Origin of the sequence: Wolbachia endosymbiont (group B) of Gerris lacustris, assembly GCF_964028355.1 — a bacterium.
Classification (GTDB): domain Bacteria; phylum Pseudomonadota; class Alphaproteobacteria; order Rickettsiales; family Anaplasmataceae; genus Wolbachia.
In genome coordinates this window covers 1,268,772-1,326,442 of record NZ_OZ034761.1, presented here as the reverse complement: position 1 = coordinate 1,326,442, position 57,671 = coordinate 1,268,772, and the positions used below count along the sequence as shown (strand labels likewise).

Below are 57,671 nucleotides of genomic sequence, written 5' to 3'. Positions count from 1 at the left end.
ATTGGCAAAAGTGAGGTGGAAATTATAACCCAAGATGGCATAAGGAATTACACAGATCTTACAGAAGGCAGCGATATAGTATTAACTTTCTATACCAGTTTGGGAAATATAGACGTTAGACTGTATCCTGACGTACAAGATAAAAGCAAAATTATAGTAGAAGTGAGTAATAGAGAGGAAGTATTGGAAAAATTCAAAGGTCATGAAGAAGAATTAGGCGAGGATTGTGTACTTGGTGATTATGATGTCTACTATGCTATTGAACAGGGATATTTTGAAAGGTCTGGAAAATTAATGCATCCTGAAGTAATAAGCGAGTCTAACAACAAATGGACAGAACGTGAAGAGTTAAGAAGGGATTCTATGGAGGAAATTGCTAGAAGGCATAAGTTATTACAAGATTTACGCAATATTGAGTCTAATATTGTAAAAAAGGAGAAGAATTTTGACGTAAAAACTTACCTGATAGATATCTTTAAAATTTTATCTAGGTTCTATGAAGAAAAAGGGGATATTTCTAAAACAGACTTAGCTAAAGCAGCAGAAAAGGAAAGTAAAAAATTGGGGTTAGAAGGTAAATACAACTGGAGTAAAATTTTTGGTTTAGAGGAAGAAATTATTGAAAAGGCAGAAAAACAAGGTGATAAAGAGCAAAAATCAAACATACCTGATGACTTCTATTTAGGGCACGCAATCAATAATGGAAGCTGTTTTTTTGATTCATTCAGGCAAAGTCTGGAACAACAGAAGGGAATCAAAGTTACTGTAAAGCAGTTAAGGAATGAGTGTAAGAGATTTGCACAAGACAATCCTCCAGAGTGGTTTATAAGTAAAATTGGCAATGACTTTGATGAGGTTGAAGGTGAGTTCGTAAATCGTGGAATTACGTGTAACCAATATATCAATAGCATTGGAAAGAATGAATTTTGGGGACGTTCCGATATCGAGGGCAGAATACTTTGTGATAAGTATGGTGTGAAATTGCATGTTGCAGAAAGTAACCCATTGCACACTATTGATAAGCAACAAGATCCGTTCTTGCATCAGTTAATAGATAGCTCAGGATCAAAAGCAGGTAAGATAGATTATAGTCACAATAGTGTCTTACATATGGTAAATGGAGGCCATGATCATTTTCAACCCCTACTTTATAGAAATAAGGCCTTGGCAAAACAAACGCAAGAACAAAAAGATTCCTTATGCTATTCAAGCTTGCCAAGCTGTAGTATGGATGAGTTAAAGATAGAAAAAGCATCTCATCAACAGAAGGCACTGCTTGTAAGTAGACCATAGCTTTGTATATGATTTGTTACACAGCAATGATGGGAGAAGTTTATTTAGTAAGTTGAAAAAGAAACTATTTTATTTAAATAAGTTTACTTAATGTTTATGGATTTTCAAGTACACTCTCAGATTCAAAAGGGGCTATAGATTGCTCGACATGTACTATTTCCTGGAGTTGTGTGCTGAAGTTTAGAGTATTGCCTTTTTTGATGTTTAAAGAATTTTCCTCCAGATCTACCATTAAAATATGCAGCTAAAATTGGATACATTTTCTATCACTGTTGTATCCAATATGCTAAAATCTTCATCACTTATATTGATTTTTTTACATAATTGATTTTGTAACATTTATTTGCTCTTCTATATCAATTTCAACATCTTTTTGTGTGGCCCTTTGTAGTAGCTCCTTTTGCAATAACCTTTTTTAATTTTCTGGCACATACTTTTTTCGATGTTTTTTCATATTGTTGTTTTTATAAACGTTGTAATAGTTTAGACTTGATCTGACAGTCATGAATTATCTGACAGAAGAATCGACGAAGTCAAAACCGATATCAGAATCTGTTTTAATGTTATCAATATTTTTTTGGTAAGCAATATGCATACTATCAAAAAAGGTCTGCATAGGAGTCTTACCATAGCAATACTTACCGGAATGAGGTCTAGTTCTGTTGTAATACCAACTCTCATTATTAATGAACCAAATAAGAAGCATTGCAGAGTTGTTTAACCGTGGAAGGGGAAAGAGAGGTAATAAAATTACACAAAGCGCTCTCAAGCAGAACAATTGTATCGTAGATTTTATTGCGCAAAATGTTCTGTTTTATATATAACCAAAACCTCTCAACAGGATTGAGGTCAGGTGAGTATGGTGGTAGGTATATAATTTCGATATTTTTAGGTATCTTTAAACTTTTTGACTTATGCCAACTAGCGCAATCCATCACGAGAAAAGCCTTTCGTATTCCTAAATATTGCGACATCTGTTCAAGGAATATATTTATACAAGCAGTGTTGACGTTTGGTGCAAATAAGCTAAAATTCTCTCCATTTCTGGGATTAACTGCACTATAGAGATAAAAATTTTCCCTACCTAATTTTACCTTAACCTGTGTCCTACTGCCTTTTTTAAACCACCCATGTCCAACTTTTGAATGTGTACCAAACCGTGATTCATCGAAGAAAAATAGCTCTTTTTCAGAATGCATGACAATAGTTTCATTGAGGTTTTTTTTTAAACTCCTCTTGCTTATTTTTATCCTGTCCACTATGAACTGGTCTTGGTGTGATATATGAGAATTTCATTCTTTGCATATTACGATGTATTGTGGATTTGCTGATATTCAAACCAAATCTTTCTTGGATTCTTATTCTCATTTCTCTAATAGTAATATTGGGGTTTTCCTCTATCCACACCTCAATTTGTTCAAGTTGACTTTGGTTCAATATAGTTTTTCTACGGCGTTGAGGTGGAGAAAATAATTTTTCTTCTCTTCCAAATTTTATGTGCTTTATCCATGTAGTAATTGCCTTTCTCGAAATGCAACATATTTTTGCTACAGCTGTTATACTGTGCTTTTTTGCTGCAATTACAGCATTTAGTTTTTTTGCAACATACGCATTATTTCTTACTTTCTTCAGCATCTCTTTTGCTGATTCCACCACTTTTTCATCCAATAATTTTGATCTTAATGCCATCTAAACCTCGCTATTTTACTTACTCCAGTATGGCTTTTTTTCCATTATTGTCTATTCGTTGCTTGTATAGCGGGAATTGGTATCAGTATCTACAACATTTGGACCACTATTTGCAGAGCTATGACTTTCTACATTATCTTCATTATCAAGAGGACTATTAAGTGACTCTAGATCAACATTAACTCGCTTACTTTCAGAACCTGTACATGATCTCAAGAAAGGAATAAACTAAGAGATAATGTATATAAGTTAGGATATATGAGGAGTGTATACCCAAGTGATATAAGTCGGGAAAGATTTGAGATTATATTACCAGATCTAGAATCCTGTAGAAAAAAAACAAAACCAAGAAAACTGGATTTATATGAGTTATTTTGCGGTGTACTTTATGTGCTAAAAAGTGGCTGTCAGTGGCGAATGCTACCAAAAGAGTTTCCAAAATGGCGCAATTGTTACGATTACTTCAAGAGATGGAGTAAAAAACCGAATGAAGATAGAGAAAGTGTTCTAGAAATTGTCTTAAAAAAAATTAGTTGGAGAGGTTCGTTTCAACAGTGGTCGGAATACAAAAACAAGCTTCTGCATCATTGATGCTCAAAGTGTAAAAAACACCGATATTGCTGAAGAAAAAGGTTATGATGCCGGCAAGAAAATTTCAGGAATAAAGCGTCATATTGCAGTAGATACGCAAGGTTTGCCACATGCAATTTATATTACTACAGCTAATATCGGAGATCGTACTGCTGCTGTAGAGATGATTTGTAACGCAAGAAAAAATCTTTCCGAAGTTCAAAATATACTAGTTGATGCAGGTTATACAGGAGAAAATTTTGCAACTCAAATAAAAACGACTATTGGTGCAACCGTTGAAGTAATAAAACGAAGTGAATTACATACCTTTGTTGTATTGCCAAAAAGGTGGGTTGTAGAGCGTTCTTTTGCTTGGCTGGAAAAGTGTAGACGGTTATGGAAAAATTGCGAGCGTAAACTCAATACTAGACTACAAATGGTCGTTCTAGCTTTTACTGCCTTGCTCCTCAAAAGATTATGAACAGGCTCTCAGGCTCTTGAGATTTTTCCTTCTTAAGATTCTTAATTACCTGAATGAAGTTATTCGTGTGAATAGTGACTTTTCCTTCAATTTGAGAAGAAGATATAGTATCCCATGCTGTGTTATTTATTAAATATTCTAATTCAGCTCCCGAGAAACCATCAGTTTTATCTGCAAGTTTTTCAGTCTCTACTGTAACTTCCAACTCTTCAGTATCTTTGAATTTTTTTATATACAAGTCCAATATATCCTTACGCTGGGCCTTATCTGGTAAAGGAATCTCAATATGATTAGAGAGACGGCCTGGCCTAGTAAACGCGTCGTCTAAAACATCTCTGCGATTAGTTGCAGCAATCACTGTTACACCTTCTAGTGGATTGAAACCATCAAGCTCGATTAAAAACTGATTCACAAGGCTTTCGCATGATTTAGCATGAACAGAATTACCACCGCTACCACGTTTTTCAGCAATACAATCAATTTCATCTATAAAAACTATACAAGGAGCATTTGCTCTTGCCTTTTTAAAAATTTCTCTTACGTACTTTTCACCTTCACCAACATACGATTTCAGAAATTCAGATGCAGAAACACTAATAAACTTTGCATTAGCTTGACATGCAATTGCACGAGCAATTTTGGTTTTACCATTTCCGGGTGGACCATAAAAAAGATAGCCTTTTTCTGCTTTGTAACCTGTCTTTTGAAGTAATGCTTTATTTTTTTCTGGAATAATATCAAGGATCTTATTTAGCTCCTTTTTTAAGCTTTCTGGAATTATAATATCATCAAGTGTTGTTTTACTTTCCGATTGAGTTGGATCAAAAATTTCTATTGAAGAGTTACTTTGTGTGAGTCTATATTTGGTTTCAAAAATTTCTGTACCTTTAACATTAACTTTGTTTTTAAGACCCACTAAAGCTTTTGCTCCTTCATCACCAAATTTATTAAATTGCAAATCAAGTAAAGTAATGTTTATAAGATTACCATTAGTTAAAGCTTTAGCTAAAGCTTTTGCTCCTTCATCACCAATTTGATTAAATTGCAAATCAAGTGAAGTAATGTTTATAAGATTACCATTAGCTAAAGCTTTTGTTCCTTCATCACCAATGTGACAGCTTTTTAAACTAAGCTTTGTAATATTAGGATTGCTCTGTAAAAGCTTACTAATTCACTTACGATTATTGTTTCCAAATGCAAATCAAGAAATTTGCCTTGAACAAATTCACTAAAATCCATTTCGTTTTTTCATTAAATATATAGATATTTTAGTCTATATATTAATAATTATCAAATTTTTAATAAATCTCATGAAAAATTATAGAAAATGCTTAGCATCACAAAAAACTTACTTTATTTTTAAGTAGAAAAACAGCACATACTTTTGTGAGAATGAGTTACATGATAAAGAAATTGGTGAAATGTTTCGAGTAGCTTTTTCGTTTTTATGATTCACTTGGAGGCAAGAATAAAGTTTTAATCATTCCATGGTTTCTGTATAATTTTCAAAACTTAATTGATATATATGAAGGTAATAATAGGTAGCGCTAGTAAACAATTAGGAGATTCAATAGCAAGTGGCCTAAATGCTCAGCAATTTTCTACTCAGGTGTCAAGATTTGCCGATGGTGAGGTAAATATAGAAGTAGCAAATGATCTACATAATCAAGAAGTATACGTAGTACAATCTCTTTCCTCTCCTGTAAATGATAACCTTATGGAGCTTTTGCTTACAATTGATGCAGCAAAGAGGTCAAGAGCCAAGAGAATAACGGCTATTATTACTTATTACGGATACAGTAGGCAGGATAGGGTTATTAAAAACAATAATATGCAATCTGCTTTAAGTGCTAAATTAGTTGCAAATCTTATTCAAACTGCAGGTGCAAATAGCGTTGCTGCTATTGATTTGCATTCAAGTCAAATTGAAGGTTTTTTTGATATACCAGTTACTAATTTGAGCTGTTTTGAAGTATTTGTTGACTCTATATACAAGGAGAATTTGGCAATAGTTGCGCCTGATGTTGGAGCAATTGGAAGGGCTCGTACTTTTGCAAAGATTTTAGAGGAAAAATATGAGATAGAGTTAGATAATAATATTATTGTAGTAGATAAATATAGAGAAAAAGCAGGTACATCTCAGGTAATGAATGTAATCGGAGCAGTTGCAAATAAAAATTGCGTCATTGTTGATGATATAGTTGATTCTGGTGGAACATTATGTAATGCAGCACTTGCTTTAAAAAACCGAGGAGCAAAGTCTGTAGTTTCATGCATTACACATGGAATACTTTCAGGAAATGCAGTTGAGAAAATCTCTTCCTCTTCTATAGACAAATTAGTGATCACGGACACCGTATTTCACAAATTTGAAAAAAATGATAAGATAGAGGTTGTTTCAATTGCAAATATTTTAATTTGCTTTATGCAAGGAGGTAAAAGTGCCAGCTAGATCAACAGAAGATGTTATCACTTCGTTAATAGAATTTGCAAATAAGAGAAAAATAACAATTACTAAAGAAGAAATGCTTAAAACTGCACAGCTTGTGAGGATTAAGTTATCTGATGATGAGATTCAGTACTACTCAAAAGAACTGACAATGCTGGATTGGATACATGATACTTTGTTGAAAGTTAATACTGAAGGTGTTTCTCCTATGCGTTATGGAACTATAGATAAGGATATTCATATACGCGATGATATTGTAAATTCTCAAAACATTAAAGAAGAAATATTATCCAATACAAAATCGGAGCATGGGTATTTCATAGTACCGAAGGTTATAAACGATTAAATATATGCATCTGTCTAGAAGAGTGGCTAATGTACAAATACAGCGTATAGCTGTACGAACTATTTGCTTGCAAAGGTAATTTGTATGAAAAATGGTGTCATTCCAGTGCTTGACACTGGAATCCAGTTTTTTCATAATCATCAAAATGTTGTATTTTAACATAAAATAGCTGCTTTTGTGCTTACCAACTTAATAAAATTCCTGGATCCCAGTGTCAAGCACTGGGATGACACCTTCCTGCTAGACAATGTTCGTACAGTTGTGTGCTTGACACTGGAATGACAACATTTGTTATTTTTACTCTATTGGTCTTGTCGCTTTTCTGCAAATATTTATCTTCAAAAATAAGACCAATCTGGTAAAGAAGCATTCGTTGGAGTAAAGATCATTTTTTGATTTTTCTTTACTAAGTCTACTAAATATAGTTTAGAGTTGCTTGGTGATTCTATTTTTGTAAAAATAATTTCTCTATTATTTGGTAGCCATGCCGGAGATTCAATTTTATGACCTTCTGAAAGTAGACATTCTTCTTTGCCATCTGGTTTCATAACTCCTATGTAAAATTTTCCTGACTGAATTTTTGTAAAAGCTATCAGATCTCCTTTTGGCGACCAAACAGGTGTAGCATATCTTCCATTTCCAAAACTAATTCTCTTGGGTTTTTTGCTTTTTTTAGTGAAATCTATGATATATAGTTGCTGACTTCCACTTATATCAGAACTAAAAACCATGTACTTTTGATCTGGAGAAAAAGAGGGAGAAGTGCTTATAGCTGAACCTTTAGTGATTTTTTTTGTTCGTTTACTACTTAAATCTAGAGATAATATATTTGTTTCACCAACTAATGAATGGGAAATTAAAAGAGATTTACCATCAGGAGAAAATCTTGGTGCAGAAATTACTCCTTCAAATGCGCTGATTATTGACTCAGTGTTATCTTTTAAATTTTTTAATATTATATAACTTTTACCATTTTTGTATGAGACGTAAACAATACCCTTGCCATTTGGTGAGAATCTTGGTGTTGACACAAATTTATCACCATTTGTTAAGTATCTTATATTACTTCCATCTCGATTCATCACAGCAATTTTACGCACAGATTTGTAATTGCTATCTTTTTCTTCAGCGATATAAGTTATTTTTGTGTTAAAGTACCCTTTCTCACCAATCAATCTATCATGTATCATATCCGAAACGAGATGACTGATTTTTCTCCAGTCTTTTGCTGGAAAAACAACTGACTGAGCAAGCAATTCTCTTTTTGTAACATTATCAGATAAACGAAACGACAACTCTAAATTTCTGTTTGATACTTCACTTAAACTTACTGTGACTACAGTATCGCTTTTCCAAGACTCAACTTTTGCGTCACGTTTCACATTAAATAAGCCACAATTAGATAGATTTGTTTCAATTACTTTTGTGATGCTTTCACTTAGCTCACTTTCCACTTCTGTCTTGCATGCACATTTAGATACAACAAGATCAATATTACCAATATTGCTTTTTTTTATATCAACATATAAAACAGCTTTTGTGGAATAAGGGATAAATAACGAAATAAATAACACCAATTGAACGAATAGCTTCATTCATTTCATACCTGTTCTATCTGGACTTCAATTATAGGTTTTTTTAGTAAATATTCTTTTAAGATACTAAATATTGAACTTTCAATCTTACTTTTTATCTTTTTTATCGGTTGTGAGCTAAATTCTGACTCAACCTTCTCTACAATCTTTCGCATGATAGCTTCGTCTTCTAGTGCTTCAAAAACACCAGGTGCAAATACTTTTGGCTTAACGAGCAGTTTATTTTTTTTGTTCACAACTGCTGTTATTACAATAGCTCCAGCATCTCTCATTCTCTCACGCATTTTTATAACGCTGCATTCTGGATGACGGAGCAACATACCATCAATACCAAAGTAGTCAACATCGATAGAATTAACTTTTTCTCCATTCTTCAAATTAACAATATCCCCTGGTGCAACCATTATTGCTTTTTCCACACCACATTCTTTAGCGAATTTTACATGTGCATTCGTATGAATGTACTCACCATGAACCGGAATAGATATCTTAGGTTTTATCAAAGAATACATTTCCCTTAGCTCTGCTTTTACTGGATGACCAGAAGCATGAACATTCTCTGTTTTTTCAGTAATAACTTCCACTCCCATCTCAATAAAGGAATTTAGCATGTTATGTGTACGAATTTCATTGCCAGGAATGATTTTTGAAGAAAAGATCATGGTGTCACCTTGCTGCATTTTAAATGCTTGATGACTCTTATTAGCAAGCCTTGAAGTTGCTGCCATTGGCTCACCTTGACAACCTGTACAAAGTAGCACCAGTTTTTCCCTTGGAAAATTTACTGCTTCTTTTGCTTCAAGAAACTGAGGAGAATCAGTTAAATAACCACTATCCTGAGCAACTTTCACTATTCTCCATAAAGATCTGCCAAGTAAAACCACTTTTCTATTTAGTGCTTTTGCAGCTTGGCTTATTGTTTCAATTCGTGCCACATTCGAGGCAAATAGCGAGACAGCAACTAATTTTTTAGACCGCTTTATTATGTTATAAATATTATTGTAAATTTCACTTTCTGATTCGGGATTGTGTTTGCTTAGTATGTTTGTTGAATCACAAATTGCTGCAAGTAGATCACCTTTATTGCCAATTTCTTTTAAACGCTCTATATTAGAAGTTAATCCGATAACGGGTTTTGGATCAAATTTCCAGTCTCCAGTATGGAGTGCACTACCTACTTCAGTGCTAATTAATATTGAATTTGCTTCAGGAATTGAGTGAGTTATGTTTATAAATTCAACGGTAAAAGGATCCAAATTTATGCTGCCATTTATGTCCACCTCTTTCAAAGGCACTATACCTTCCAATCGAAATTCTTTCAATTTTTCTTTGAGAAAGTTAACCGTAAACTTTGTTGTATATATGGGACATTCTAACTCTTCCCACAGATGAGGCACTGCACCACAGTGATCCTCATGTGCATGTGTAATGATTATTCCAAGCAAATCTTTTTTTCTTTGAGCAATAAAATCTACATCAGCGATGAGCAGCTCAACACCTGGCATAGTTTCATCTGCAAAACCGATACCAAGATCGATCATAATCCATTTTCCTTGATAATGATATAGGCTAACATTCATCCCAATTCTTCCTACTCCTCCAAGTGGAAGAAATAAAAACTCATTTTTGTTTATGTTCATTAATTTTGAATTATTAAAATGCGAGAATAGCAAAACTTCGACCTTAAATAAAGGAATTTATCACTTTTGCATAACTTAAAAAAATCTTTTCACTAAAAGAGAAGGCTTTCAAATTGGTAAAGAGAATTAAGTGTAGACAGCTACCTCTTTATATCATTTAGCAAATTTCTCATTTTTTTTTTACTTTTCCAAAGAATCCTTCAGATTTCTGCTCTACACTTTCATGTTCCTCTTCCTCAAGCGCTTTTAATAGCTCAATCTGCTTTTGGGTTAAATTCTTTGGATTTAAAGTCTCAACTATTACCTGTACGTATAAATCACCACGAGCATGTGAGTTCATATATAGCATACCCTTTTCCCTACAACGTAGTTTGGTACCAGTTTGAGTGCCTTCAGGGACTTTTACCTTTATTTTAGTTCCATCAATTGATTGGACATCAATTTCACCGCCAAGTACTGCTAATGTCATTCTTATAGGTACTTTACAGTGTAAGTCTGCTCTATTGCGAGTGAAGATCTGATGAGTAGCTATTTTCACACATACGTATAAATCTCCGCTTTTTCCACCTCTTGCTCCAGCTTCTCCTTTACCGCTGACCCTTACCTTAGCTCCTTCTTCTATGCCTTTTGGAATTGAAACGGAGATATTTATTTCATCTCTTCTACGACCATTTCCACCACATTTCTTACATTTATCTTGTATTATTTCTCCTTCTCCGTAGCATGTAGTACACGTTCTTTCAATAGTAAAAAAGCCTTGTTGAGTTCTAATTCTACCGCTTCCCTGGCATGTGTTGCACTGAACTGGTTTGATTGCTCCTTCGCTACCCGTACCTTGGCATGTATTACATTTTACATTTGTCACATAATGTATAGGTGCTTGTATTCCTTTAAATGCATCTTCTAAGGTAATTTCAAGGTCATAACGCAGATCTGCTCCAGATACTCCTGTTGTACTTCTTTTTGTTCTTGACCTACTTGTACTACCACCGAATCCTCCACCAAAAAAATCGTTAAATATATCGCTAAAATCTCCTGCAGAGCTAAAGCCCTGAAACCCACCAGCAGCACCTTCGTGGCCATAATTATCATAGCTTGCTCTTTTCTCAGAGTCAGACAAAACTTCGTATGCAGCTGTTACTTCTTTAAATTTTTCCTCTGCTTCCTTATTACCAGGATTTCTATCAGGATGATATTTTAATGCTAATTTTTTATATGCTTTTTTTATCTCATCAATACTAGCGCTTCTGCTCACTTCTAACAGATCATAGTAGTCTTTTTTGCTCATATATAATTGTTTAGTATTTAAGTTTTAAAGATAGGTATTGTATATATCGATTTCAAGTATGGCGCTTCTATTTCCTATAAAACATGGTGCACCCTGAGCGACTTGAACGCCCGACCTTTTGATCCGTAGTCAAATGCTCTAATCCAACTGAGCTAAGGGTGCTTGTACACAATTAACTTTAACAGGTTTTGTAGCTTAATTCAATTGATTTGGCTAAAAATACACACATGAAACTTGCAAAAAAAAAACTGCATTAACTCTCTTATAAGAAGAATTTTATATACATACCACCAAGGACAGTAGCAGTATCCTAAATTAGTTTAGCTATACTAGGAGATGATTATGTAGAAATCTTAAAATATTTCTTATTTGCCAAACAGAATAAATACGTTCCTATAAATAAGCAGATACTCAATATTGACGCATAGGAAAATTTAAAAATTAAATTTTTAACATATATTGATAAGCATTTACTTGCAGAAAATCTGTATAGCAGCCCAATACATACAACAGTATTATCAATAATTGATGCTATAATTAAAGTAACAAAATTTGCCATATGAAAACCCATCTTAGACTTCAATTTTTCAAAAATAATTATGCTTGAGAGAAGAGAGGTTAAAATTGCAGTATACAAAATCAATATCATCAAATCGAAATTTTGCCATTTAAAAAGACAACATATCACTGTACACACTATTAAGCTGTATGTGGCTTTGCTTTTACTGTAAAATTCAACCATTGAATTTACAACTAAAGTAGCTCCCACAAATAAGGCAGAGCATATCATTAATTTATTTGAAGTGTTAAGTAAGGAGAGACTGATAAGCAAGAGTATTGATAAAATGGACATAATCACCTACCCAAATTTAATAACATATATTTATTTTAAGTAAATATTGCACATAGTGAAAGAATTATTTAACTTAATCAGAGACGAAAAACATTTTAAACTGACATGCTATAGCTACCCAAGAAAGGTTTTTCTACGTTATACCGCTGCGTCCGCTAACAAGCAGCGGGATGACGGTTGTCTGTAAATCTAAGTTACTTTAGCTATATGATAACTATTTCCCAAATCTTTCAGATTTACTTTTAAAACATCCTTTATGTTTAGCACCTTTTTCTCTGTTACTTTGCCAATACATGAATGAGCCGCATCTTCAAACAACGCTTCAAACCTCTGCTGATTTTGTGGTGCAATAGTAACCAAAATTCTACTTTGCGATTCAGAAAACATTATTATCTTGTTTATTATGTCTGTATTTTGTGTTTTTCCTATTGGTACTAGTAAAAGATCGATTTCAGCACCAAGGTCTCCTGCAATTAGCGATTTTGCCAGAGCAATAATTAAGCCGCCTAAGTTTGGTGCAATTGCAGAGGCAATTATGCCATCGTTTATTGCCTGGTTGTAACGCTCATACAACTTCCTAGCGCTCTTTGCATCAACTTTTGGCACGTTGTTATTATCTATTCCACTATATAACTGATATTCAGATCTACCGAGCTCATCGTGGGTTGTACCAAGCACATATATCAAGTCCCCTGGCATTTTCACATCAAGCGATACCGCATTTTCAATATTGTCTATAACTCCAATTGCTGAAATGAGTAATGAAGGTGGTGCAGATATCATCACTTTCTCGCCATTTTCGTCATATCCCTTGAAGTCATTGAACATACTGTCTTTTCCGGATATGAATGGTGTTTTAAATGCAGTTGCAAAGTCATAACAAGCTTCTGCAGCTCTCTTTAGTTGCCACAACCTTTCTGGATTATAAGCATCGCACCAGCAAAAATTGTCGAGCAACGCTAGATGATTTATATTTCCTCCTGCAGCTACGTAGTTGCGTATGGCAGTGTCAATTGCACATGCTGCCATGTGATAAGTGTCAATTTCTCCATAACTTGATCCAAATCCCTGCGATTTTACAACACCTTTGTTTGAAGAAAGGACTGGCCTCGAGACAACAGCTTCACTGCACACTCTTCCCTTGCCTTGCAGTGGTTTCAGCACTGACGAACCCTGAACCTCATGGTCATATTGCACCACTATGAACTCTTTGCTGCGTATGTTTGGTCTGTTTAGCATTTCTTTTAGTGCCAAGGTGTCATTCCAGTGCTTGACACTGGAATCTATCTCAAGCTCGACTCTGCCATTGCACGTATTTTGACATAAAGTTTTAGATTTATTTGCAGACAAAGCCTGCTGGATCCCAGTGTCAAGCACTGGGATGACAGGAGAGAGTTCCGGAATGACAGCGGATGGGTTAGATTTTCCAGACCATGGCTTTGTTTGTAAATGCACTTTGGGATTACCGTCATGCAGAAATTCAGTTTCGATGTCCATTATTACTTTCCCTTCAGGATATTTAATAACAGCTTTACCACTTTCGTTAAACTCTCCAATCACACAAGCCTCCACATCATGTTTTTTCATGATTTGCTTAAACATAGGAAGATTTTCTTCTGGCACTGCTAAGGTCATTCTCTCTTGTGATTCTGATATCCATATTTCCCACGGAGCCATACCATCGTTTTTAAGTAGAACCTTGCTTAAATCAACCTCGAATCCATCCTTTCCCATTTCACCAATGGACGACGACAGCCCACCTGCTCCATTGTCCGTTATTGCATTATAAAGACCAAGATCTCTTGCTTCCAAGGTGGCATTGGATGATTTTTTTTGTGTTATAGGGTCACCAATTTGCATAATTGTTGAAGGGCTGTTTCCTGACAATGCCTCTGAAGAAAACGTTGCACCGTGAATTCCGTCTCTTCCAACTCTTCCACCAATAATTAAGATTTTATCACCGTTTTTGGGTTCTTTTATGTGTGAAGGTGCATTATTTATATTCCGTGGAATGATTCCGATGTTTCCAACAAAAACTAATGGCTTTCCACAGAATCTATCGTCAAAGTATACCGATCCAAGTTGCGTTGGAATACCTGAACAATTACCAGCAACATTAACACCGTGAATCACTTTCTTCATTATATATTTCGGTGGTAAAATCTCATCAGTACGCTCCTTGTCCCTATAAAATTTGCCTTTTGCTTCTTTGGCAAAGCAAAAGTAATAGGTATTCATTATAGGCTCCGCGCCTTTCCCGAAACCCACTATATCACGATTAACTCCAAGTACTCCGGTCATTGCTCCACCAAATGGATCAAGAGCTGAAGGGCTATTGTGAGTTTCAACTTTATCTACAATCAAGTAATCGTCATCAAAAATTATTCCTCCTGCGTTGTCGGAGAAAACTGACACGCATATGTCAGAATTTATCTCACGCGTTGCACGCTTAATATAATGTGCGTACAGGCCATCTTTTATTTCATCAATAGGAGAGCAAAAAATATTGTGTTTACAATGTTCAGACCAAGTCTGTGCCAGAGACTCAAGTTCAATATCATATGGATTTCTACCGAGTTTTTTAAAGTAATCCTTTATAGCTCTCATTGCTGCCAGCGAGAGCCCTAAAGTGCCGTTACCATCGATTCCATCTCTGCTGATTTTTTCAAGCTCTTGGTCACTTACATTTAGGTTGACAGATTTTGCTCCATTATTACCTGGTGTCATCCCAGTGCTTGACACTGGGATCCATTCTTTTTTTTCCTGGTCATGCGCTGTAATGACACCAGGAGGGGTATTTGGTTTACTGTAATACTTCCAATGGCAATTGCCGTTTTCTTTATAGAAAAGCGTGCAATACTCAGTAATAGGATTGAATTCTTGTTTTATGTCATCTTCGGTTGGAAAACTTCCTTGACTTAGAAGCAGTTTTGAACTTCTTGCCTTGATAGAAACACTTTCATCAATGTGGCCTTTACTCATTAGATATTCTCTAACAATTTGTTTTGCCGTGTTGCCTACGTTATCGGTCATGCCAGGTAAAAAGCTTATTTCCAAGCCCCACTTGGCTTCTGGCTCTATAAAATCGTATTGAATTTCTTCAAGGCTTTGATTGTAGGAATAATAACGGCAATCTTGTATGACTTTATTATAAAATAATTCACAAATTTCTTCGTATAATTTTGATGGTAATTCTTTGCTTATGTAAATCGAGTAAACATTGACTAACCAACTGTGGCCAACTTGCTTACATTTATTTAAAACTTCTATTCTGATGTTTGTCATGCAATATTATTAAAGAATTTGATATATAATAACATAAGAAACTGTGAGCACATTTATATTTTGCTGTACAATAATGCATCATACTAATTGTTATTTTTCATGGGAAAAGTTTTTACCATTAACGTAGATGCATCCTTTTTCGATATTCTAGTTCAGCATATATTTTCTGAATATGAAAGAAAAGAAATTCCTCAAATAAAGATCATACTTCCATGCAAGAGGGATGTAATAGCGCTGCTGAGTGCGTTCAAGAATTATAACGCTAAAAAATGCATAATTTTGCCAGAGATAGTTTCACTGGAAAACATTGATGAAGAGGATTTAATATTAAATCTTGATAGAGTTAAAGTTATCAATCCAACAAAGAGGACGCTGCTACTCATTCAATTCATATTGGAGTGGAATAGAAAAAATAATGATAATTTCCCAATTGATTTAGCTTATAGCCTGCCATCATTGCTTCAATCTACCCAAACAATGAATTGTTATCAATTCGATGAACATTCAAAAAAAATAGAGAATTTCATAAGCTTACTCATTGAGAGTTGGAATAAAATTTTAAAAGATTTAGGAGTAGTAAATATATTAGAACATAAGAGTGATTACATAAACAATATGATAATCTCTTTACAAAAAGACCAACATATAATCTTTGTTGGAATTGGAAAGGATAAATCGTTAATTAAGGCTATATATGACCTGCCGTTTGGAAAAATAATTTTGCCTAATCTGAATTTGAAAATGAAAGAGAAAGATTGGCAATCACTTGATAAAAAACATTATCAATATTGCCTGAAAGATCTGCTCGATTATTTAAGTATAGGCAGAGAGGATGTAAGTTTTCTGCCAGAAGCATGTTCTGATGTCATCCCAGTGCCCAGACACTGGGATCCAGAAAACTTAACTTTAAATGAGCGCACCAGGTGGCTGTACAATAGAAACTGGATTCCAGTGTCAAGCACTGGAATGACACCATCTACTACTCAAATTACCTGCAAATTACAATGTTCGTACACTAAAAATCAGAGGGCTGGGATGACAGGCAGTCCTGAGCTAGATTATGTCTTTGATACAACTGCCGATCTAAGCAAAGTTAGTAATGGATATATTGGCAATATTGAAGTCATCACTTGTGATTCCAGAGAGGAAGAAGCACAAGTGACATCATTAATTGTAGAAAATGAAGGTTATGAAAACGTTTCTTTGGTTGTCTTTGATAAATTACTTGCAGCTCGTATAGCATGTTTATCAAGGCAACACAGTGCCATACCGGAAAATTATCCTTATATAACACTCCTACTTTATAGTATCGAAGTTTTGACCTCAAATTGGAGCAGTGTGTCATTACTTTCGCTCCTTAAACATAGGCTAGTGACTTTTGATTACACTCAAGAAGAGTACTCTCAGATTTTATCTGAATTTGAAATAGAGATATTACGCAACTTTAGTACAAATGGCCTTAAAGATATTATAAATGCTATCAATGCCCATAAAAAGCTAAAATATAAAGAGGATATATTAATTGTTATCAATAGGTTAGAGGCTATACTTAATCTTTTACTTAACTCTATAAATTGCCCTATTTCTGATGTGGTGGCAACTCATTTGCAGTGTGTTAATGTGCTTTCTAATGTGAATTTTTTAGAGCTAAATGGTGAAATAGGTAATTTTACTCGTGATTTCTTAAATGCATGTGACGGTATAGCAATTGAGTGTTCCTTAGAGTTATATAGTCAAATCCTGATATTATTTTTAAAAGGGAAGTTTTTTTCTCCAGAAAATAACTTTGATAAATTTAGCTTATATCAAAATAAAGTTGTAATACTTGCTGGATTTAATGATATACCAAATTTTCAGAATCCGTTTTTGAATGCACTGAATAGAGAAAAATTCAATCTTCCTTCTGTGCAAGAAGAGCAAGGGTACTTTTTGTATACTTTGCGCAATTTATTTGGTGCCGGCAAGGTTTATATTACGAGGCTAATGAGTGATAGAAAATCAATTCTACTGCACCGTTTAGAGGTTCTGTTACAAAGACCAAAATATCCTTACCGCGATTGGCTAAGAATATTAAATACACCTGAGTGTATTGTTCCATGTACTCAGCCTATGCCAAAACCTAAAACTGAAGTGAGGCAAGCAAAAATGCAAGTGATGTCTTGCAGTGCAATAGAAAAGCTAATTCGTAATCCTTATTCGTTTTACGTTGAATATATACTGGGCCTTAGACAGTTGAAAGACTTAAATTTTAAGCCATCGATATTGGAGTTTGGTACTATGGTGCACAACATTCTTGCAAGATATTTACGCAACAAAAAGTCGCCAATGAGCATTGCACGAAAAGCATTCTCGACTAGTCAGTTTAATTTTTCAAATATGTGGTGGGTAAGACTGCAAAGAATAATTCAATCTTTTGTCGAATTTGATGAAACTCGAAGCAACTATGTTGAGTTGGAAAAGAGCTTTTCCTGTCCGATATTCCCTATTGGTGTCATTCCAGCGTGTGACGATGGAATCTATATTTCTTGTGATCAGTATGAAACTGCTTGGATGACAAATAGAGATCTTATCCCTCAAGAAATCTTACTGACAGCAAGATGTGATAGAGTTGAGTATCTACCAAGTGGGCAAGTAGCAATTATAGACTATAAACTTGGTTCACCACCTTCCAATGAGGAAGTTATGTCAGGATTTTTTCCGCAATTAATTTTACAAACTTTAGCGGTAGAACATATAACAAAAAGAGAAGTTTCAGAGCTTGCTTATTGGAAACTTGATTATAATAAAATAAAGGTTGTTGCTTTGAAAGATTATAGACAAAAAATGCATGAATTTCAAAATATTCTACCAGATTTCTTATCTAATTATTTAAGAGATACTACTCCCTTCATTGCCTCTCCTTATTTTGATAAATTCCTGAGATTTAACAGCTACAAACAACTAGAAAGGATAGGGGAGTGGTTATAAATTATATCTCCTCTCATCCAGATCAAAATAGCTGGTTGTACAGTTGGTTTACTAAGTGCAGTAGGAGAATTACTAGATTGTGATATAGACTCATCTTTGCTAGATTCAAACAACCATAAAAAAACACTAAAAAGTGATTCAATCAATTTTAGCCATTGAAACTTGAATAATGGCTAAAATAGTTTTAAATAGTATATTTATTTTAGGAGGGTATATGCTATCACAAAAGCAGCTAAATGCGCAGCTAATTAATGCTGCTAAAAAAGGCGAGCTAGATTTTGTTCAGCAAGCTATACAGGGTGGAGCAATTATTAATGCAACAGATCACTATGGAAGAACAGCTCTAATATGGGCTGCTAACAATGATCAACTAAAGATAGTACAATACTTGATAGAAGAGGGAGCAAATGTTAATGCGGAGTATGCGGGAAACATAACTGCTCTAATTCATGCTGCTGCCCGTGGTCATCTTCAGGTAATACAACTTCTAAGAGCCTGTTCATAATCTTTTGAGGAGCAAGGCAGTAAAAGCTAGAACGACCATTTGTAGTCTAGTATTGAGTTTACGCTCGCAATTTTTCCATAACCGTCTACACTTTTCCAGCCAAGCAAAAGAACGCTCTACAACCCACCTTTTTGGCAATACAACAAAGGTATGTAATTCACTTCGTTTTATTACTTCAACGGTTGCACCAATAGTCGTTTTTATTTGAGTTGCAAAATTTTCTCCTGTATAACCTGCATCAACTAGTATATTTTGAACTTCGGAAAGATTTTTTCTTGCGTTACAAATCATCTCTACAGCAGCAGTACGATCTCCGATATTAGCTGTAGTAATATAAATTGCATGTGGCAAACCTTGCGTATCTACTGCAATATGACGCTTTATTCCTGAAATTTTCTTGCCGGCATCATAACCTTTTTCTTCAGCAATATCGGTGTTTTTTACACTTTGAGCATCAATGATGCAGAAGCTTGTTTTTGTATTCCGACCACTGTTGAAACGAACCTCTCCAACTAATTTTTTTTAAGACAATTTCTAGAACACTTTCTCTATCTTCATTCGGTTTTTTACTCCATCTCTTGAAGTAATCGTAACAATTGCGCCATTTTGGAAACTCTTTTGGTAGCATTCGCCACTGACAGCCACTTTTTAGCACATAAAGTACACCGCAAAATAACTCATATAAATCCAGTTTTCTTGGTTTTGTTTTTTTTCTACAGGATTCTAGATCTGGTAATATAATCTCAAATCTTTCCCGACTTATATCACTTGGGTATACACTCCTCATATATCCTAACTTATATACATTATCTCTTAGTTTATTCCTTTCTTGAGATCATGTACAGGTTCTAAGGAAGTATGGGTCATGAAAAATGAATTCTGGTGCTAATACCAATTCCCGCTATACAAGCAACGAATAGACAATAATGGAAAAAAAGCCATACTGGAGTAAGTAAAATAGCGAGGTTTAGATGGCATTAAGATCAAAATTATTGGATGAAAAAGTGGTGGAATCAGCAAAAGAGATGCTGAAGAAAGTAAGAAATAATGCGTATGTTGCAAAAAAACTAAATGCTGTAATTGCAGCAAAAAAGCACAGTATAACAGCTGTAGCAAAAATATGTTGCATTTCGAGAAAGGCAATTACTACATGGATAAAGCACATAAAATTTGGAAGAGAAGAAAAATTATTTTCTCCACCTCAACGCCGTAGAAAAACTATATTGAACCAAAGTCAACTTGAACAAATTGAGGTGTGGATAGAGGAAAACCCCAATATTACTATTAGAGAAATGAGAATAAGAATCCAAGAAAGATTTGGTTTGAATATCAGCAAATCCACAATACATCGTAATATGCAAAGAATGAAATTCTCATATATCACACCAAGACCAGTTCATAGTGGACAGGATAAAAATAAGCAAGAGGAGTTTAAAAAAAAACCTCAATGAAACTATTGTCATGCATTCTGAAAAAGAGCTATTTTTCTTCGATGAATCACGGTTTGGTACACATTCAAAAGTTGGACATGGGTGGTTTAAAAAAGGCAGTAGGACACAGGTTAAGGTAAAATTAGGTAGGGAAAATTTTTATCTCTATAGTGCAGTTAATCCCAGAAATGGAGAGAATTTTAGCTTATTTGCACCAAACGTCAACACTGCTTGTATAAATATATTCCTTGAACAGATGTCGCAATATTTAGGAATACGAAAGGCTTTTCTCGTGATGGATTGCGCTAGTTGGCATAAGTCAAAAAGTTTAAAGATACCTAAAAATATCGAAATTATATACCTACCACCATACTCACCTGACCTCAATCCTGTTGAGAGGTTTTGGTTATATATAAAACAGAACATTTTGCGCAATAAAATCTACGATACAATTGTTCTGCTTGAGAGCGCTTTGTGTAAATTTATTACCTCTCTTTCCCCTTCCACGGTTAAACAACTCTGCAATGCTTCTTATTTGGTTCATTAATAATGAGAGTTGGTATAACTTATATACATTATCTCTTAGTTTATTCCTTTCTTGAGATCATGTACAGGTTCTAATAGCAAATGGAGCTAATCTTAATGTGACACGTAAAGATCAATTCCCTGCTCTAACACATGCTATTATAAATGGCCATACGGAAGTGGCAAAGCTTCTAACTAGATATCATTTAATAGCTAATCTTGATATGTCAATTCCTCGCTTGCCTGATCCTACTTTGATACCAGAGTTATCATCTTATTGGTATGACTATAAGGATGAGCTCAATAAAATGAAGGAAGAAGATAGTGATTTATATAATTTTCTTGTAAGTCAGAGCATTGATGAACAGGTAAGAATCTGGACAGAGCGTGAGACAATACAAAATATTTCACAAGATAGATCGACTATAGAATATTCAATCTATGCTGAAGATTTAACAAGTAAAATAGAATCGGTGATATTTTTTCTTAACAATAAGGAAATAATCGATTCTTTATCGCAGTATTATGAGGTAAGAATTCAAACAATTGATCAGGTAAAAAGCCTACTTGATCGTTTCACAAGAGAACATGTAGAGTTTGAAGTAGAAATTGTTCCAGCACAATTAAACTTTAATACTAAAGAGTTACAACCCCCTAAACTAAAAACATTATCATTTGCACAAATGATGAAAAATCATGCAGGATTATTTTCAGCTGCCAAAAATGGTCAATTAGAAACAGTAAGATACCTGATAGAAAAACAGAAAGAGGATATTGATGCAACAGATCACTATGGCAGAACTGCTCTAATGTGGGCTGCTGGAAGTGGCTATTTAGAGGTAGTAAAGTACCTGATAGAAACAGCAAAAGCAAATGTTAATGTGAAAGATAACTATGAGGACACTGCTCTGAATTATTCTACTAGAAACGGTCATTTAGATGTAAAAGAATATCTGAAAAGTCATATACAAAAAGAGCTAAGGAAGAAATACGTCTGCATTGGTGTGAGTGGTACAATAGGTTATGTTGCAGGTATGACAATATCATGTTCTGCCGGAGCAGCGATTGCAGTTTGTGCAGCATCAGCGACCGTTGGTCTAGCGTTAGGTGCAATGTTTGATTATGTGATTGTAGAAGTAAAAAAAGAGAAAGCAAATACAGATATAGCTTCTGCGCTTGAAAATGTTTTCACTACTAAAGCTCTAAGTGGAATAGCCTTATAGAGAGTAAAAGTAGGTTTGTTTCTTAAGGTTGCAGGATTGCCTTAATAACAACAAAAAAGTAATAGGAAGCAAAAGATATGGCTTGAAAATTTTCTACGGATTTCATTAAAATAGCATTTTGCCTTTTTAAGGGTTAGAAATTTTCTAATTCTTGTATTTGATAGAAAGCATACTTTGCTGATGTCTCAACTTGACACTGAAATCCAATGTGATTTAATTAATTCATATATGTAGGTAATGTCAAACACTAGAATGAGGAAATATGGATAAAAAAGTTAGAATAGAATCAGATAGCTTAGGAAAAGTAGAAGTACCAAGTGAACATTACTGGGGAGCGCAGACTCAACGCTCTTTGGAAAATTTTAAAATTGGTACAGAAAGAATGCCAGAGCCCATGATTAAAGCGCTAGCAATAGTAAAACTTGCAGCAGCACGTGTTAACATGAAGCAAGGTAGCATAGAGAATAGGGTGGGGGACGCAATCTGCGCAGCTGCAAAGGAAATAATAGACGGTAAATTTGATAACGAATTCCCCCTTGTTGTGTGGCAAACCGGGTCTGGAACGCAGACTAATATGAATATGAATGAAGTGGTCAGCAATCGTGCAATAGAAATTTTGGGCGGTGATTTAGGTAGTAAGTCTCCAGTGCATCCAAATGATCATGTAAACTGTGGTCAATCATCAAATGACACTTTTCCAACAGTAATGCATATAGCAGTAGCAGAACAAATAGACCGCTTGCTTATTCCCAATCTTGAAGAATTATATAAAGCCCTAAATAATAAGGTTCATGAATTTAAAGATATAATAAAAGTAGGGCGTACTCATCTGCAAGATGCAACGCCTCTAACACTTGGGCAGGAATTTTCTGGATATACAGTTCAGATTCAAAAGGGAATAGAGAGAGTAAAGTCAACTCTGATCAATGTATATGAACTTGCACAAGGTGGCACCGCGGTTGGCACGGGAATCAATACTAAAAAGGGTTTTGCTGAGGATTTTGCTAAAGAAGTGGCAAAAATCACTGATTTTCCATTTATTTCAGCAAAAAATAAGTTTGAAGCACTAGCAGCAAATGATGCTTTAGTTGAGCTCAGTGGAGCACTCAATACAGTAGCAGTAAGCTTGATGAAAATTGCAAATGATATAAGGTTACTTGGTTCTGGTCCAAGATGCGGAATTGGAGAAATAATATTACCAGAAAATGAGCCTGGCTCTTCAATCATGCCAGGTAAGGTGAATCCAACTCAATGTGAAGCAGTAACTATGGTATGTGCTCAGGTTATGGGAAATCATGTTGCCGTGACAATTGGTGGCTCAAATGGTCACTTTGAATTGAATGTGTTTAAGCCGGTGATAATTTACAATGTTTTGCAGTCTATAAGACTTTTAGCTGATGCAAGTTTAAATTTTGCAGAGAAATGCGTAGTTGATATTAAAGCAAACGAAGAAAGAATAAAGGATTTACTGAATCAGTCATTAATGTTGGTCACTATATTAAATACGCATATAGGGTACGACAATTCAGCAAAAATAGCTAAACTTGCTTATAAAGAGAACATCACTCTAAAAGAAGCAGCGATAAAACTGCAGCTACTCACTGAGCAAGAATTTGAAAGGATAGTGAAACCAGAGGAGATGGTAGGTTAAACTACCATCTTTCCCTTATTTTGTCCCTAGTTATTGTGGTAATATGTATGGAACTTTGCTGGTGCCACTGGGGAGTGTTAGATAAACCATACGCGTCAAGTTAAGAGATTGTAAGTAAATTCAGGGAAGTTAAGGTAGATACTCTAGTTTTTCTGTACTTGTCTTTTAATGAAAATCGAGACCAAGTTATGGTAAGCTTTTTAAGAAAAACTTTCAAACTATTAACTTTATTCTTATATGTTAAAAACAAGTTCATAAATATTACAAAGTGGTAATACTAAGAACATGCAGAGAAGAGGAACCGTCGGTATTCTTGGTCATAAGGACCGCACTGAAGCAAGGTTCTCCTTTCTGTTTATATACTGAATAGTTCCGAACAACTGATTGAGCGTTGAGGCTCGTATATAAGGGTGGAAAATGCAGTACTACATATTATTCTATGGAGGAATTATGAGTTCATCAAATATTATTTCTGGCATTGATGTTAGCAAAAGCAAACTAGATATCCACATTCATCCACTTGGACATCATAAAGTATTTGAAAATAACATTCAAGCTATTGATCAAATAATCGACTTTTTGCGGTTACATAATGTAATCAAAGTTGGACTTGAAGCAACTGGTGGGTACGAAAAATTATGCGCTTATACTTTACTAAGCCATGGTTTCGAAGTATACGTCATTCAACCTAGATGGGTTAGAGATTATGCAAAAAGCCTTGGCATTGCCACTAAAACTGACAAGATAGACTGTAGCATCATCTCACGTTATATTAGTAATACAGATATGCGTGTTACTCCTTTAAAAGTTAGTAATAGTAATGTTGACTGTTTGAGGCAAAAATTATCTCGCAGAAATCAACTAGTAGAAATAGCAAAAATACAAAAAATCCAAGCTCATCAGGTAACTGATATATCCATAATCAAACAAATGGAAGAGCTACTTGTTGTTTTGCAAAATCAAATCCAATCTTTAGAAGATCAGATGATAGAATTGGTTGATCAAAGTCAAGAGCTTAAAAAAAATACATATCAATAACTAGTATTCCAGGTGCAGGTCCAATCTTAGCTATCACTATGATTTGTTATCTACCAGAACTAGGAACTATCAAACATAAAGAAATATCTAGCCTTTCCGGAGTCGCACCTTTTAATCGAGATAGTGGTTTTAGTAAAGGGAAAAGGTGTATTCAGGGTGGTAGAGCACAAATTAGAAAAGTTTTACATATGTGCATCCTTACTGCTCGTGAGTGGAATTCTTACATAAAAACTTTTTTTGATAGGTTATACGATCAATATAAAAAACCATATAAAGTTGCTTCCACTGCTGCAATGAGAAAATTGCTTATTCTTGCTAACTCTTTAGCAAGAGATGGCAGGATTTTCACTAAGGAATACAGCCCTAAATCTGCTTAATTAGCAGATTAGTGTGGTTGTGGATAAGTGCGCTTACACAGATTTAAAGCACTTATACACATCCACGCTTATTGAAAGAATTTAAGCTAAGAATTACAACTTAAATGCCTAAAATTGTTTGCAGTAAGGCCATTTGGTCAACACCGTTAATTCTCCGAATCATGTTTTCAGCATCAATTTCAATGAGTTCCTTACCAGATATGGTGAGCTTATAATAATGAGCGGCTACTGTACATTTGAGAGTTCCTTTCTCAGCAGGCTTCCAGCTACCAAAGTCAAACTCTTTAAAAATGCCTCTTAAATTGATTATTACTGCTTCAATATCATTGCTACTACTACCTTGCATTCCACCACGAAGAGTCAAAGCTACTGAATTTCCATCTATTAAACCAAAGAGTCTAAAGAGCTCAGAGTCATACTCAGCAAAAATAAAGTCTGCTTCCAGTTTTTCCATTCCCATGTCTATACTTATTGGAATATCCATACCACCAGCTCTATATTCCTCTGTTTTAATGGTAAGTTTTGGCAGAGTGATCTCATCGATGCGGCCAGCATAACCACGACCATCAACTAACACATTAAAATTCTTTAAGATTTTTGGCAACATCTTTTTATGTCTTTAAAAATTATTTTCAGTATTTTCATTTTTTCTATTGACTTTTAACACAACTGCTTTAGTGCTAAAAATAACTCTCTAACCCGCCTTTTTAGCTCAATAAATGCCTTTGTTAAGCTAAGTTCTGTATTCTTTTTCACTTCTGTGCAACCAACTATGCTGTGAAATATAAGAATTGCGCACAATTTAGCATATAGTTCACATAATACTCTGCATGGCTTTCCTTTTAGCTTATCAAGTCTGATATGGCTTTTATACAATTTAAATAATTTGCCACCTTACTCTGTAAATCGTTAATACTTGCTCAGCACTAATTTTATTTTCTGGAACATTAGTTTTGACCAGTTCAACAATTTTTGATTTCTTTTAGAGGATGTATATCCCTGCGATCTTGCTAATCTATTAGCTTTCCTTCTTCTGGCCATATTCAGTTAGTTTCTGACATATAATTCTTACTCTAATTTTTGCTTCTTTTCCTAACAATACCTCGTTTTCTAAAAATAACTTATCCTCTAAACATTCTAATAACTCCATTTTTTGATTTGTTTCTACATCATATATGTTGGTATCGGATTTATAACGACTTATGAAATAAGCTCCTATTTCATTGATTTGTTTAAAAGAACTTGGCACAAAATAACCGAGATCAGATATTAGCAAATCATTGCTTAATATATTACTTAAATGTTTCCTATATCCCTGGTCTGATCTTACTCCCTCCGTTAAATTAAGTTGGTCTATTATCTGATTCATGTAGTCGAAAACTAATTGTAACTTTATTCCAGACTTAGTATTGCTTTCATAGCCACTGTAGCTAGTACCATAACCTTTATACATCTCTTCCATATTGTTAGGTAGAGTAATATAGCTACTGTCCAATAATTTAACACTATTAAATAGCTGTAAGATTTTGCAATCAACTTGCAAGATATTTTTAAAAAGAACCACAGATTCATTATACATCCTTTTCATAAATTCCACTGCTTCTTCAGTAAATCTAAAATCCAAACCTTGTTTTGTTATATCTATCGAGTCCTCGTTTAGTAATTGACACATTGTTTCTACGCTACAATTATCAACCCCTATATTACCCAAGACCATGGCTTTTACGAACGATGAACCTTTTAGCTTTCTCTTTCTTTTTATAAACCTTGTTGTAATTGAGATTTTGTCTACTTTTTCATTAAAAAATTCTTTGAGCTTTTTTGATAAGCTAGTTATTTTATTCATTCGTTCTCTCACTAAAAGTATTTCTGGGAGAACTTATACCTTATTATTCTATCTCTTTCATACCTTTTTTTCCTTAACTTGACGCGTATGGTTTATTTAACACTCCCTTCCAATTTTTTATAGGTTTGACTTCACCTGATTTACAAATAGAAATTGGTTGAGTGTTTGCCATTTATTCTTATAAACAGCATTTTGCTTTTTTTAGCACGTAGTAATTCTTGAATTCTATGATATTATTTTTGTAACATTGTTATACACATCATAATAACGGCACTGGCTGAGTTCATTAAGTAATTTTATGCTCAGCGGAATGACAAAAAGCATTATCACAAACACATTTTACTACATAATCAGCGCTAATATTAAAATGCTTATAAAGTGCTTCATAAGGTGCTGATTCTCCGAAACTTTTTATGCCAATAAATATACCGTTTGAGCCTATATATTTATGCCAACCCACTTCACTTCCAGCTTCAATTGCAACTTTGATGCTGTCATTATTTAATATTACCCCTTTATATTTATCACTTTGCTCGTCAAAAAGCCTCCAACACGGCATAGAAATGACCCTTGTACCTACACCTTTTTCCTGTAATTTTTCTCTTGCCTCAACCGCAATTTCAACTTCAGATCCGGTAGCAAATATCGTCACTTTTAGCTTCCCTGAAGATTCGCATAGTATATATGCACCAAATTTTGATAGGTTGGCCAATTGGTCAGTATAAGAGTGCATGTAATTAATATTTTGCCTCGAAAGCGCAAACAGCGCAGGTGACTCTTTTTTTTCAAGTGCAATGCTAACACACTCCAAAGTTTCAATTGCATCTGCTGGCCTAAAAATATATAGATTTGGTATAGCTCGCAAAGAGGCTAAATGCTCTATTGGCTGATGAGTTGGACCATCTTCTCCTACTCCAATTGAGTCATGAGTCATTACATAGATAACCTGCTGCTTCATCAAAGCTGAAAGACGTATAGCAGGGCGGCAGTAGTCGGAAAAGACTAAAAAAGTTCCACCATAAGGAATAATCCCACCGTGAAGAGCCATACCATTCATACAAGCTGCCATAGCGTGCTCTCTCACTCCATAGTGGACATAAGAACCATCATAATTATTACTATCTATTGCCTGCATGTGCTTATATTTAGTACAATTTGAACCGGTAAGATCAGCAGAGCCACCAATTAGTTCTGGCATAGACTTAATTAACAATTCCATTACTCTGCCAAAAGAAGATCTAGTAGCTTCTTTTGGCATTAGCTCACATATTCGTTTCTTCAGATCAGCCAAATCACTCTCGATATTATTCGGTAAACGTTTCTCAAGTCTTCTTTGTAGTTCTTCATTGATCAAGGATGTATAGTTTTGCTTTGCTCTCTTAACTGTTTCCATCCAAGCGTTTTTCACATCTTCTGGTACATAAAATGGTTCATAGTTCCAATTCAATTTTTCTCTCATCTGTTTTACATCTTCCTCTGTAAAGGCACCACTATGAGCAGAAGATGTGCCAGCACGGCTCGAAAATTTTCCGATAATAGTTTTGCAACAGATTAGTGTAGGTTTATCAGACTTTTGCGCCTGCTCTATTGCAAGGGATATAGCATCAAAGTCATGCCCATCGATTTTGTCAACATTCCATCCATACGCTGAAAAACGCTTTTCTACATCATCAGAGCAAGAGAGGCTAGTAGAGCCGTCTATAGAGATGTCATTGTCGTCAAAAAGTGCTATCAGCTTATTTAATTTAAGATGCCCAGCAAGGGACGCTGCTTCATGGCTTATACCTTCCATAAGACAACCATCTCCTAGCATTACGTAAGTGTAGTGGCTGATTTCAAACTGCTTTGCAAGAATCGATTCAGCAAGTGCCATGCCAACAGCAGTGGCAAATCCCTGACCAAGCGGGCCTGTTGTTGCTTCTATACCAGAAGTTAAGCCAAATTCTGGGTGACCTGGAGCTTTTGATGTAAGTTGCCTGAAGTTTTTTAGTTCATCTATACTAATGTAGCCTGTCAGATATAATATAGAGTACTGCAACATTGAACCGTGACCATTTGATAGGACGAAACGATCTCTACTGATCCATTTAGAATCATCAGGGTTATGGTTTAGATATTTAGCAAATAATACAGTGGCAACATCTGCCATGCCAAGTGGCATACCTGGATGTCCAGAATTTGCTTTTTGTACTGCATCAATTGATAAAAAGCGGACAGCATTTGCCATGGATTTTAGTAGTAGATGATTCATGTATTAATAGGAAAACTTAAAAGTGAAGTATACTATATCATAGTGGCAAAAACAAGTTGACACTTAATGTTAAAATCATTAATAATTTATAGTTAGATTGTGAGAATTTTTGTATGACAACTATTATCAATAGAAAGTATAGAATCAGTCGCAGGCTTGGTGTAAACTTATGGGGTAGAGCAAAAGATTCGGTCAATAAAAGAAAATACCCTCCAGGTCAGCATGGTATTCTTGGATTTAAGAAGTTATCTGACTTTGGTAAGCAGTTTGCTGCACATAAGAAATTTAAGTTCTACTATGCAATTTCAAGTAAGCAGCTTAGACGTACATTTTTAGATGCTTACAAAAGAAAGGGTTATACGGCTGATAATTTTATTGGTGCCTTGGAATCAAGGTTAAGTTCTGTTCTATATCACTCTGGTTTTGTGCCAACAATTTACTCGGCAAAACAGCTTATATCTCATAAACATGTTACAGTTAATGATAAGGTGGTTAACATATCAAGTTATAGAGTGAAGCCTGGTGATATAGTAAAAATAAGGGAAAGAGCAGCAAAAATTCCTATATTAATAGAGGTTGAACAAAAACAAGAACGTAAGGCTCCAGATTATTTAGAGGCAGATAGCAAAGCACTTTCAGTGAAGTATTTGAGAGCGCCTCAATATTCCGAAGTCCCCTATTCAGCAGACATGGAAGTCAATTTAGTAGTAGAATTTTACTCTAGATAAACAACATAAGGCCTGTGTGGCGGAATCGGTAGACGCAGCGGACTTAAAATCCGTGGGTTTTGCGACCTTGGGAGTTCAAGTCTCCCCGTGGGCACCAGTTTAATTTATTAAAAAAGTATGAAATGGCTTGATATAGAAGATATTGCAGAAGCTCTAGAAGAGAAGTTTCCCAATGAGGATATAATTAGTATCAGATTCACTGAACTTAAGAAAAAGATCTTGGATTTGAAGGAGTTTGATGATAATGAAAAACATTGTAACGAAAAAATACTAGAAGCCATTCAAGCAGCTTGGATTGAAGAAAGATTTTAAAAAACAGATAGCTATGAGAAAATTATGGCATACAGTAAAAAGATAATCTTCTTGGAAATACTATACTTTACTCGAATTTTACTTAGCTTCATAATAATTTAATAAATTACAATTAAAAATGATTACAAGGTAGGCAACACAAAATTCTGGTAAATGCTAGATATACGAATATTGCTTTTTATGTGTGAGGCCGAGGGTCATGAAAACAATAAGTTAGTTTTTTGTATAAGAAAGTTGTAATATAATTTAATTTTAAGCACTGGAAAGATGTTTAAATATAGCGGGCCAAAGAAATTAAAATCTATAATAGAAAACTATGCATTAAAATGCATGAAAAATAAGATCAGCAAAAATGAAATACGTCTTATTTTAAACTGGAAAAGTATAGTTGGAGAGAAATTAGCAGAATGTACAAAACCACAAAAGATCTCATACGCACAAAACGTAAACTCTGGTGTGCTGTATCTGTTAGTAACAAATGGCAGTAAAGCATTAGAAATGCAGCATATAGTTTCTCTTGTAATAGAAAAAATTACAGTGTTTTTTGGCTATAAAGCAGTATACGGTATAAAAATCAAGCAAGGGAGTTGACTATTTAACTATATCAGGTTAACCTGATTAAGTAGGATAAATTGGTATATTGAAGTGAGTAGAATTTGTGAATTAACAAATAGAAAAAAGTCTTTTGGTAATAAGGTATCGCACTCAAATCGTAAAACAAAGCGTACCTTTCTCTTAAATTTACATAAGGTTACATTGACGAGTAATATATTAGACAAAAAGTTTAGCTTTCGTATAGCAACAAGGACTTTAAGAACTATAGACTATAAAGGTGATCTTGATGCTTTCTTGCTCAATACAAAAACAATTAAGCTAAGTAAAGAAGCACAAAAGATAAAAAGAAGATTAAAGAAAGTTTTAGCAAAACAAGAGGTAGAATTAGCCGTTTCAGATGCATAGTAAGCCTACATGGCTCAGAGCAAAAGCTCCGGCTGGCAAAGTATTCAATGAAACCTTAAACACTGTTAAGCTACATAACTTACATACAGTATGCGAAGAAGCTGCGTGTCCAAATATTGGTGAATGTTGGAATAAACGTCATGCTACTGTGATGATTCTCGGTTCTGTTTGTACTCGTGCTTGTGCGTTTTGCAACGTTGCAACTGGCATTCCTGATAAGCTCGATCCTCATGAACCAGAAAATTTAGCAAAAGCAATAAAAAAGTTAAATTTAAAGCACGTCGTTATTACCTCTGTTGACCGTGATGATTTACCAGATGGCGGTGCAAATCAGTTTATAAGGTGTATAAAGGAAATTAGAAAGATAACTTCCGAAACAACAATAGAGATTCTCACTCCTGATTTTTTAAATAAGAAAGGAGCGTTTGAAGCAATAGCTGTTGCATCACCTGATGTTTATAACCACAATATCGAAACAGTACCAAGGCTGTATGCAAAAATAAGACCAAGAGCTCGTTATTTTCATTCACTATATTTGCTAAAGATGGTGAAACAGATTAATCCTAAACTTTTCACGAAGTCAGGGCTTATGGTCGGTCTTGGAGAAACAAAAGAAGAAATCTTTCAGATTATGGATGATCTACGTAGCGCCGAAGTTGACTTTATTACAATTGGTCAATATCTGCAACCAACTTCAAAGCATGCAAAAATTGATAGATATGTTACCCCAGAAGAGTTTGAGCATTATAAATATATTGCTTACTCCAAAGGCTTTTCGGTAGTTGCATCAAGCCCATTGACGCGGTCATCGTACCACGCTGAAGAAGATTTTAACAGGCTCAAAGCTTGTCACTAATATTGACTTTTATTGATTGCTATAATATAAGCATTTATATGGTGGGTAATATTAATGGGAGGGTAAGGTGAATTTTAGCGAATATGTACATGATAAAGCTTTAACAATATCAAATGTAAGTGCTAAAATTGATGTAAGAAAGCTAGCAAACTTTCTACAGAGTAAAAAAGACATTAAAGAGCTTAATTTAATAAATATAGAGATTGATCCTAAAGATATAAAAGAGTTAGGTAAACTTACATATCTTACTTCGCTTACTCTAAGGAACAATAAACTTGGTTTTGAAGGTGCAGGATATATAGGTCAAGGCAATCTACCACACCACACCTTACTTTACTTGAAATGGGGATGTTCAAAAAAGTGTGTCAAACCGAATTTTTAGTTCAACTCAATTTTTAACCTACAAGGAAAAAAATATCGAGTTGAGATATAGATAAAGTGTAATAGTTTAGACTTGATCTGACAGTCATGAATTATCTGACAGAAGAATCGACGAAGTCAAAACCGATATCAGAATCTGTTTTAATGTTATCAATATTTTTTTGGTAAGCAATATGCATACTATCAAAAAAGGTCTGCATAGGAGTCTTACCATAGCAATACTTACCGGAATGAGGTCTAGTTCTGTTGTAAGAATGCAACCAATGATCGACATCTAACTGAAGCTCCTCCAAAGTACTATAAATCTTTTTCCTGAAGATAATATTGTAACATTCATCTTGCATAGTTCTATGAAACCTTTCACATATACCATTAGTCTGTGGAGAGTAATACCAATTCCCGCTATACAAGCAACGAATAGACAATAATGGAAAAAAAGCCATACTGGAGTAAGTAAAATAGCGAGGTTTAGATGGCATTAAGATCAAAATTATTGGATGAAAAAGTGGTGGAATCAGCAAAAGAGATGCTGAAGAAAGTAAGAAATAATGCGTATGTTGCAAAAAAACTAAATGCTGTAATTGCAGCAAAAAAGCACAGTATAACAGCTGTAGCAAAAATATGTTGCATTTCGAGAAAGGCAATTACTACATGGATAAAGCACATAAAATTTGGAAGAGAAGAAAAATTATTTTCTCCACCTCAACGCCGTAGAAAAACTATATTGAACCAAAGTCAACTTGAACAAATTGAGGTGTGGATAGAGGAAAACCCCAATATTACTATTAGAGAAATGAGAATAAGAATCCAAGAAAGATTTGGTTTGAATATCAGCAAATCCACAATACATCGTAATATGCAAAGAATGAAATTCTCATATATCACACCAAGACCAGTTCATAGTGGACAGGATAAAAATAAGCAAGAGGAGTTTAAAAAAAAACCTCAATGAAACTATTGTCATGCATTCTGAAAAAGAGCTATTTTTCTTCGATGAATCACGGTTTGGTACACATTCAAAAGTTGGACATGGGTGGTTTAAAAAAGGCAGTAGGACACAGGTTAAGGTAAAATTAGGTAGGGAAAATTTTTATCTCTATAGTGCAGTTAATCCCAGAAATGGAGAGAATTTTAGCTTATTTGCACCAAACGTCAACACTGCTTGTATAAATATATTCCTTGAACAGATGTCGCAATATTTAGGAATACGAAAGGCTTTTCTCGTGATGGATTGCGCTAGTTGGCATAAGTCAAAAAGTTTAAAGATACCTAAAAATATCGAAATTATATACCTACCACCATACTCACCTGACCTCAATCCTGTTGAGAGGTTTTGGTTATATATAAAACAGAACATTTTGCGCAATAAAATCTACGATACAATTGTTCTGCTTGAGAGCGCTTTGTGTAAATTTATTACCTCTCTTTCCCCTTCCACGGTTAAACAACTCTGCAATGCTTCTTATTTGGTTCATTAATAATGAGAGTTGGTATAAGAAAGAACTTTCCTATTATTATTGAAATCTCTTGGTGAGCACAACGTTCATACTTAATGCGTTATCGTAGGAACACTTAACAATGTTTATAGAGTGTTATCCATTAGGACGCTGTTTCTTGATAGACTTATGTCGGCTGTACAGCGTAGCCTACATTAGCTCTTGTAAGCTACTGCCAATAGTAGTGATAACATTATCATTATTACAGCTTGTTTGGGCAAGTTCGGCATTTCCACCGCAATCCCTTCTGGTTACAGTAGATACTAGCTCTTTTGCATTGATCTTATTAGTTAAATCTTTACTTACTTTGACAATCAAAAGTGTTTTATTCTTTTCTGTTACCATGAAGGCTATTACAGTTTTCGGTTTTTGTTGCTGCAGAACAAATTCCCTTATGATACTTCCTGGAATGTCAGTGAAAGTGTGGCTTACGAAATTTATTCCATTTATTTCAGTACTTTTTATGTTTTCTACACTGACAATCTTTTTATAAAGATTTTTTATTTTGGTTTCAAATTTTTTGCGCTCTTGGCTTAAAATACTGAGTCGGCTTGTTATTTCATTTACTGGTGCTTTTACGAATTCTGCAACTTTTTTTAAGCTAATTTCGTTATCCTGTACGTAGCTAATTGCTTCTTGACCGGTTAAAGCTTCAATTCTTCTTACTCCAGATGCAACGGAACATTCTGCTGCTATCTTAAACAAACCAATTTCTCCAGTACGCTCCACGTGTGTACCGCCGCATAATTCTTTTGAATCTCCAATTTTTACAACCCTAACTTTGTCACCATATTTTTCACCAAATAAGGCCATAGCTCCTTCGTTTATTGCCTGATCCATATCTTGAATTTTTGTAGATGTAGAAAGGTTTTCTCTGATTAGAGGATTTACTATATCTTCTACTGAAGACAGCTGATCCTGAGTGACTGGCTTATTATGACTAAAATCAAATCTTAGTCTATTTGGTGCGACTAGAGAACCTTTTTGAGTAATATGATCACCTAAGATTTTTCTGAGTGCAAAGTGTAGAAGATGTGTAGCTGAATGATTTCTTCTTAAGTCTTGTCTTCTTTTTTTGTCAATACTAGCTGTAACTGTGTTACCTTTACAAATTGAGCCGACGCACCTGTGCAAATACAAGTCATTAATCTTGTTGGTATTTTCAACTGTTACCATACTTCCATCAGACTTTATAAGATTTCCAATATCTCCCACTTGTCCACCTGACTCTCCATAAAAAGGTGTTTTATCAAGTATAATAGTTATCTTTTCTCCTTCCTTTGCAGAATCAATTACTTCATTTTTAGAGGAAATTATTGCGAGTACTGTTGCATCCTTTACTTCATCACGTTCATAACCAACAAATTCCGTTTTGCCAAACTGATCGATTAAATTAAACCATACTTGTTCAACAGACTTTTCACCAGATCCAGTCCAATTAGCACGTGCTCTTTCTTTTTGCTCTTTCATTGCATTATCAAAACCTTTTTGGTCAAAATTTATTTTCCTTTCTTTCAAAATATCAAGTGTGATATCCAAAGGAAATCCATAAGTGTCATATAGTTTGAATGCTGATTCTCCAGATAGAGTTTCACCTGATTTTAAATCTGCAGTAAATTTGTCCAAGAGATTAATGCCTTTCGTTAAAGTGTCTTTAAAGTTTTCTTCCTCTGATTTTAACGTTGTTTCTATTAAGCTTTTAGCTCTGATTAGCTCTGGATAAGCATCTCCCATATAAGCCAAACTTGTGCCATCTATGAGTGCAGGAAAAACAAGGTTCAATAGAGAATCATTATATCCAAGTAGGTGGATATAACGTACTGCTCTCCTGATCAATCTGCGTAGTACATAATTTCTTCCTTCATTTCCAGGAAGCACTCCTTCTGCGATGAGAAATGCAGCTGCACGAAGGTGATCTGCGATAATCTTATGAGCTACTTTATTTTCCGTATTTCCACAGTACTCTTGCGATTTACTTACCAGAGCAGAAAATAGGTCAATATCATAGTTATCATGAACGTTCTGCATAACAGCTGCTATTCTTTCAAGGCCCATTCCGGTATCGATGCATTTTTTTGGTAATTTTTGTAAATTACCTTCTTTATCTTTATTAAATTCCATGAACACCAGGTTCCAAATTTCAACAATTCTGTCGTCTTCATGCAAATCCTGATTTGCATGATCGTAAAAGATTTCAGAACATGGGCCACATGGACCAGTATTGCCCATGCTCCAAAAGTTATCATCTGTTGTAATTCTCATGATTTTATCATCTGAAAAGCCACTTATCTTACGCCAAATTTCATATGCTTCATCATCAGTGTGGTAAACAGTTATGGATAGTCTGTTTTTATCAAGAGACAATTCTTCAGTAATAAATTTCCACGCAAATTCTATCGCAGTTTCTTTAAAGTAATCACCAAAGCTAAAATTTCCGAGCATTTCAAAAAATGTGTGATGCCGAGATGTATAGCCAACATTTTCAAGATCATTGTGTTTACCACCTGCTCTGAGACACTTTTGACTTGAGACGGCACGTTTCATTTCAGTTTTTTGCGTGCCGGTAAAGATATTTTTGAACTGTACCATACCAGCATTTGTGAACATGAGTGTTGGATCATGCTCTGGAATCAAAGGAGAAGAAGGAACTTGCTCATGATTATTATTTACAAAAAATTTTATAAATCTTTTTCTAATTTCGTTTAGCTTCATCGTTTTTACTGAGGTTATCTATGCATAATAAGTTGTAACAGAAGTAAAATCAATTTATCAATCTAAATATTAATATATACATTATTTAGTATAATAAAAGCAATCTTTACATAAAAATTTTAATAAAAAGATATAGGTTTAAATATTTTATCCACTAACATAGAGAAGTATTTGTTAATTCAAATAATACTTTTGTTAATTAATTTAAGGAGTGTGAAATGCCCAGAGAGTTATTACAAATGAATCAGCTTCAAAGGTTTTATGATTCAATTACAAACAATGGAGTAGAAATTAAAATTATATCTCGATCTAATAATTACATGTCTTTTGAGGTTAAAGGAAGTTATAATAGTGCTGTTAAGTCCTTTGCTATTAAGCACAGCGATGGTAATGGTCATCTTTCCCCGATAGAAAGCTATCGTGATATTATAACACTCGGATCATTCGGTTGGGTAAGAGAAGAAAATGGTTATTCTAAGCAAAGTACAGATTTATGTTCCTTTGAACAAGGAACTAAAAATTATGAATTATTAACCAATGTATTTGACAACATAAAAAAACTTAAAATCAATACATACTATGATGGTAAAGAATTCTGTAATGAAACATTCTCACCTTTTATCAAAGCACTTCATAGTCAAAAAATCACTGAAGGTACTAGCACCATCGATATCACAACAACAGAGTTATATAATTCTAGCCAATTGAGAGGATCTACTACTGAAGAAATTGATTATCAGATGAAGGAAGATGTAACTATCGAATCGGCTTCTTTAACAAAACAAGAATTCGATTTTGCATCAAGCGAAGTAACTACTAAAGAGATTAACGACTTAATAAATGAAATAGAAGAATCGAATTCTAGTTATGGAATTACATCTGAAGATATAAGGAGTGTTTCTCGTTTTGATTACAACTCAAAGGAAGTATTAGAACATCCTATATTCAATAGCACAGATGTGGAAGGGCCTAAATTACCCGAAAGAAATGGAGGACAGTATATAGGAATAGCAGGGATTGCTGGTGGTATATTGGGTGGAGTGCTAGCAGTAGCTTTTGCAGGATTAGGATACTTTGTATGGCATAGAAAAAATAGGGAAGGTAGCTACGATGTTGAAAAAGCAATGAAAAACCTTCCTGAACAAGCTCAACTTGAGCATTCCGGATCTACATCAGAAATAGAATCTTTGCTCAGCAATGCTACATCAGCAGAACATCTATCTTCTCAAATTAGCATCAAGTAGAATTCCAGAGTTTGATGGCACAACAGTGCCATCAACTTAGCTCTTACAGCACTTATATGCTCTGGAACCAAAGGAGAAGAAATTTTCCTGTCTTACAAAAATTTTTATAACTCTTTCTCTAATTTTATATCATTTTTACTAAGGTATAATAAGTTGCAATGAGAAATTCAGATATTAATATATGTATTATTTAGTATAATAAAAATATAGAAATCTTAGTAAAAAAAATGTGGACTTAAATAATTTATCTTTTATACACAAGGAAATATTGATCAATTTGGAGGTCATATATGCCAGGAAGATTGTTACACGTTAAAGATACTGTACGAGAAAAAGGATTAATCAATAAGGAAAAAAGGAATAGATGGATTAGTATTGAATCTGAATTGCAAGATGTAGAACAAAATAGAACAATATATTTTCTATTGGGAGGAGGTGATTTAAAACTTGAGTATGTATGTATGCTTGACGATACATCTTATCGTATTTTTGTTGCTGAAGGAGAAATAGTGCATGCAGAAAATCCAAAAGTGATGATTGATGATATTGTTTCTGATCTCAAGAGTGGAAAAATACGAAGTTATAAAAGATATAATGCCAAAGAGTTTTTGAGTAATGAGAATTTGCAAAAGCTGGAAGCTGGTGATATTGAAAGTACAACAACAGAACTACAAAACTTAAAACAAGTAATGGAAGAAATGAAAAAATCAAACGCTAGTAATGGAATTACAATTCAAAATATAGGAAATGTTCAAAATACGACGAATATTTTGGGTAATCCTATGATTCATGATACGAACTTGAGAGGGTTTAAATTATTGGAAACACCTTCAAACGAGAAAAATAATATAGTGTTCACAGTAGGTATGTTAGCAGCAGCAGTACCTTTGGTAGCAGCAGCTGCAGTTGTAAAATTTAAATGTCGGTTTTGTAATAGAAAAAGTAAAGGCCATAGTAGTTCTAAGGAAGAAACTCCATATAGTTATTTATTAAGTGCAATAACTTTAGAAAGTAGAGGTAATAGTATTATTTAGCTAAAATATTGCAAAACTTTTTATTATTTTTTTACAGTTTCCTCATTTAATAATTTTTATGCTCTAATTATTATACTTAATTTATCATTACCTGTTGTGTAAACAGGATGAGAGTTTTCAATAATCTACATCCTTTAGTAAGAAAAAATCAATACATTCACGATAAATTCACCTCATATCTGTGTTTTATATGTGGAACTTCGAATGAAAAATTATGCAGGCAAAGAAAGAAGAATAGTGAATGTAGTTACTCAACATTGGGGTGATATAAAAGGATCAGATAGAGAATGGCCAGAAAGACATGAAATAGACACTGCAGAAATAATGGAGTCATGGCAATATTGTTTTATAATTGAAGTGAAAGATCAAGGTTATGTTTGTGAAAGTGCAGGAGAAAAAGCTATTGAATTCTATGGGTTTAATAAAAAGATGTACATTGATAACAAGTATGCAATTGATGCACCATTTTTACGATTATATAAAATAGATGCAGTGATTGATAAACTAGAAACTGTAATAGAAAGTAAATGTCCAATCAATGAAGAGGAAGAAAGCGAAAGTGTTAAAATGAGGCAAGTATTGTTGCCACTTGGAGATAAAGAAGGTATAACACATATACTGGGTGTGATTACATTCAAGCTCCTTTAAAATACAATTTTAATTTGATTCTTTAATAAAATTATCTATACTCATACTTAATTACTACTAAAGAACTAAATAGTGGTGTTTGTAAATTTGTTTAGAATATGGCGAAAATAAAATTAAAAACCAAATCTTCTGTCAAAAAGCGCTTTCATCTTACAGCTAAGGGTAAAGTCATCTCTACTCAGTCAGGTAAAAGACATGGTATGATAAAGAGAAGTAAATCTAATATTCGTAATCAGCGTGGTACAACGATTCTTAGTAAATCTGACTCGCGTATAGTTAAGCTTTATATGCCTTATGGTATTTAACAAAATGGAGGTAAAATAAAAATGGCTCGAGTAAAACGTGGAGTCACTACTCATGCTCGTCATAAAAAAATATTGAAACTAGCAAAGGGTTATAGAGGACGGGCAAAAAATTGTTATAGAATTGCATTACAAAGAGTTGAAAAAGCACTGCAATATGCTTACAGAGACAGAAGAACCTGTAAACGTGATTTCCGTAGCTTATGGATAATACGTATTAATGCAGCAGCAAGAGAGCATGGGCTTACTTATGGTAGGTTTATGCATGGTCTTACACTTGCCGGCATTGATTTAAATAGAAAAATTCTTGCTGAGATGGCTGTTAATTATAAGGATGATTTTGCTAAATTAATAGAAACTGTAAGTAGTAAGTTAGCAGAAAATTCCTAAAGCAAAAACACCTAAAAACATGAGAGTGATTTTCATGGGGTCACCAGAGTTTGCGGTTAGTACGTTAAGCTTACTATTGAAGTCACATAACGAAACAGTAACAGTATATACCAAGGCTCCAAAACCTTCAGGGCGTGGGCAGAGGTTAACAAAATCTCCAGTACACATCGTTGCTGAAGAAAGTAACATAGAGGTATGTACTCCTATCTCTCTAAAGTCTTCGGCAGAGCAAGAAAAATTTAGAAATTTCAAACCAGACGTTGCAGTTGTTGCTGCGTATGGATTGATACTTCCAAGAGAAATTTTGAATATTCCCAAATATGGTTGTATTAATATTCACCCTTCATTACTACCAAGGTGGCGTGGTGCAGCTCCGATACAGCACACAATTTTAGCAGGAGATCAAGAAACTGGGGTTAGCATTATGCAATTGGATGAGGGATTAGATTCCGGCCCTATTTTAAAACAGAGAAAACTTCTTGTTGAAAAAAGCGATAATTATAAAACGTTGCATGATAAATTGTCTAAGCTAGGCAGTGATTTACTGTTGGAAGTGCTAAACGAAATTAAAAAGCAAGTTCCCTTAAAACAGAATGATAGTGACGCGTGTTACGCTGACAAAGTGGAAGATTATAAAATTTATGCAAGTGATACCTGTGAAGTTGCTTATAGAAAAGTTAAAGCTTTTTACCCAAAAGCATTCATTAAGATAGAGAATAAGCGTATCAGGATACTTGATGCTGACTTTGAAGCTTTCGCTTCAGAACAAGGTGAGATTGTTAACGATAATATGCACATAAGTTTAAAAGGTGGCACTTTAATTCCTAAAGTTGTACAAATGGAAGGGAGAAATCCTTGTAGTATTGAAGATTTTATTCGTGGTTTGAAATCAAGCATGGTAAAAAATTTATAGAATAGACTGCTTTGAAGGGAAGGTTAGGAGGGCTAAAGCAACTTCTACAATTTGGTATTCCGCTGCTTGTTAGCGGAATCTACAACAAGATACCGCGTTTTGGTGTACGAACATTGCAATTTGCAGGTAATTTGAGTAGTAGATGGTGTCATTCCAGTGCTTGACACCGGAATCCAGTTTCTATTGTACAGCCACCTGGTGTGCTCATTTAAAGTGAAGTTTTCTGGATCCCAGTGTCTGGGCACTGGGATGACATCTTTCTTGGTCTCTTGTATCACAATGTTTTTACAGTTGTGGATACTGCGGCGGTATGACGTAGTAGCTATATATAGACAAATTCCTTTTTCTTAGATATAACCTTAAAAAACTTTCCATATAAAAATGAAAATAAAAAGAGCTTTAATATCAGTATACGATAAAACGAATATAATTGATCTTGCATCGTTTTTAATGCAGCAACAAATAGAAATTCTTTCAACGGGAAATACTTATAAAGCACTATCTGATGCCGGAATAAAAACACAAGAGGTCTCAGATTACACACAATTTCCAGAGATACTGGGTGGTAGAGTAAAAACTTTACACCCTAAAATTCATGGAGGAATACTTTGCAATAGAGAAAAGCACAAAACGGAAATACAAAATCTAGGTATTGAGCCAATAGACCTGCTTATAACTAACCTATACCCATTTTGGGAGACAGTAAATAGCGGCTCAAATGAAGAGCAAATTATAGAACAAATTGATATCGGCGGAGTGGCGTTAATTAGAGCTGCAGCAAAAAACTTTCGTTTTACTTCAGTTATTTCTAGCATTCAAGACTACGAAGCACTAAAAGCTGAGATGATAAAAAATAACAATGAAACAACATTGGAATACAGAAAATATTTAGCAACTAAAGCATTTGCTCTGACTGCACAGTATGATTCTAATATTTATAGCTGGTTTTTATCCCAGGATAAGGATAATGAGTTACCAGAAATTTTTGCCTTATATGGATCTAAAGCACAAGAACTCAGATATGGTGAAAATCCCCATCAAAAAGCTGCATTTTATAGTAATCAATTTACCAAATATCCGCTGGAAAAAATACATGGAAAAGAACTAAGTTATAATAATATAGTAGATATAGAATCTGCACTTAACATAATTTCTGAGCTTCAAGAACCTGCAGCAGTGATAATAAAGCACAATAATCCATGTGGCGCTGCTGTTAGTGATAGTGCTTTAAAAGCATATGAAAAAGCTCTATCATGTGATGAAATAAGCAGTTTTGGTGGAATAGTCGCTTTCAATCGGGAAATAGATTTAAAGCTAGCAGAAAAGCTAAACGAGATATTTTTAGAGGTAGTGATAGCGCCGTCAGTGAATAGCGAAGCACTCAAAGTTTTGCAAAAAAAGAAAAATATGAGAGTGATTATTAATAAGTCTTTTCGACAAAATGAGAAGTACCAAGTTAAAAATGTTGTTGGAGGGTTCTTAGTACAGGAAAATAATAACCACGCAATGGGAGAAATTAGTCAAGTAACAGAATGCACTACAAAAGAGAAAGAGGACCTTATTTTTGCTTGGAAAATATGTAAACATGTAAAATCCAATGCAATAGTTATAGCAAAAGGCGGTTGTGCTATCGGTATTGGTGCAGGGCAAACAAGCAGAATAGATAGTGTAAATATTGCAGTAAAAAAAGCAGGTGAAAAATGTAAAGGTGCGGTACTTGCTTCAGATGCATTTTTTCCATTTCCAGATAGCATAGTAGAAAGTGCAAAATATGGAATCACAGCTATAATTCAGCCTGGCGGTTCGCTAAAAGATCAAGACGTGATAGCAGCTGCAAATGAGAATAAAATTGCCATGTTTTTCACTGGTGTTCGTAATTTTCTCCATTAAGCTTTGTGTCCCATCAAAATTATACCCCCACAGTTGTAAAAGATAAGACTTAATCTGTCAGATAATTCATGCCTGTCAGATTAAGTCTAAACTATTACACTTAATATATCGGAATTTAGTAACTTCAATAAATTGTGATATATCTCTTATAGATTCATTTAAACTTAATTAAGTGGGAGTATTGTTCATGTGAAAGGGGTTTAATTAAAATGGCATGGAATGTGAGGAAGACATACATCAATTAGTAGAAAGTGGATTTGATATTAACTCAAAAGATGCAAGCGGAATCACCCTTTTGCATAAGCTCACAAAAAAAGGCGATTTAGTTGGAGTAAAATCATTATTAGAGCACGAAGCTGACTTTAATGTTGTGGACAATGAAAATAGAAATCCACTTCATTATGCTATTATGCATGGACACAAAAAAATTGCTAAACTTCTTGTTAATCAACTGACAATTAATTCTAGAGATAAAAATGGATTTACTCCACTTCACCTTGCTACACTACAAGATGACACAGAATTAATGGATTTTTTAATAACAAAAGGCGCAAAAATTAATGAAAAAGATGTTGAGGAAGGCTATACTCCTCTTCACATAGCTTCATTATACGGTTCTAAAAAGAGCGTCCAGATTTTAATTGATAGCGGAGCAAATCTTGAATGTGAAGATAACAACTTTCGTACTCCTTTATTTTTGACCATTTATCAATGTACTACACATTATGAAAGTAGAGCAGAGATTATAGAATATCTGATAAAGAAAGGTGCAAACATAGAAGCAAAAGATGCAGAAAATAATACTACGCTTTTTCTAGCAGCATATAACAACAAAATGCAACTGGTAAAGCTTATTGTAAAGCAAGCAAAAGCTACGTTAAAAGAGTTTATTTGTACAAAAAACAAACATGGCTTTGATGCACTGGATTGCGCTATTAAGCATAATAATAGGCAAATGGTAACATTTCTTGTTTCAAAGGGAATAGAAGCAGATGACCAAGATTGTAGCGGTAACACCAGGTTACATAAAGCTAGCTATAATGGTGATACTAAAGCAGTTAAGTTATTATTGGAGCTTAAGGTAAACGTTAATGCCGTCACTAGATGCAACAGAACTCCTCTGCTACTTGCAGCTAAAAAAGGCCATGTAGAAATTGTAAGAATGTTGTTAGCAGTAAAAGCCAATATGAATATTTGTGATCAACAAGGTTTTACACCTCTGCATCTTACTATTCAAAAGGATTATTTTGATATAGCTCAGCTGTTAATAGAAAAAGGAGCAATTAAGTGTAGTAAAGATTATACTATAATAGGATTATTTATTGACAAGGCTCATAGCAAAAAAAATATTGAAGAAAATTACAAAAAATTTTTTAGGTTTTTGATGCTTTACTTGAAAGAGCTACATAGTAAACACAAAGCCTTGTGTGTACTTTCAATCCTAGCTCTAAGCTTAACAATTATAGGTTTACCATTTATTTTCAAGCCTATTATTAAATATAGAGAAAGAAGTAAAATATATAAAAAAATTAGGGCTATGCTGATTTATATTTAAGTATAACAGGAGAACTAAGCTAATATATGACAATTATCTGCTCGATAAAAATGGAATTAAATGTATCCGTTTAGCAGAGTGGCAAAATAAAATAGACAAAACCATAAAAATAAATGGTGTCATGCAATTTGAGCTTCGGCATAGATCCCCCATAAATTTTTTGGTACATATTTTTTCAACATTAATTTCGTATTCCATTCAAAGAATATTAATATTGGCATATAAGTATGAATATTATGCTAATATAATTACTTTTTAGGTATAAATGGCAAATTTATGCCTGGAAACAGTTTTTGGTTATTTCCTACACTTTCTTTATAAAAATCACAGGCGCCTGTTATTAGCTAAAGTAAAGGTCAAGTATCTGGAATTCTGGACATAAAATCCTCCTGTATAAAAAGATTAGAAAAAAATGCAGCGCACATATGAAAGACGTGTGTATACGCTGAAAAAGATACGCTACGTTTTTTATTGAAAAGTTAACTGAAAGTCTGCAGACAAAGATAGATTTTGAGCTCTTAAAATATCTCTAATTGTCATTATAATCAGATTCAAAATATGCGGAAGTAATTTTTTTGACAATAGATTTCTTGCATAACCAAGTGTCATTCCAGCTGGGATCCAACTAAGTTGGTAAACACTTTACAACGTTTTTGACGACGAAAAGACAGGATAGCTACTTTCATGACAACCATTTAGTTGTCTTTTCTCGTCTATCTTGTTTTGTCACTCTGCTAAACAGATACTAAAGTACTAGCTTTTTTGGATTCACACACAACTCTATCAGAAGTTTTGTGACTGTGATTGCAGAAAACATCGAGCATAAGACTCCTATCGATAAAGTAATAGAAAATCCTCTAATTGCTCCGCTACCAATAGTAAACATTATTCCTGCAGCAATGAGTGTAGTGAGGTTTGAATCAAGAATTGTTTTTATTGCATTTTTAAATCCTTCTTCAATGGCACGAGCTGTTCTTTTTCCTGCTCTTATTTCTTCGCGGATGCGTTCAAATATTAAAACATTTGCATCCACCGACATGCCAACAGTTAGTGCAATTCCAGCAATTCCAGGTAGAGTAAGAGTTGCTTCAAGTAGAGTGAGAATGAGTAGTATAGAAACTACATTAAAAAACAATGCAATAGAGGCCAATAGGCCTAATTTACCATAAATTATCATTATAAGTAAAGCAACAGCAATAATTGAAATTATTGCTGCTATTTCTCCTGCTTTTATTGACTCTTCTCCAAGGCTTGGGCCAACGTTTTTTTCTTCAATTATTTTAAGTGGCGCAGGTAGCGCACCGGATTTTAAAAGTATTGCAAGTTCACTCGCTTGCTTTTCAGTGAAATTACCGCTAATCTCTCCTTCTCCATTTAGGATTGGTTCACGTATTGTTGGTACAGTTAAAACTGTATTATCTAAAACAATTGCAAAAGGCTTTCCTACATTTTCTTTAGTAATTTTTGCAAATCTTTTGCTTGCTATGCTGTCAAATTTGAAATGTACTGTTGGTTTACCTAAATTGCCAAATCTAACTGATGCGTTAACTAATGAATCACCGCCTATTTCAGTTTTGCGGAATATCGGGTAGGAATTACCCAAAGAATCTTTGAGCATTACAGTAGTTTCATGGTCTATATCTTGCAACTTTTCTATGTTAGTATTTGCCAAATGAAAAGCTAGCTTAGCTGTTTTGCCAAGCAGAGATTTTATCTGCTGAGTGTCTTCTACTCCAGGAACTTGAACTAATATCTTATTTTGCCCTTGTTTTTGTACACTTACTTCCTTTGTACCAAGCTTATCTAAGCGCCTTTGGACATTAATTATTGACTCTGAAACTACTTCATTGATTAATGAGTTCTTATAATGCGGTTTATATGAAATAAAAATTGAAGTATCTTTTCTATTCAGCTCTAAGTTTGGGTTTATTTTATGAATTAACATCGAAACTTTTTTGTAATCATCCATATTACTTAAAGTTACAACTACTTGTTTATCGTTTTTTATGCTATTTTGTGTTAACAGACTTTCTTTTACTTCATCGGCTAGCATGCTCAATTTCTCTTTGAAGTAAAAATCTAAGTCTACATTCAGAAGTAGAGACGATCCACCTTTCAGGTCAAGCCCTAGATTTATCCTCTTTTTTGAGGTGAAAAACTTATTATCAAAAAAGTTTGGCAATATGATATATAAAGATAGCAAAAAAATTAGCAATACTGAAAGAGATTTAACTGTGAGCTTGTTTAGCATAAATTTAAACTATACTTAGGTACAGTGTAAACTGAATGGTTGCTAATCACAAGCACCTAAATGAAAAGGTCCGTGGAAGATAAAAAACAAGCCTAGAACTAATATCTCTATGATTGATTTTGTTCTTCTAGAACATCATTTATTGAAGCAGTATAAACACATGTATTAGGTTCAGAGTTGGCTCTCAGATTCTCTGTTTGTTTGTTTTGTCTAATTTTGTCAATTGCAAGGTAAGTGCATAAACCAAGTGTTAAGAAAATAACTATGCTAAGTGGTATGTGATTAGCAAGAAATTTACTATAACTTAAATCTTTCCAAACGAGAGGACTAGATAGAGAGGGGTGAGAGAAAAATCTGAGAATTGCTACTACTGCACTTAATGCTGTTAGAATAATAGCGACAGTGGCACCTACAAGAGGTAAAATATTCTTTTTATTAAATCTGCCATTAGAATCTTTTAAAATATCAAACATACATACTCCTCGATTACTAAATGTTCGTGATACTATGCACTAATTATAAAGTATTCAATAACTAAACTGGAGATAATAAAAAATGGACATAGAATATAGACATATAATATGAAGGATATATGCTAGTTAAAATAGGTACGAGAGGAAGCGACCTTGCGATCACCCAAGCTTTGGAAGCAAAACAAAGATTATTAGAGTCTTTTCCTAATCTATCTGTTGAGATCATTAAAATCAAAACTTCTGGTGATAAATATGCTAATGCAATCCTTGCTGAAATAGGAGGTAAAGGACTGTTCCTCAGGGAGATTGAGACTGAGCTACTTGAGAATAATATAGACATGGCAGTTCACTCGCTAAAGGATGTACCTGCGTTTTTCTCGGGAGATTTAATAATTCCTTGTGTTTTAGAGAGGCTAAGTCCATGTGATGTATTTATTTCTCATAAATATGAAAGCCTAAAATCTTTGCCACAGCAGGCTACAATTGCAACTTCTTCAATAAGAAGAAAAGTTCAATTGCTAAATTTTAGGCCAGACTTAAATGTAGTACCACTACGTGGAAATGTGACAACTAGACTGCAAAATCAGAGTTTTGATGGAATAATCTTAGCTGAAGCAGGGCTGATAAGATTAAAAAAACATCACTTAATTACAGAAGTATTGCTACCAAAAATCATGTTAAGCGCGGTAGGGCAGGGGGCAATTTGCATTCAATGCCGAAAGAATGATGTAAAAGTTATCGATCTTTTAGAGAAAATTAATAATAATATGTCTTTTATAAGGGCAAAATCAGAACGCAGTTTCATGAAGACAGTAAATGGCTCATGCTTTACGCCACTTGCAGCTTTAGCAGAATATGTAAGTGAAAATATGCTACATCTTTATTGTATGTTAGCAGATGAGAGAGGTATATACTTTACTGAGCGCACTTCGTTTGTAGAAGATGCAGAAAAAATGGGTATGGATGCAGGATTAGAGTTAAAATCAAAATGCTTATAAGCTTACCTAAAGTACGTGGAATCTACCGTTATAATGTTTCAATGTCTAAAATGACTTGGTTAAATGTTGGTGGCCAAGCTGATGTACTTTTTAAGCCACGTGACATTGAAGATCTAACATGCTTGATAAAAGATGCAGAGTTACCAATTAGTGTTATCGGTGCAACATCGAACATAATAGTTCGGGATAGTGGCATTCGAGGGATAACGGTGAAATTAGGTAAGGAATTTGCATATATAAAATGTAAAGATGATGGCTCCATTGTTGCAGGTGGTGCTGCGCTGCTTAGCAATCTTGCATACTTTGCCGGGGAGCAGCAAATTAGTGGACTTGAGTTTCTTGCTGGAATTCCAGGAACTGTTGGTGGTGGAATAGAGATGAATGCAGGTGCATATGGTAGTGATATTGCGAGTGTTGTAAAATTTATAAGGGCAGTGAATCTAGAAGATGGAAATTTATATGAATTCTCCAGCGAAGAAATGGGATATTTTTATCGTGGACACAGTCTAAAAGGCAGGTGGATTTTTATTGAAGCTGAATTTAAAGGAGTAAGTTCAGAGTATGAGCTTATATTGCAAAGGTTGAAGGAAGTTATTGATAAAAAAAACAAAAGCCAACCGGTAAGAGGAAGAACTGCAGGATGCATATTTAAAAATCCAATAGGCTGCAAGGCATGGAAACTGATTGATGAATCTGGCTGTCGAGGATTAGATAATGGTGTAGCTAAAATTTCTAAGAAACATTGTAATTTTCTACTCAATTACAATAATGCAACTGCACTTGACTTAGAAAACCTTGGCAACAGAGTACAAAATGCAGTAAAAGATAAATTTAATGTTGAGCTTGAGTGGGAGATAAGGGTTTTAGGTAAGTAACTTCTAATCTCCTCTAATATGACCTACGTAAATTGAGTACCTCAATTTACGTCCAAGATATATTATTTTGCGAGTCTTATTACGCTTCTCTTGAGGAAAAGCATTCTTTTATTTTTTCAATTACCGGTTCTATGATGTAGTGATTTATTTTCTTAATCATAGGTTCTACAAGCACATTTCCAACAATAAGGCCTGTAATTGGGGCAATAATTCCTATTGTCGCACCCATCAAAACTGCTGATCCTGTATTTAACATTACACCAGGAAAAATAGCACCTATAGCTGCACCAAGACCAATCCCAATTGCAGTGCTAGTAACGCCCATACAAAATATAGGGAAAATGCATTCTCGATTTACTTTATCTTCCTTATGATCACAATATGTAAGGTATGCGATAGATAATATTGTAGAAACAGCAGCAATAATTCCACCTATAATGGAAGGTGATAAAACTGCGAAACTTGGACCAAGACCTACAAGCACTCCTATTGTAATATTCATTCCCATTAATATTCCAACAAGGATTAACTCTTCTTTAGTTTTTTTTATCCATACCCCTCCTTAACACTTAATTAATAATAAAATGTTACTCATCTTTACCTAACCTGTAAAGTTATCTTAACCTAATTCCAAAAATTATTGTATAATATCATTTTGAGGTTTTATTTTCAATGCGCAAACTTGCAATATTCTTTTCTATACTATTTGCAGTTGTCGCTTACTATTTAAATAATGAAGTGGTATTTGAAGTAGCAAAGCTATTTAGTGATATATTCATCAGTTTGTTGAAATTAATCAGTTTACCTTTGGTTTTTCTATCTATCGTGTCCACAATTTCAGGGCTTAAAGACTCAATTGAAATTAAAGTATTACTTAAGAAGACGCTGTTTTATACGCTGCTTACAACCATTATAGCTGCATTTGTTGCGCTATCTTTCTATTTATTCATAGATCCAGTAAGAAAAAATTTCATAAGTAACACAATAGAAAGTGTGAGTGACAGCAATCACAATTACTTTTCACACTTAAAATCACTCATTCCATCAAATTTTGTGCAAGTTTTTCTTGAAAATAACGTTATTGGCAGCATATTGATTGCTTTTTTAATGGGTGGAGCTATTATTTCGCTCTCAAAAGAAAAACAGGATATATTACACCAAATATTTTCTGCACTGTTTGACACACTTCTTAGAATTGCTCAAGGGTTATTAAAGTTTATTCCTCTTGCTGTATGGTCTTTTATCACATGTTTTTTATACGAGTTAAAAGGTGGCAGCGAATTCCATAGTCTTTTTTGGTATTTTGCTTGCATAATGTCTGCAAATTTCGTGCAAGCATTTGTGATTTTGCCACTACTCATGTGGTATAAAGGTATATCACCAATTCAAACGATGAAAGGTGTTATGCCAGCACTTACACTTGCGTTTTTTTCTAAATCATCTAGTGCAACGCTGCCTACAACTATAGAATGTGTGCAAAATCAGCTAAAGGTACCAAAGAAATTATCGTCTTTTATTCTACCAATATGCACAACAGTCAATATGAATGCGTGTGCTGCATTTATTTTAATCACAGTGATGTTTGTTGCAGAGATGAATGGGCACACATTTTCCTTAAGTGAGATGTTCATATGGATTTTCTTAGCTACAGGAGCTGCAATTGGCAACGCTGGAGTGCCGATGGGGTGCTATTTTATGGCAACTAGTTATTTGGTATCAATGAATGTTCCTTTGTACATTATGGGATTGATTTTGCCTATTTATACAATCATTGATATGTTTGAAACTGCAATAAATGTGTGGTCTGATATCTGTATAACGCAGATAATTAATAAAGAATTTAAAACTCAAGAATGATATTAGATAATACAATAATAAAAGAATTTGAAGAGGCTGGTGCGATTTTGCACGGACATTTTGTACTCTCGTCAGGGCTGCACAGCAACACTTACATACAATGCGCTAAAATTTTTGAAAATCCAAGCAGAGCAATGAAGGTTTGTAATCTATTGGCGAATAAAATAAGAAAAGAGATTATTGAACCTGTAGATTTGATACTATCTCCTGCAATTGGTGGAATAATTGTAAGTTATGAGATTGGCAGACAGCTTGGAATAAGAACAATATTTTGCGAACGTGTTAATGGTAAATTTGAATTACGCCGTGGATTTGAGATTAAACAAGGTGAGAAAATATTACTAATTGAAGACGTGATAACCACAGGTAAATCTTCACTTGAAGCAGTAAAATGTGCAGAAGAGAAGGGAGGTGAAGTTGTTGCTGAAGCTTCTTTGATAAAGAGAAATAGTGAAACAAAACTACCTTTTCCTATCATATCTTTAATTGAACTTAATATCGAAAACTATAGCGAGGAAGAATTGCCAAGTGAGTTAAAACAATTACCCATAACGAAACCTGGGAGTAGAGAATATTTAACAAAGTAATTCTATATATGGCTCAAGTGATTCAGTAACTTTTACGTGTTATATGTTGATCTTTTTGCATCAAAGTTAGATATTACAGTTTATTTTCCTGTATTCGTTCAACAGAATGGCAAAATAAGATAGACAAATAAAGATATAAAGTAAAAACAATAATAGGTGTCATTCCGGTTCGTGACACTTGCTTTATGTAATTTCATTGAAAACGTTGTTTTTATTATAATACCTCCTATGATTAGTTTGCTTGTGATACCAACTCTCATTATTAATGAACCAAATAAGAAGCATTGCAGAGTTGTTTAACCGTGGAAGGGGAAAGAGAGGTAATAAATTTACACAAAGCGCTCTCAAGCAGAACAATTGTATCGTAGATTTTATTGCGCAAAATGTTCTGTTTTATATATAACCAAAACCTCTCAACAGGATTGAGGTCAGGTGAGTATGGTGGTAGGTATATAATTTCGATATTTTTAGGTATCTTTAAACTTTTTGACTTATGCCAACTAGCGCAATCCATCACGAGAAAAGCCTTTCGTATTCCTAAATATTGCGACATCTGTTCAAGGAATATATTTATACAAGCAGTGTTGACGTTTGGTGCAAATAAGCTAAAATTCTCTCCATTTCTGGGATTAACTGCACTATAGAGATAAAAATTTTCCCTACCTAATTTTACCTTAACCTGTGTCCTACTGCCTTTTTTAAACCACCCATGTCCAACTTTTGAATGTGTACCAAACCGTGATTCATCGAAGAAAAATAGCTCTTTTTCAGAATGCATGACAATAGTTTCATTGAGGTTTTTTTTTAAACTCCTCTTGCTTATTTTTATCCTGTCCACTATGAACTGGTCTTGGTGTGATATATGAGAATTTCATTCTTTGCATATTACGATGTATTGTGGATTTGCTGATATTCAAACCAAATCTTTCTTGGATTCTTATTCTCATTTCTCTAATAGTAATATTGGGGTTTTCCTCTATCCACACCTCAATTTGTTCAAGTTGACTTTGGTTCAATATAGTTTTTCTACGGCGTTGAGGTGGAGAAAATAATTTTTCTTCTCTTCCAAATTTTATGTGCTTTATCCATGTAGTAATTGCCTTTCTCGAAATGCAACATATTTTTGCTACAGCTGTTATACTGTGCTTTTTTGCTGCAATTACAGCATTTAGTTTTTTTGCAACATACGCATTATTTCTTACTTTCTTCAGCATCTCTTTTGCTGATTCCACCACTTTTTCATCCAATAATTTTGATCTTAATGCCATCTAAACCTCGCTATTTTACTTACTCCAGTATGGCTTTTTTTCCATTATTGTCTATTCGTTGCTTGTATAGCGGGAATTGGTATGAGCACCAGTGTCTGGGCACTGGAATGACAAGAAAGGAACTACTAAAACAAATAGGTGTCATTCCAGCGCGTGACGCTGGAATCCAGAAAGGAACAATGGATCCCAGTGTCTGAGCACTGGGATGAAACCTTTTTGCTTCAATATTTTGCACAGTAGCCATGCACCTTAACAGATACTTTTCTCTTGATTTAGCTAAGGTTTTTATGGGCTTTTTAAATTTTGCCCATAAAAACCCTGTTGTGATTAAAAATACACTAAATCTTGGTTTTCACATTTTTCATCTTCTGCTATAAGAGACAATAATTTTGCGCTCTCAGAGAAACTTTGTGCAACAACCTCTAAGACATAAGATTTTACTTCTGCAAATTCGCATTCAATCTTATCTATTTTTTCACTCAAATTTTTACCTACATCTTTGATTAACTTATCCATTTCATCTTCTAAAAGTATTCTTATTTCTTTGTTTTGTGAAGTGATAATATCATCTATTTTGCTTGTAATTTCAGGTTTTATAAGGCTTTCAATTTTTTCTTCACTGTATTTTTTTACTGCTTCTTCTACCTGAGTTTTTATTTCTGGCTTTAGCAGATCTGCAACTTCTGGTCCTACTTTTTTCACTGCTTTTTCAGCTGCATTTTTTGCTGCTTTTTCAGCATTTGCTTCTACTGACTTTATTGTCTTATCAATTGAAGTCGATATTTTTTTTCTATTTGATTAGCTTTTTCGGTAGCTATTTTATTAGCTTTCTCTTCAGCTAAAGTTAGCATTTTTCCTTCTATTTTTTTTACTTCATCTTGAGCTGCTTTTCTAGCTTCTAGTTTTAAATCGTTACCCATTTTAGATATTACTTGTTCTGCTGCTTTTTTTGCTGCTTTATCTATGCCCAACCAGCCTCCTAATGTATCACTCACACCATATGCTAAAGGTTCGGAACTTGGTTGATTGTTCCAGTTTCTATAATTAGATTTTGTCATATAATATACTCCTTAATTTAAAAATTATACTAATATTAATATACAAGTACTAATGTTATATTAATATTAGTATTACCTTTCAGAGCAGTAGTATAAATTTATAGTACCTTTTGAAAAAATTCATGACTTGACGACAAAGAGTATTATATTGGTATCATGACTGACTTGGAAAAGATGAGAGAAAAACTGCAGGACCAAATTAATTACCATAATATCTTATATTATCAAAAAAGTAAGCCAGAGATAAGTGACGCTGAATATGATGAACTGAAGAAAAAGTTAGCTGCAATAGAGCCAGAAGCTTATGCAACACAAGATAGTGTTGGTGCTCCGCCTGATGAGAGATTTTCTAAGGTGGAACACCAAGAACCTATGCTTTCTCTTGAGAATGCTTATGATGAGCAAGGTGTAGAGAAATTTTTATCTAAAATAAAGAGATTTTTAATTGAAGACGAAATAGAGATATTATGTGAGCCAAAAATTGATGGATTGTCATTTTCTGCAATTTATGAAGATGGGAAATTCGTTAAAGCTGCAACTCGAGGTGATGGTTTTATCGGGGAAGATGTTACTCACAATGTTGCAACAATAAAAGACTTTCCTAAGTTTTTACAAGATGTGCAAGGAAGACTAGAAGTAAGGGGTGAAATATATATCAGTAACAGCGACTTTTTAAAGTTAAATGAAAACAATGAATTCGCCAATCCTCGAAATGCAGCCGCTGGCTCTTTAAAGCAATTGAATGCAAACATTACAGCAAAAAGGCCTCTTAGATATTTTGCTTATTTCTTATTTGGTGGAATAGAGAAAAGTCAAAGTGAAGTACTAGAAAAGCTTGAAAGACTTGGTTTTTGCGTAAATGAGTATCGTTCCTTAACGAGTAGTTTGAATGGAATGCTGAAATTCTATAACGAGATCTATGATTGTCGTTATAACTTGGATTATGATATCGATGGGATAGTCTATAAAGTCAATGATTTGGTGCTACAAAGTCGTCTGGGAAGTACACACAAAGCGCCACGCTCAGCGCTTGCATATAAATTTTCTGCGGTTTATGCAAAGACAAAGTTAAATAAAATATTTATACAGGTGGGTAGAACGGGGATTTTAACTCCAGTTGCAGATTTAGTACCAGTCAATATCGGCGGAGTGCTAGTTAGCAGAGCAAGTCTACATAACCAAGATGAGATAAAACGTAAAGACATAAGAGAAGGAGATGTTGTAACAATCAAAAGGGCTGGGGATGTAATTCCTCAAATTGTCAAAGTAGATGAAGGTTCTCGTCATGCAAATATGCCTGAATTTGTTTTTCCTGACATATGTCCTGAATGTGGTAGTAAAGTGCAGATTGAAGGAGTGGCAGTAAGATGTCCTGGAGAGTTTACTTGCAAAGCTCAAATAATAGAGAAACTAAAACACTTTGTGTCAAAAGATGCATTTGACATTGTTGGACTTGGTGAAAAACAAATAAAGTTTTTTTATGATCTTAGCCTAATAAGACAAATTCCAGACATTTTTATTTTAGAGGAAAGATTAAAAGAGTTTTCCTTAAAAGAGCATCATGGTTGGGGCGAGAAGTCAATAGCTAATCTATTAAGTGCTATACAAAACAGAAGAGTAATCACTCTAGATAGGTTCATATTTTCTTTGGGTATCAGATTTATCGGCCAAGTTGCAGCAGAATTGCTCGCAAATTATTATGTATCTTATGATAACTGGTATAATTCGATGTCATCAAATGATGTTGAGTTGGTAGGTATAGATGGCATAGGAGAAAAAGTAGCTGAATCTTTAAAATCGTTTTTTTCTCAGGAACGTAACATTAAAATGTTAAATGACCTTACTGCATATCTGCAAATTCTTTCCGTGAGCTCCAACTCTAGCGATTCTTTTTTGAATAACAAAATTATAGTGTTTACTGGTAAGCTACGTGCTATGAGCAGAGGGGAGGCAAAAGTAAGAGCTAAAGTTTTAGGGGCAAAGATCAGTTCAAGCCTTTCTACTAAAACTGACTATTTAATTGCAGGAGAAGATCCAGGTTCAAAATATAAAAAAGCAATGGAATTGGGTGTGGAAGTTTTAGATGAAGAACAGTGGAACAAATTGTGCTAAACACAACTTAATCTGACGGGAATGAATTAACTGATAGAAGAATTGAAAACTAATATCAGACTCTTATTTAATACAATTGAACACTCCCTGCTCTTTATAAACATTTATGCAACAAAGCCAATGTGCTTATATTATATTTAACATTAATCCTTGCAATAAGATCGCATGCTCCATAGTGGTCAGAATAAACTCCACCACTGTATTTTGCTGCTATAACTTTTTTGCTACCTATCTCCAGCATTACATGCAGTTTTCTTATTTGCTCATAGCTGCGATACTTTCTATCTGTACCATTTGCCTTGCTATGACCTGGAATATTATTGTAGATCAGTACTATCTATGGCAATTTCAATACCTTCTGTATTATTTTTATCATGTCTTTGATCATTAATTTTGATGTCAAGTTTTTTAAGCCTTCTTGAGGCCTGGGAATAGCTAATAACTTGCAAATTTTTCCTTACTTGCTCAAGGTACCCTGCTATAAATCCCGCTGTTTGTCTCAGACCTATTCTAAATAAATAAGTTATTATGTGAATCAGAATCACGACCTTATCGCTATAAATATAGTTGCCACCAGCCATTTTTGGACCTTTTTCGTACCAATTTTCTATTGCCTCATTAATAAAATGAAAAATATTTCCTCTTTCTTGCAGAAATTTGTTATATTCATTGCAGTTACTGACCTTCATTTTAGTTGGCATATTTTTCTTTCGTAGGTTAAATGCCTGTTTTATAGTGAATTTCGTCAGTAACTGCCAGTTCTTTTTATCTGAGTGATGCAACAAAGCCCGCTGGAATCCAGCTATGCAAAAAATCTATTGTTTTAAGGCGAATTATCTTTCATGGTCTGTCTTTGTTTTTTCTACTTTCGTGACAGGAGTTACCAATGGATTATCAATTTGTAAGCTTTCACTTGCGCTTTGGTCTTGATTTGAAAGGAGCTTATTTTGTTGTTGCCCTTCATCATTTGATGTGCTTTTTTCTTTTATATCCTTTACGCCCATTTTATCCTTACCAAAAAGATTTTCTAAGAATTTCTTTAAAAAGCGCCACAAAAAGCCTTCTTTTTTTTGCAGTTGAGCTATATTTTTCTTTTCACTTAACTGAGATTTTTTATTATTAGATTTTTTTTCTGTAGCATTTCTATCCACTGAGACTGGTTTTAACGAAATTTCAGGCTTTTTGTCGCTCGGTTTATCTTTTATAGGATCTTTGCTTACTGAAGGTTGTAACTTAGTTACTGTATCTGTTTGAACAGAAATCTTTTCTTGTTGAAAGTTTCTATCTTCTGAAACAGATCTTCCGGAAGTATTTATTTCGCTAACTGAGTCACGAATTTTGTCTGTTTGAACAGAAATCTTTTCTTGTTTATTTTGATCAGAAATTTTGCCCTCTAATGTAGTTTGAGATTTTTTATTACTTTCAAACTCTGCAACTTTTTTACTTGTAAAAACGTCTTTTTCTTCGAA

The 57,671-nt window shown here is 34.1% G+C and carries 51 protein-coding genes, 2 tRNA genes and 6 pseudogenes (2 of these 59 cut by a window edge); 34 read left to right on the top strand and 25 right to left on the bottom strand.

Translation table 11 applies throughout. The annotated features are described in order from the left end of the window. Positions 1–1,293, top strand: partial view of an ankyrin repeat domain-containing protein gene (locus tag ABWU62_RS06790; protein ID WP_353287927.1) — the end only. It extends 1,623 nt beyond the left edge of the window; the window shows 1,293 of its 2,916 coding nt (coding positions 1,624–2,916); the start codon falls outside the window, past its left edge; the stop codon is at positions 1,291–1,293. Between the two features lie 508 nt (positions 1,294–1,801). Here the strand turns inward: ABWU62_RS06790 and ABWU62_RS06785 are convergent. Both ABWU62_RS06785 and ABWU62_RS06780 read right to left on the bottom strand, forming a co-directional pair. Then, positions 1,802–1,963 (bottom strand): annotated as a pseudogene (locus ABWU62_RS06785) (IS481 family transposase); the annotation flags it as partial. 13 nt (positions 1,964–1,976) lie between these two features. Then, positions 1,977–2,982 (bottom strand): IS630 family transposase gene (locus ABWU62_RS06780; protein WP_353287306.1). Its coding sequence is split into 2 segments (ribosomal slippage): positions 1,977–2,519 and positions 2,521–2,982, totalling 1,005 coding nucleotides; the frame shifts between segments, so codons are not numbered across the junction. Between ABWU62_RS06780 and ABWU62_RS06775 the strand changes: the two genes are divergently transcribed. Further along, on the top strand, positions 2,976–3,143 hold the full coding sequence (locus ABWU62_RS06775) for a hypothetical protein (RefSeq protein ID WP_353287639.1): 168 nt from the start codon (positions 2,976–2,978) through the stop codon (positions 3,141–3,143). The two genes, ABWU62_RS06780 and ABWU62_RS06775, sit on opposite strands and share 7 nt — an antisense overlap. A gap of 97 nt (positions 3,144–3,240) precedes the next feature. Next, positions 3,241–4,033 (top strand): IS5 family transposase gene (locus tag ABWU62_RS06770; RefSeq protein ID WP_353287093.1). Its coding sequence is split into 2 segments (ribosomal slippage): positions 3,241–3,504 and positions 3,506–4,033, totalling 792 coding nucleotides; the frame shifts between segments, so codons are not numbered across the junction. Here ABWU62_RS06770 and ABWU62_RS06765 read toward each other — a convergent pair. Then, the gene (locus tag ABWU62_RS06765) at positions 4,020–5,081 is read right to left on the bottom strand and encodes an ATP-binding protein (protein WP_353287926.1); all 1,062 of its coding nucleotides are present in this window, start codon (positions 5,079–5,081) and stop codon (positions 4,020–4,022) included. The genes ABWU62_RS06770 and ABWU62_RS06765 overlap by 14 nt on opposite strands. Before the next feature lie 477 nt (positions 5,082–5,558). Between ABWU62_RS06765 and ABWU62_RS06760 the strand changes: the two genes are divergently transcribed. Together ABWU62_RS06760 and gatC are read left to right on the top strand one after the other, a co-directional pair. Next, complete coding sequence (locus ABWU62_RS06760) at positions 5,559–6,485, top strand: ribose-phosphate diphosphokinase (protein ID WP_353287925.1); 927 nt, start codon at positions 5,559–5,561, stop codon at positions 6,483–6,485. Continuing rightward, positions 6,475–6,828, top strand: coding sequence for an Asp-tRNA(Asn)/Glu-tRNA(Gln) amidotransferase subunit GatC (gene gatC / locus ABWU62_RS06755; protein ID WP_353287924.1), 354 nt, complete (start codon positions 6,475–6,477; stop codon positions 6,826–6,828). The genes ABWU62_RS06760 and gatC overlap by 11 nt, the downstream gene beginning before the upstream one ends. A 338-nt stretch (positions 6,829–7,166) precedes the next feature. On the opposite strand, the gene ABWU62_RS06750 is transcribed toward gatC, so the two are convergent. The 5 genes from ABWU62_RS06750 to ABWU62_RS06730 form a co-directional block, all read right to left on the bottom strand. After that, positions 7,167–8,423, bottom strand: a complete 1,257-nt coding sequence (locus ABWU62_RS06750) for a protein TolB (protein WP_353287923.1) — start codon at positions 8,421–8,423, stop codon at positions 7,167–7,169. Between the two features lie 5 nt (positions 8,424–8,428). Continuing rightward, positions 8,429–10,063, bottom strand: a complete 1,635-nt coding sequence (locus ABWU62_RS06745; protein WP_353287922.1) for a ribonuclease J — start codon at positions 10,061–10,063, stop codon at positions 8,429–8,431. Between the two features lie 169 nt (positions 10,064–10,232). Then, the gene (gene dnaJ, locus ABWU62_RS06740; RefSeq protein ID WP_353287921.1) at positions 10,233–11,351 is read right to left on the bottom strand and encodes a molecular chaperone DnaJ; all 1,119 of its coding nucleotides are present in this window, start codon (positions 11,349–11,351) and stop codon (positions 10,233–10,235) included. Between the two features lie 84 nt (positions 11,352–11,435). Continuing rightward, positions 11,436–11,513, bottom strand: a tRNA-Arg gene (locus tag ABWU62_RS06735). A gap of 880 nt (positions 11,514–12,393) precedes the next feature. Continuing rightward, positions 12,394–15,489: a phosphoribosylformylglycinamidine synthase subunit PurL gene (locus ABWU62_RS06730; protein ID WP_353287920.1), complete on the bottom strand. Its 3,096-nt coding sequence runs from the start codon at positions 15,487–15,489 to the stop codon at positions 12,394–12,396. A gap of 99 nt (positions 15,490–15,588) precedes the next feature. On the opposite strand from ABWU62_RS06730, the gene ABWU62_RS06725 reads away from it, so the two are divergent. Together ABWU62_RS06725 and ABWU62_RS06720 are read left to right on the top strand one after the other, a co-directional pair. Beyond that, complete coding sequence (locus ABWU62_RS06725) at positions 15,589–18,456, top strand: WPE palindromic element domain-containing protein (protein ID WP_353287919.1); 2,868 nt, start codon at positions 15,589–15,591, stop codon at positions 18,454–18,456. Positions 18,457–18,625: 169 nt separating this feature from the next. Further along, on the top strand, positions 18,626–18,961 hold the full coding sequence (locus ABWU62_RS06720; protein WP_353287918.1) for an ankyrin repeat domain-containing protein: 336 nt from the start codon (positions 18,626–18,628) through the stop codon (positions 18,959–18,961). Here the strand turns inward: ABWU62_RS06720 and ABWU62_RS06715 are convergent. Then, positions 18,956–19,748, bottom strand: a protein-coding gene (locus tag ABWU62_RS06715) for an IS5 family transposase (protein ID WP_353287093.1) whose coding sequence is annotated in 2 segments (ribosomal slippage) — positions 18,956–19,483 and positions 19,485–19,748 — 792 coding nt in all. Because the reading frame shifts where the segments join, the coding sequence is not laid out codon by codon here. The two genes, ABWU62_RS06720 and ABWU62_RS06715, sit on opposite strands and share 6 nt — an antisense overlap. A 184-nt stretch (positions 19,749–19,932) precedes the next feature. On the opposite strand from ABWU62_RS06715, the gene ABWU62_RS06710 reads away from it, so the two are divergent. From ABWU62_RS06710 to fumC, 3 genes are all read left to right on the top strand, one after another. Beyond that, positions 19,933–20,938 (top strand): IS630 family transposase gene (locus tag ABWU62_RS06710; RefSeq protein WP_353287090.1). Its coding sequence is split into 2 segments (ribosomal slippage): positions 19,933–20,394 and positions 20,396–20,938, totalling 1,005 coding nucleotides; the frame shifts between segments, so codons are not numbered across the junction. 97 nt (positions 20,939–21,035) lie between these two features. Then, the gene (locus ABWU62_RS06705) at positions 21,036–22,139 is read left to right on the top strand and encodes an ankyrin repeat domain-containing protein (protein ID WP_410542192.1); all 1,104 of its coding nucleotides are present in this window, start codon (positions 21,036–21,038) and stop codon (positions 22,137–22,139) included. Positions 22,140–22,401: 262 nt separating this feature from the next. Then, the gene (fumC, locus tag ABWU62_RS06700) at positions 22,402–23,790 is read left to right on the top strand and encodes a class II fumarate hydratase (protein WP_353287917.1); all 1,389 of its coding nucleotides are present in this window, start codon (positions 22,402–22,404) and stop codon (positions 23,788–23,790) included. A 100-nt stretch (positions 23,791–23,890) separates the two neighbouring features. Here the strand turns inward: fumC and ABWU62_RS06695 are convergent. Beyond that, positions 23,891–24,040 (bottom strand): annotated as a pseudogene (locus ABWU62_RS06695) (IS4 family transposase); the annotation flags it as partial. A 200-nt stretch (positions 24,041–24,240) separates the two neighbouring features. On the opposite strand from ABWU62_RS06695, the gene ABWU62_RS06690 reads away from it, so the two are divergent. Both ABWU62_RS06690 and ABWU62_RS06685 read left to right on the top strand, forming a co-directional pair. Continuing rightward, complete coding sequence (locus tag ABWU62_RS06690) at positions 24,241–24,828, top strand: IS110 family transposase (protein ID WP_353287916.1); 588 nt, start codon at positions 24,241–24,243, stop codon at positions 24,826–24,828. A 38-nt stretch (positions 24,829–24,866) separates the two neighbouring features. After that, entirely contained in the window at positions 24,867–25,205 is a 339-nt protein-coding gene (locus tag ABWU62_RS06685) for a transposase (protein WP_353287915.1), read from the top strand. 100 nt (positions 25,206–25,305) lie between these two features. Here ABWU62_RS06685 and ABWU62_RS06680 read toward each other — a convergent pair whose 3' ends face one another. From ABWU62_RS06680 to tkt, 3 genes and pseudogenes are all read right to left on the bottom strand, one after another. Next, entirely contained in the window at positions 25,306–25,812 is a 507-nt protein-coding gene (locus ABWU62_RS06680) for a phage major tail tube protein (protein ID WP_353287914.1), read from the bottom strand. A gap of 65 nt (positions 25,813–25,877) precedes the next feature. Continuing rightward, a pseudogene (locus ABWU62_RS06675) lies at positions 25,878–27,063 on the bottom strand (IS4 family transposase); the annotation flags it as partial. A gap of 274 nt (positions 27,064–27,337) precedes the next feature. Next, a complete protein-coding gene (tkt, locus tag ABWU62_RS06670; RefSeq protein ID WP_353287913.1) occupies positions 27,338–29,302 on the bottom strand; it encodes a transketolase in 1,965 nt (654 codons plus the stop codon). 113 nt (positions 29,303–29,415) lie between these two features. Between tkt and rpsD the strand changes: the two genes are divergently transcribed. From rpsD to ABWU62_RS06635, 7 genes are all read left to right on the top strand, one after another. Next, positions 29,416–30,030, top strand: coding sequence for a 30S ribosomal protein S4 (rpsD, locus tag ABWU62_RS06665; RefSeq protein ID WP_353287912.1), 615 nt, complete (start codon positions 29,416–29,418; stop codon positions 30,028–30,030). 10 nt (positions 30,031–30,040) lie between these two features. Continuing rightward, positions 30,041–30,127, top strand: a tRNA-Leu gene (locus ABWU62_RS06660). 20 nt (positions 30,128–30,147) lie between these two features. Beyond that, entirely contained in the window at positions 30,148–30,342 is a 195-nt protein-coding gene (gene iscX, locus ABWU62_RS06655) for a Fe-S cluster assembly protein IscX (protein WP_353287911.1), read from the top strand. Positions 30,343–30,609: 267 nt separating this feature from the next. Next, positions 30,610–30,933: a DUF721 domain-containing protein gene (locus ABWU62_RS06650; protein ID WP_353287910.1), complete on the top strand. Its 324-nt coding sequence runs from the start codon at positions 30,610–30,612 to the stop codon at positions 30,931–30,933. Between the two features lie 54 nt (positions 30,934–30,987). Beyond that, positions 30,988–31,302, top strand: coding sequence for a 50S ribosomal protein L28 (gene rpmB / locus ABWU62_RS06645; RefSeq protein WP_015588578.1), 315 nt, complete (start codon positions 30,988–30,990; stop codon positions 31,300–31,302). Then, entirely contained in the window at positions 31,295–32,158 is an 864-nt protein-coding gene (gene lipA, locus ABWU62_RS06640; RefSeq protein ID WP_353287909.1) for a lipoyl synthase, read from the top strand. The genes rpmB and lipA overlap by 8 nt, the downstream gene beginning before the upstream one ends. 67 nt (positions 32,159–32,225) lie before the next feature. Further along, the gene (locus tag ABWU62_RS06635) at positions 32,226–32,540 is read left to right on the top strand and encodes a hypothetical protein (RefSeq protein WP_353287908.1); all 315 of its coding nucleotides are present in this window, start codon (positions 32,226–32,228) and stop codon (positions 32,538–32,540) included. Positions 32,541–32,631: 91 nt separating this feature from the next. Here the strand turns inward: ABWU62_RS06635 and ABWU62_RS06630 are convergent. Further along, positions 32,632–32,925: pseudogene (locus ABWU62_RS06630) on the bottom strand (integrase core domain-containing protein); the annotation flags it as partial. Positions 32,926–33,011: 86 nt separating this feature from the next. Between ABWU62_RS06630 and ABWU62_RS06625 the strand changes: the two are divergent. Further along, a protein-coding gene (locus ABWU62_RS06625; protein ID WP_353287090.1) for an IS630 family transposase occupies positions 33,012–34,017 on the top strand; the annotation gives its coding sequence in 2 pieces (ribosomal slippage) (positions 33,012–33,473 and positions 33,475–34,017; 1,005 coding nt in all). Positions 34,018–34,185: 168 nt separating this feature from the next. On the opposite strand, the gene alaS is transcribed toward ABWU62_RS06625, so the two are convergent. Further along, the gene (gene alaS / locus ABWU62_RS06620) at positions 34,186–36,747 is read right to left on the bottom strand and encodes an alanine--tRNA ligase (RefSeq protein ID WP_353287907.1); all 2,562 of its coding nucleotides are present in this window, start codon (positions 36,745–36,747) and stop codon (positions 34,186–34,188) included. 218 nt (positions 36,748–36,965) lie between these two features. Here alaS and ABWU62_RS06615 point away from each other — a divergent pair, with 218 nt between their 5' ends. The 6 genes and pseudogenes from ABWU62_RS06615 (at position 36,966) to fmt (ending at position 41,283) form a co-directional block, all read left to right on the top strand. Then, positions 36,966–37,991, top strand: coding sequence for a hypothetical protein (locus tag ABWU62_RS06615; protein WP_353287906.1), 1,026 nt, complete (start codon positions 36,966–36,968; stop codon positions 37,989–37,991). 290 nt (positions 37,992–38,281) lie between these two features. Then, entirely contained in the window at positions 38,282–39,025 is a 744-nt protein-coding gene (locus ABWU62_RS06610; protein WP_353287905.1) for a hypothetical protein, read from the top strand. 204 nt (positions 39,026–39,229) lie between these two features. Next, positions 39,230–39,673: a PAS domain-containing protein gene (locus tag ABWU62_RS06605; RefSeq protein ID WP_353287904.1), complete on the top strand. Its 444-nt coding sequence runs from the start codon at positions 39,230–39,232 to the stop codon at positions 39,671–39,673. 98 nt (positions 39,674–39,771) lie between these two features. Then, a complete protein-coding gene (gene rpmI, locus ABWU62_RS06600) occupies positions 39,772–39,978 on the top strand; it encodes a 50S ribosomal protein L35 (protein ID WP_353287903.1) in 207 nt (68 codons plus the stop codon). 21 nt (positions 39,979–39,999) lie between these two features. Beyond that, positions 40,000–40,365 carry a 50S ribosomal protein L20 gene (gene rplT / locus ABWU62_RS06595; RefSeq protein ID WP_353287902.1) on the top strand — a complete coding sequence of 122 codons (366 nt, stop codon included), beginning with the start codon at positions 40,000–40,002 and terminating at the stop codon, positions 40,363–40,365. 19 nt (positions 40,366–40,384) lie between these two features. Further along, positions 40,385–41,283, top strand: a pseudogene (gene fmt, locus ABWU62_RS06590) (methionyl-tRNA formyltransferase). Positions 41,284–41,424: 141 nt separating this feature from the next. Here the strand turns inward: fmt and ABWU62_RS08375 are convergent. Further along, positions 41,425–41,577, bottom strand: a pseudogene (locus ABWU62_RS08375) (WPE palindromic element domain-containing protein); the annotation flags it as partial. A gap of 82 nt (positions 41,578–41,659) precedes the next feature. Here ABWU62_RS08375 and purH point away from each other — a divergent pair. Further along, positions 41,660–43,168 carry a bifunctional phosphoribosylaminoimidazolecarboxamide formyltransferase/IMP cyclohydrolase gene (purH, locus tag ABWU62_RS06580; protein ID WP_353287900.1) on the top strand — a complete coding sequence of 503 codons (1,509 nt, stop codon included), beginning with the start codon at positions 41,660–41,662 and terminating at the stop codon, positions 43,166–43,168. Between the two features lie 214 nt (positions 43,169–43,382). Continuing rightward, positions 43,383–44,723 carry an ankyrin repeat domain-containing protein gene (locus tag ABWU62_RS06575; RefSeq protein WP_353287899.1) on the top strand — a complete coding sequence of 447 codons (1,341 nt, stop codon included), beginning with the start codon at positions 43,383–43,385 and terminating at the stop codon, positions 44,721–44,723. Positions 44,724–45,468: 745 nt separating this feature from the next. Here the strand turns inward: ABWU62_RS06575 and secD are convergent. Together secD and ABWU62_RS06565 are read right to left on the bottom strand one after the other, a co-directional pair. Then, entirely contained in the window at positions 45,469–46,974 is a 1,506-nt protein-coding gene (gene secD, locus ABWU62_RS06570) for a protein translocase subunit SecD (protein WP_353287898.1), read from the bottom strand. A 107-nt stretch (positions 46,975–47,081) separates the two neighbouring features. Beyond that, a complete protein-coding gene (locus tag ABWU62_RS06565) occupies positions 47,082–47,447 on the bottom strand; it encodes a hypothetical protein (RefSeq protein WP_353287897.1) in 366 nt (121 codons plus the stop codon). Between the two features lie 119 nt (positions 47,448–47,566). Here ABWU62_RS06565 and hemC point away from each other — a divergent pair, with 119 nt between their 5' ends. Continuing rightward, positions 47,567–48,445, top strand: coding sequence for a hydroxymethylbilane synthase (hemC, locus tag ABWU62_RS06560; RefSeq protein ID WP_353287896.1), 879 nt, complete (start codon positions 47,567–47,569; stop codon positions 48,443–48,445). Next, positions 48,436–49,320, top strand: a complete 885-nt coding sequence (murB, locus tag ABWU62_RS06555; RefSeq protein WP_353287895.1) for a UDP-N-acetylmuramate dehydrogenase — start codon at positions 48,436–48,438, stop codon at positions 49,318–49,320. The genes hemC and murB overlap by 10 nt, the downstream gene beginning before the upstream one ends. A gap of 79 nt (positions 49,321–49,399) precedes the next feature. Here murB and ABWU62_RS06550 read toward each other — a convergent pair whose 3' ends face one another. Next, positions 49,400–49,828: a hypothetical protein gene (locus ABWU62_RS06550; protein WP_353287894.1), complete on the bottom strand. Its 429-nt coding sequence runs from the start codon at positions 49,826–49,828 to the stop codon at positions 49,400–49,402. Positions 49,829–49,992: 164 nt separating this feature from the next. On the opposite strand from ABWU62_RS06550, the gene ABWU62_RS06545 reads away from it, so the two are divergent. Together ABWU62_RS06545 and pyrE are read left to right on the top strand one after the other, a co-directional pair. Further along, positions 49,993–51,177, top strand: coding sequence for a dicarboxylate/amino acid:cation symporter (locus ABWU62_RS06545; RefSeq protein WP_353287893.1), 1,185 nt, complete (start codon positions 49,993–49,995; stop codon positions 51,175–51,177). Further along, the gene (gene pyrE, locus ABWU62_RS06540; RefSeq protein ID WP_353287892.1) at positions 51,174–51,764 is read left to right on the top strand and encodes an orotate phosphoribosyltransferase; all 591 of its coding nucleotides are present in this window, start codon (positions 51,174–51,176) and stop codon (positions 51,762–51,764) included. Before ABWU62_RS06545 ends, pyrE begins: the two co-directional genes overlap by 4 nt. Positions 51,765–52,026: 262 nt before the next feature. Here pyrE and ABWU62_RS06535 read toward each other — a convergent pair. Next, positions 52,027–53,032, bottom strand: a protein-coding gene (locus ABWU62_RS06535) for an IS630 family transposase (protein WP_353287090.1) whose coding sequence is annotated in 2 segments (ribosomal slippage) — positions 52,027–52,569 and positions 52,571–53,032 — 1,005 coding nt in all. Because the reading frame shifts where the segments join, the coding sequence is not laid out codon by codon here. Here ABWU62_RS06535 and ABWU62_RS06530 point away from each other — a divergent pair. Further along, on the top strand, positions 53,026–53,229 hold the full coding sequence (locus ABWU62_RS06530; RefSeq protein WP_353287891.1) for a hypothetical protein: 204 nt from the start codon (positions 53,026–53,028) through the stop codon (positions 53,227–53,229). The genes ABWU62_RS06535 and ABWU62_RS06530 overlap by 7 nt on opposite strands. Positions 53,230–53,359: 130 nt before the next feature. Here ABWU62_RS06530 and ABWU62_RS06525 read toward each other — a convergent pair whose 3' ends face one another. Both ABWU62_RS06525 and ABWU62_RS06520 read right to left on the bottom strand, forming a co-directional pair. After that, positions 53,360–53,734, bottom strand: coding sequence for a hypothetical protein (locus ABWU62_RS06525; RefSeq protein WP_353287890.1), 375 nt, complete (start codon positions 53,732–53,734; stop codon positions 53,360–53,362). A 53-nt stretch (positions 53,735–53,787) separates the two neighbouring features. Beyond that, positions 53,788–54,090: a hypothetical protein gene (locus tag ABWU62_RS06520; protein WP_353287889.1), complete on the bottom strand. Its 303-nt coding sequence runs from the start codon at positions 54,088–54,090 to the stop codon at positions 53,788–53,790. 156 nt (positions 54,091–54,246) lie between these two features. Here ABWU62_RS06520 and ligA point away from each other — a divergent pair, with 156 nt between their 5' ends. Next, positions 54,247–56,202: an NAD-dependent DNA ligase LigA gene (ligA, locus tag ABWU62_RS06515; protein WP_353287888.1), complete on the top strand. Its 1,956-nt coding sequence runs from the start codon at positions 54,247–54,249 to the stop codon at positions 56,200–56,202. A 94-nt stretch (positions 56,203–56,296) separates the two neighbouring features. Here the strand turns inward: ligA and ABWU62_RS06510 are convergent, their stop codons facing one another. The 3 genes from ABWU62_RS06510 to ABWU62_RS06500 form a co-directional block, all read right to left on the bottom strand. Continuing rightward, positions 56,297–56,443, bottom strand: coding sequence for a hypothetical protein (locus ABWU62_RS06510; RefSeq protein WP_353287887.1), 147 nt, complete (start codon positions 56,441–56,443; stop codon positions 56,297–56,299). Positions 56,444–56,519: 76 nt separating this feature from the next. Continuing rightward, positions 56,520–56,987, bottom strand: coding sequence for a transposase (locus tag ABWU62_RS06505; protein ID WP_353287886.1), 468 nt, complete (start codon positions 56,985–56,987; stop codon positions 56,520–56,522). Between the two features lie 48 nt (positions 56,988–57,035). Further along, positions 57,036–57,671, bottom strand: the 3' portion of a protein-coding gene (locus ABWU62_RS06500; RefSeq protein ID WP_353287885.1) for a hypothetical protein. 516 nt of this gene lie beyond the right edge of the window; the window shows 636 of its 1,152 coding nt (coding positions 517–1,152); its start codon lies beyond the right edge, outside the window — the gene reads right to left on this strand; it ends in the stop codon at positions 57,036–57,038.

Coding starts and splice junctions, on each gene's coding strand:
- ABWU62_RS06750 (WP_353287923.1), bottom strand. CDS start 8,423: ATGAAGCTATTCGTTCAATTGGTGTTATTTATTTCGTTATTTATCCCT.
- ABWU62_RS06730 (WP_353287920.1), bottom strand. CDS start 15,489: ATGACAAACATCAGAATAGAAGTTTTAAATAAATGTAAGCAAGTTGGC.
- ABWU62_RS06760 (WP_353287925.1), top strand. CDS start 5,559: ATGAAGGTAATAATAGGTAGCGCTAGTAAACAATTAGGAGATTCAATA.
- rpmI (WP_353287903.1), top strand. CDS start 39,772: ATGGCGAAAATAAAATTAAAAACCAAATCTTCTGTCAAAAAGCGCTTT.
- ABWU62_RS06680 (WP_353287914.1), bottom strand. CDS start 25,812: ATGTTGCCAAAAATCTTAAAGAATTTTAATGTGTTAGTTGATGGTCGT.
- pyrE (WP_353287892.1), top strand. CDS start 51,174: ATGATATTAGATAATACAATAATAAAAGAATTTGAAGAGGCTGGTGCG.
- ABWU62_RS06745 (WP_353287922.1), bottom strand. CDS start 10,063: ATGAACATAAACAAAAATGAGTTTTTATTTCTTCCACTTGGAGGAGTA.
- fumC (WP_353287917.1), top strand. CDS start 22,402: ATGGATAAAAAAGTTAGAATAGAATCAGATAGCTTAGGAAAAGTAGAA.
- ABWU62_RS06530 (WP_353287891.1), top strand. CDS start 53,026: ATGCCATCTAAACCTCGCTATTTTACTTACTCCAGTATGGCTTTTTTT.
- ABWU62_RS06720 (WP_353287918.1), top strand. CDS start 18,626: ATGGCTAAAATAGTTTTAAATAGTATATTTATTTTAGGAGGGTATATG.
- ABWU62_RS06615 (WP_353287906.1), top strand. CDS start 36,966: ATGCCCAGAGAGTTATTACAAATGAATCAGCTTCAAAGGTTTTATGAT.
- lipA (WP_353287909.1), top strand. CDS start 31,295: ATGCATAGTAAGCCTACATGGCTCAGAGCAAAAGCTCCGGCTGGCAAA.
- ABWU62_RS06550 (WP_353287894.1), bottom strand. CDS start 49,828: ATGGGAATGAATATTACAATAGGAGTGCTTGTAGGTCTTGGTCCAAGT.
- ABWU62_RS06520 (WP_353287889.1), bottom strand. CDS start 54,090: ATGACAAAATCTAATTATAGAAACTGGAACAATCAACCAAGTTCCGAA.
- tkt (WP_353287913.1), bottom strand. CDS start 29,302: ATGAATCATCTACTACTAAAATCCATGGCAAATGCTGTCCGCTTTTTA.
- rplT (WP_353287902.1), top strand. CDS start 40,000: ATGGCTCGAGTAAAACGTGGAGTCACTACTCATGCTCGTCATAAAAAA.
- ABWU62_RS06565 (WP_353287897.1), bottom strand. CDS start 47,447: ATGTTTGATATTTTAAAAGATTCTAATGGCAGATTTAATAAAAAGAAT.
- ABWU62_RS06610 (WP_353287905.1), top strand. CDS start 38,282: ATGCCAGGAAGATTGTTACACGTTAAAGATACTGTACGAGAAAAAGGA.
- murB (WP_353287895.1), top strand. CDS start 48,436: ATGCTTATAAGCTTACCTAAAGTACGTGGAATCTACCGTTATAATGTT.
- ABWU62_RS06575 (WP_353287899.1), top strand. CDS start 43,383: ATGGAATGTGAGGAAGACATACATCAATTAGTAGAAAGTGGATTTGAT.
- rpsD (WP_353287912.1), top strand. CDS start 29,416: ATGACAACTATTATCAATAGAAAGTATAGAATCAGTCGCAGGCTTGGT.
- iscX (WP_353287911.1), top strand. CDS start 30,148: ATGAAATGGCTTGATATAGAAGATATTGCAGAAGCTCTAGAAGAGAAG.
- ABWU62_RS06775 (WP_353287639.1), top strand. CDS start 2,976: ATGCCATCTAAACCTCGCTATTTTACTTACTCCAGTATGGCTTTTTTT.
- ABWU62_RS06725 (WP_353287919.1), top strand. CDS start 15,589: ATGGGAAAAGTTTTTACCATTAACGTAGATGCATCCTTTTTCGATATT.
- alaS (WP_353287907.1), bottom strand. CDS start 36,747: ATGAAGCTAAACGAAATTAGAAAAAGATTTATAAAATTTTTTGTAAAT.
- ABWU62_RS06650 (WP_353287910.1), top strand. CDS start 30,610: ATGTTTAAATATAGCGGGCCAAAGAAATTAAAATCTATAATAGAAAAC.
- ABWU62_RS06510 (WP_353287887.1), bottom strand. CDS start 56,443: ATGCTGGAGATAGGTAGCAAAAAAGTTATAGCAGCAAAATACAGTGGT.
- hemC (WP_353287896.1), top strand. CDS start 47,567: ATGCTAGTTAAAATAGGTACGAGAGGAAGCGACCTTGCGATCACCCAA.
- ABWU62_RS06690 (WP_353287916.1), top strand. CDS start 24,241: ATGAGTTCATCAAATATTATTTCTGGCATTGATGTTAGCAAAAGCAAA.
- ligA (WP_353287888.1), top strand. CDS start 54,247: ATGACTGACTTGGAAAAGATGAGAGAAAAACTGCAGGACCAAATTAAT.
- ABWU62_RS06685 (WP_353287915.1), top strand. CDS start 24,867: ATGATTTGTTATCTACCAGAACTAGGAACTATCAAACATAAAGAAATA.
- secD (WP_353287898.1), bottom strand. CDS start 46,974: ATGCTAAACAAGCTCACAGTTAAATCTCTTTCAGTATTGCTAATTTTT.
- ABWU62_RS06545 (WP_353287893.1), top strand. CDS start 49,993: ATGCGCAAACTTGCAATATTCTTTTCTATACTATTTGCAGTTGTCGCT.
- purH (WP_353287900.1), top strand. CDS start 41,660: ATGAAAATAAAAAGAGCTTTAATATCAGTATACGATAAAACGAATATA.
- dnaJ (WP_353287921.1), bottom strand. CDS start 11,351: ATGAGCAAAAAAGACTACTATGATCTGTTAGAAGTGAGCAGAAGCGCT.
- ABWU62_RS06605 (WP_353287904.1), top strand. CDS start 39,230: ATGAAAAATTATGCAGGCAAAGAAAGAAGAATAGTGAATGTAGTTACT.